This window comes from Aeromonas sp. R2-4, from assembly GCF_040908365.1.
GTDB lineage: Bacteria > Pseudomonadota > Gammaproteobacteria > Enterobacterales > Aeromonadaceae > Aeromonas > Aeromonas veronii.
Genome location: NZ_JBFODO010000039.1, coordinates 57,672 through 115,342, shown reverse-complemented (window position 1 = coordinate 115,342; position 57,671 = coordinate 57,672). Strand labels below are relative to the sequence as shown.

51 protein-coding genes, 1 tRNA gene and 1 riboswitch (2 of these 53 cut by a window edge) are annotated in these 57,671 nt (G+C 58.7%); of the genes, 31 read left to right on the top strand and 21 right to left on the bottom strand.

Features of this window, described 5'->3' with window-relative positions; translation table 11 throughout:
- The 12 genes from flgB to mgtE all read left to right on the top strand — a co-directional run.
- On the top strand, nt 1-200 hold the 3' portion of the coding sequence (flgB, locus tag AB5Z05_RS15295) for a flagellar basal body rod protein FlgB (protein ID WP_005334169.1). Its footprint begins 199 nt before the window's first position; the window shows 200 of its 399 coding nt (coding positions 200-399); its start codon lies off the left edge, out of view; it ends in the stop codon at nt 198-200.
- A complete protein-coding gene (flgC, locus tag AB5Z05_RS15290; RefSeq protein ID WP_279464681.1) occupies nt 200-619 on the top strand; it encodes a flagellar basal body rod protein FlgC in 420 nt (139 codons plus the stop codon). Before flgB ends, flgC begins: the two co-directional genes overlap by 1 nt.
- A 15-nt stretch (nt 620-634) precedes the next feature.
- A complete protein-coding gene (locus tag AB5Z05_RS15285; RefSeq protein ID WP_368152102.1) occupies nt 635-1,375 on the top strand; it encodes a flagellar hook assembly protein FlgD in 741 nt (246 codons plus the stop codon).
- Between the two features lie 10 nt (nt 1,376-1,385).
- Complete coding sequence (flgE, locus tag AB5Z05_RS15280; protein ID WP_021231059.1) at nt 1,386-2,723, top strand: flagellar hook protein FlgE; 1,338 nt, start codon at nt 1,386-1,388, stop codon at nt 2,721-2,723.
- Nucleotides 2,724-2,867: 144 nt separating this feature from the next.
- Nucleotides 2,868-3,614, top strand: coding sequence for a flagellar basal-body rod protein FlgF (flgF, locus tag AB5Z05_RS15275; RefSeq protein ID WP_005334159.1), 747 nt, complete (start codon nt 2,868-2,870; stop codon nt 3,612-3,614).
- 14 nt (nt 3,615-3,628) lie between these two features.
- Nucleotides 3,629-4,417: a flagellar basal-body rod protein FlgG gene (gene flgG / locus AB5Z05_RS15270; protein ID WP_005334158.1), complete on the top strand. Its 789-nt coding sequence runs from the start codon at nt 3,629-3,631 to the stop codon at nt 4,415-4,417.
- 14 nt (nt 4,418-4,431) lie between these two features.
- Complete coding sequence (gene flgH / locus AB5Z05_RS15265; RefSeq protein ID WP_005350662.1) at nt 4,432-5,103, top strand: flagellar basal body L-ring protein FlgH; 672 nt, start codon at nt 4,432-4,434, stop codon at nt 5,101-5,103.
- Nucleotides 5,104-5,111: 8 nt separating this feature from the next.
- Nucleotides 5,112-6,209: a flagellar basal body P-ring protein FlgI gene (locus AB5Z05_RS15260; protein WP_005350664.1), complete on the top strand. Its 1,098-nt coding sequence runs from the start codon at nt 5,112-5,114 to the stop codon at nt 6,207-6,209.
- A 43-nt stretch (nt 6,210-6,252) separates the two neighbouring features.
- Entirely contained in the window at nt 6,253-7,326 is a 1,074-nt protein-coding gene (gene flgJ / locus AB5Z05_RS15255; protein WP_368152101.1) for a flagellar assembly peptidoglycan hydrolase FlgJ, read from the top strand.
- Between the two features lie 3 nt (nt 7,327-7,329).
- Entirely contained in the window at nt 7,330-9,333 is a 2,004-nt protein-coding gene (locus AB5Z05_RS15250) for a flagellar basal body rod C-terminal domain-containing protein (RefSeq protein ID WP_368152100.1), read from the top strand.
- Nucleotides 9,334-9,337: 4 nt separating this feature from the next.
- Nucleotides 9,338-10,546: a flagellar hook-associated protein FlgL gene (gene flgL, locus AB5Z05_RS15245; RefSeq protein WP_368152099.1), complete on the top strand. Its 1,209-nt coding sequence runs from the start codon at nt 9,338-9,340 to the stop codon at nt 10,544-10,546.
- A gap of 182 nt (nt 10,547-10,728) precedes the next feature.
- A riboswitch (M-box (ykoK) riboswitch) is annotated at nt 10,729-10,898 on the top strand.
- A gap of 122 nt (nt 10,899-11,020) precedes the next feature.
- Nucleotides 11,021-12,364, top strand: a complete 1,344-nt coding sequence (gene mgtE / locus AB5Z05_RS15240; RefSeq protein WP_368152098.1) for a magnesium transporter — start codon at nt 11,021-11,023, stop codon at nt 12,362-12,364.
- A gap of 60 nt (nt 12,365-12,424) precedes the next feature.
- On the opposite strand, the gene ppx is transcribed toward mgtE, so the two are convergent.
- The 3 genes from ppx to AB5Z05_RS15225 form a co-directional block, all read right to left on the bottom strand.
- Nucleotides 12,425-13,915 carry an exopolyphosphatase gene (gene ppx / locus AB5Z05_RS15235; protein ID WP_368152097.1) on the bottom strand — a complete coding sequence of 497 codons (1,491 nt, stop codon included), beginning with the start codon at nt 13,913-13,915 and terminating at the stop codon, nt 12,425-12,427.
- Complete coding sequence (ppk1, locus tag AB5Z05_RS15230; RefSeq protein ID WP_005350671.1) at nt 13,905-15,974, bottom strand: polyphosphate kinase 1; 2,070 nt, start codon at nt 15,972-15,974, stop codon at nt 13,905-13,907. The genes ppx and ppk1 overlap by 11 nt, the downstream gene beginning before the upstream one ends.
- Nucleotides 15,975-16,048: 74 nt before the next feature.
- The gene (locus tag AB5Z05_RS15225) at nt 16,049-16,564 is read right to left on the bottom strand and encodes a glycine cleavage system protein R (protein ID WP_005350673.1); all 516 of its coding nucleotides are present in this window, start codon (nt 16,562-16,564) and stop codon (nt 16,049-16,051) included.
- 196 nt (nt 16,565-16,760) lie between these two features.
- On the opposite strand from AB5Z05_RS15225, the gene AB5Z05_RS15220 reads away from it, so the two are divergent.
- The 5 genes from AB5Z05_RS15220 (at nt 16,761) to AB5Z05_RS15200 (ending at nt 22,712) form a co-directional block, all read left to right on the top strand.
- Entirely contained in the window at nt 16,761-17,639 is an 879-nt protein-coding gene (locus AB5Z05_RS15220) for a DUF2726 domain-containing protein (protein WP_368152096.1), read from the top strand.
- Nucleotides 17,640-17,907: 268 nt separating this feature from the next.
- Complete coding sequence (locus AB5Z05_RS15215; protein ID WP_042080359.1) at nt 17,908-19,329, top strand: sigma-54 dependent transcriptional regulator; 1,422 nt, start codon at nt 17,908-17,910, stop codon at nt 19,327-19,329.
- 106 nt (nt 19,330-19,435) lie between these two features.
- Nucleotides 19,436-20,470: a PAS domain-containing sensor histidine kinase gene (locus tag AB5Z05_RS15210; protein ID WP_005334126.1), complete on the top strand. Its 1,035-nt coding sequence runs from the start codon at nt 19,436-19,438 to the stop codon at nt 20,468-20,470.
- The gene (locus tag AB5Z05_RS15205) at nt 20,467-21,810 is read left to right on the top strand and encodes a sigma-54 dependent transcriptional regulator (RefSeq protein ID WP_139441527.1); all 1,344 of its coding nucleotides are present in this window, start codon (nt 20,467-20,469) and stop codon (nt 21,808-21,810) included. Before AB5Z05_RS15210 ends, AB5Z05_RS15205 begins: the two co-directional genes overlap by 4 nt.
- A 140-nt stretch (nt 21,811-21,950) precedes the next feature.
- The gene (locus tag AB5Z05_RS15200; RefSeq protein WP_127006786.1) at nt 21,951-22,712 is read left to right on the top strand and encodes a Nif3-like dinuclear metal center hexameric protein; all 762 of its coding nucleotides are present in this window, start codon (nt 21,951-21,953) and stop codon (nt 22,710-22,712) included.
- Between the two features lie 117 nt (nt 22,713-22,829).
- On the opposite strand, the gene purN is transcribed toward AB5Z05_RS15200, so the two are convergent.
- Entirely contained in the window at nt 22,830-23,468 is a 639-nt protein-coding gene (gene purN, locus AB5Z05_RS15195; protein WP_005350686.1) for a phosphoribosylglycinamide formyltransferase, read from the bottom strand.
- Nucleotides 23,465-24,502 carry a phosphoribosylformylglycinamidine cyclo-ligase gene (purM, locus tag AB5Z05_RS15190; protein ID WP_005359536.1) on the bottom strand — a complete coding sequence of 346 codons (1,038 nt, stop codon included), beginning with the start codon at nt 24,500-24,502 and terminating at the stop codon, nt 23,465-23,467. The genes purN and purM overlap by 4 nt, the downstream gene beginning before the upstream one ends.
- Nucleotides 24,503-24,678: 176 nt before the next feature.
- Here purM and upp point away from each other — a divergent pair, with 176 nt between their 5' ends.
- The 3 genes from upp (at nt 24,679) to hda (ending at nt 27,279) form a co-directional block, all read left to right on the top strand.
- Complete coding sequence (upp, locus tag AB5Z05_RS15185) at nt 24,679-25,305, top strand: uracil phosphoribosyltransferase (RefSeq protein ID WP_005334115.1); 627 nt, start codon at nt 24,679-24,681, stop codon at nt 25,303-25,305.
- A 150-nt stretch (nt 25,306-25,455) separates the two neighbouring features.
- Nucleotides 25,456-26,475 carry a DUF2066 domain-containing protein gene (locus tag AB5Z05_RS15180; protein ID WP_040066189.1) on the top strand — a complete coding sequence of 340 codons (1,020 nt, stop codon included), beginning with the start codon at nt 25,456-25,458 and terminating at the stop codon, nt 26,473-26,475.
- Nucleotides 26,476-26,577: 102 nt separating this feature from the next.
- Entirely contained in the window at nt 26,578-27,279 is a 702-nt protein-coding gene (gene hda, locus AB5Z05_RS15175) for a DnaA inactivator Hda (RefSeq protein WP_368152095.1), read from the top strand.
- A 106-nt stretch (nt 27,280-27,385) separates the two neighbouring features.
- Here hda and aceA read toward each other — a convergent pair whose 3' ends face one another.
- The 4 genes from aceA to AB5Z05_RS15155 form a co-directional block, all read right to left on the bottom strand.
- Nucleotides 27,386-28,699 carry an isocitrate lyase gene (gene aceA / locus AB5Z05_RS15170; RefSeq protein ID WP_005344572.1) on the bottom strand — a complete coding sequence of 438 codons (1,314 nt, stop codon included), beginning with the start codon at nt 28,697-28,699 and terminating at the stop codon, nt 27,386-27,388.
- 73 nt (nt 28,700-28,772) lie between these two features.
- Nucleotides 28,773-30,380, bottom strand: a complete 1,608-nt coding sequence (gene aceB / locus AB5Z05_RS15165; RefSeq protein WP_368152094.1) for a malate synthase A — start codon at nt 30,378-30,380, stop codon at nt 28,773-28,775.
- Between the two features lie 687 nt (nt 30,381-31,067).
- A complete protein-coding gene (locus AB5Z05_RS15160; RefSeq protein ID WP_005334106.1) occupies nt 31,068-31,208 on the bottom strand; it encodes a hypothetical protein in 141 nt (46 codons plus the stop codon).
- A gap of 223 nt (nt 31,209-31,431) precedes the next feature.
- Nucleotides 31,432-31,508 (bottom strand) — tRNA-Pro (locus AB5Z05_RS15155).
- 255 nt (nt 31,509-31,763) lie between these two features.
- On the opposite strand from AB5Z05_RS15155, the gene tadA reads away from it, so the two are divergent.
- From tadA to AB5Z05_RS15110, 9 genes are all read left to right on the top strand, one after another.
- A complete protein-coding gene (gene tadA / locus AB5Z05_RS15150; protein WP_265775909.1) occupies nt 31,764-32,303 on the top strand; it encodes a tRNA adenosine(34) deaminase TadA in 540 nt (179 codons plus the stop codon).
- A 204-nt stretch (nt 32,304-32,507) separates the two neighbouring features.
- Complete coding sequence (locus AB5Z05_RS15145) at nt 32,508-34,745, top strand: ABC transporter permease subunit (RefSeq protein WP_368152093.1); 2,238 nt, start codon at nt 32,508-32,510, stop codon at nt 34,743-34,745.
- Between the two features lie 32 nt (nt 34,746-34,777).
- Complete coding sequence (pstA, locus tag AB5Z05_RS15140; protein ID WP_019446688.1) at nt 34,778-36,427, top strand: phosphate ABC transporter permease PstA; 1,650 nt, start codon at nt 34,778-34,780, stop codon at nt 36,425-36,427.
- Nucleotides 36,428-36,560: 133 nt separating this feature from the next.
- Nucleotides 36,561-37,379, top strand: a complete 819-nt coding sequence (pstB, locus tag AB5Z05_RS15135; RefSeq protein WP_005334102.1) for a phosphate ABC transporter ATP-binding protein PstB — start codon at nt 36,561-36,563, stop codon at nt 37,377-37,379.
- A gap of 85 nt (nt 37,380-37,464) precedes the next feature.
- The gene (gene phoU / locus AB5Z05_RS15130) at nt 37,465-38,175 is read left to right on the top strand and encodes a phosphate signaling complex protein PhoU (protein ID WP_005334097.1); all 711 of its coding nucleotides are present in this window, start codon (nt 37,465-37,467) and stop codon (nt 38,173-38,175) included.
- A 190-nt stretch (nt 38,176-38,365) separates the two neighbouring features.
- Nucleotides 38,366-39,685 carry a hemolysin family protein gene (locus AB5Z05_RS15125; RefSeq protein WP_005334094.1) on the top strand — a complete coding sequence of 440 codons (1,320 nt, stop codon included), beginning with the start codon at nt 38,366-38,368 and terminating at the stop codon, nt 39,683-39,685.
- Between the two features lie 19 nt (nt 39,686-39,704).
- A complete protein-coding gene (locus AB5Z05_RS15120) occupies nt 39,705-40,247 on the top strand; it encodes a hypothetical protein (protein WP_069555291.1) in 543 nt (180 codons plus the stop codon).
- 293 nt (nt 40,248-40,540) lie between these two features.
- Nucleotides 40,541-41,443 (top strand): homocysteine S-methyltransferase family protein, encoded by a 903-nt coding sequence (locus AB5Z05_RS15115; RefSeq protein WP_158111109.1) that lies wholly within the window; start codon nt 40,541-40,543, stop codon nt 41,441-41,443.
- Nucleotides 41,444-41,452: 9 nt separating this feature from the next.
- Entirely contained in the window at nt 41,453-42,868 is a 1,416-nt protein-coding gene (locus AB5Z05_RS15110) for a basic amino acid/polyamine antiporter (RefSeq protein ID WP_368152092.1), read from the top strand.
- A gap of 111 nt (nt 42,869-42,979) precedes the next feature.
- On the opposite strand, the gene AB5Z05_RS15105 is transcribed toward AB5Z05_RS15110, so the two are convergent.
- Entirely contained in the window at nt 42,980-43,819 is an 840-nt protein-coding gene (locus AB5Z05_RS15105; RefSeq protein WP_368152091.1) for a sterol desaturase family protein, read from the bottom strand.
- Between the two features lie 168 nt (nt 43,820-43,987).
- Between AB5Z05_RS15105 and AB5Z05_RS15100 the strand changes: the two genes are divergently transcribed.
- On the top strand, nt 43,988-44,779 hold the full coding sequence (locus tag AB5Z05_RS15100) for an ABC transporter substrate-binding protein (protein ID WP_005334089.1): 792 nt from the start codon (nt 43,988-43,990) through the stop codon (nt 44,777-44,779).
- A gap of 107 nt (nt 44,780-44,886) precedes the next feature.
- Here AB5Z05_RS15100 and AB5Z05_RS15095 read toward each other — a convergent pair whose 3' ends face one another.
- From AB5Z05_RS15095 to AB5Z05_RS15085, 3 genes are all read right to left on the bottom strand, one after another.
- A complete protein-coding gene (locus AB5Z05_RS15095; RefSeq protein WP_064338276.1) occupies nt 44,887-45,630 on the bottom strand; it encodes an amino acid ABC transporter ATP-binding protein in 744 nt (247 codons plus the stop codon).
- On the bottom strand, nt 45,614-46,573 hold the full coding sequence (locus tag AB5Z05_RS15090; protein WP_108539660.1) for an amino acid ABC transporter permease: 960 nt from the start codon (nt 46,571-46,573) through the stop codon (nt 45,614-45,616). Before AB5Z05_RS15090 ends, AB5Z05_RS15095 begins: the two co-directional genes overlap by 17 nt.
- A gap of 99 nt (nt 46,574-46,672) precedes the next feature.
- Nucleotides 46,673-47,473 carry a transporter substrate-binding domain-containing protein gene (locus AB5Z05_RS15085; protein WP_005334079.1) on the bottom strand — a complete coding sequence of 267 codons (801 nt, stop codon included), beginning with the start codon at nt 47,471-47,473 and terminating at the stop codon, nt 46,673-46,675.
- Nucleotides 47,474-47,972: 499 nt separating this feature from the next.
- Between AB5Z05_RS15085 and AB5Z05_RS15080 the strand changes: the two genes are divergently transcribed.
- Complete coding sequence (locus AB5Z05_RS15080; protein WP_368152090.1) at nt 47,973-49,109, top strand: GGDEF domain-containing protein; 1,137 nt, start codon at nt 47,973-47,975, stop codon at nt 49,107-49,109.
- Between the two features lie 18 nt (nt 49,110-49,127).
- On the opposite strand, the gene AB5Z05_RS15075 is transcribed toward AB5Z05_RS15080, so the two are convergent.
- The 8 genes from AB5Z05_RS15075 to AB5Z05_RS15040 form a co-directional block, all read right to left on the bottom strand.
- Nucleotides 49,128-50,462: an MFS transporter gene (locus AB5Z05_RS15075; RefSeq protein ID WP_368152089.1), complete on the bottom strand. Its 1,335-nt coding sequence runs from the start codon at nt 50,460-50,462 to the stop codon at nt 49,128-49,130.
- Nucleotides 50,463-50,483: 21 nt separating this feature from the next.
- Complete coding sequence (gene uhpB, locus AB5Z05_RS15070) at nt 50,484-52,004, bottom strand: signal transduction histidine-protein kinase/phosphatase UhpB (RefSeq protein WP_108613413.1); 1,521 nt, start codon at nt 52,002-52,004, stop codon at nt 50,484-50,486.
- Nucleotides 52,001-52,591, bottom strand: a complete 591-nt coding sequence (uhpA, locus tag AB5Z05_RS15065; RefSeq protein WP_005334071.1) for a transcriptional regulator UhpA — start codon at nt 52,589-52,591, stop codon at nt 52,001-52,003. The genes uhpB and uhpA overlap by 4 nt, the downstream gene beginning before the upstream one ends.
- 192 nt (nt 52,592-52,783) lie before the next feature.
- Nucleotides 52,784-53,179, bottom strand: a complete 396-nt coding sequence (rnk, locus tag AB5Z05_RS15060; RefSeq protein ID WP_005334070.1) for a nucleoside diphosphate kinase regulator — start codon at nt 53,177-53,179, stop codon at nt 52,784-52,786.
- A 244-nt stretch (nt 53,180-53,423) separates the two neighbouring features.
- Nucleotides 53,424-54,161: a substrate-binding periplasmic protein gene (locus tag AB5Z05_RS15055; RefSeq protein ID WP_368152122.1), complete on the bottom strand. Its 738-nt coding sequence runs from the start codon at nt 54,159-54,161 to the stop codon at nt 53,424-53,426.
- Nucleotides 54,162-54,243: 82 nt separating this feature from the next.
- Nucleotides 54,244-54,930 carry a hypothetical protein gene (locus AB5Z05_RS15050; RefSeq protein WP_368152121.1) on the bottom strand — a complete coding sequence of 229 codons (687 nt, stop codon included), beginning with the start codon at nt 54,928-54,930 and terminating at the stop codon, nt 54,244-54,246.
- Nucleotides 54,931-55,002: 72 nt separating this feature from the next.
- Nucleotides 55,003-56,394, bottom strand: coding sequence for an alkaline phosphatase (locus tag AB5Z05_RS15045; protein WP_368152088.1), 1,392 nt, complete (start codon nt 56,392-56,394; stop codon nt 55,003-55,005).
- Nucleotides 56,395-56,405: 11 nt separating this feature from the next.
- A protein-coding gene (locus tag AB5Z05_RS15040; RefSeq protein WP_005334065.1) for an alkaline phosphatase crosses the window boundary here: on the bottom strand, nt 56,406-57,671 show its 3' portion. 132 nt of this gene lie beyond the right edge of the window; the window shows 1,266 of its 1,398 coding nt (coding positions 133-1,398); its start codon lies off the right edge, out of view — the gene reads right to left on this strand; it ends in the stop codon at nt 56,406-56,408.

The following is a 57,671-nucleotide window of genomic DNA, read 5'->3' as shown; positions in this document are numbered from 1 at the left end:
ACTTTGCCTTGAATATGGACGCTCCGGGTACCGTGCAATATCGCAACCCGCTGCAACCGGATACCGGTGACGGCAATACAGTCGATGTGCAGCAGGAGCGCAGCGAATTTCTGCGCAATAGCCTCGAGTATCAAACCTCCCTTGAATTTATGAATAGCAAGATCAGTGGCCTGCTCAAGGCCCTGAAAGGAGAGCAGTGATGAGTTTGTTCAAGGTCTTTGACATAGCAGGCTCGGCTATGAGTGCACAGTCAGTGCGCCTCAACACAGTTGCCAGCAACATGGCCAACGCGGACAGCGTCAGCTCCAGTGTGGAAAATACTTACCACGCCAGGCGGCCAGTCTTTGCCGCCCAGCTCGATCAGGCGATGTCTGACAAGCAGGGCTCGGTCGGGGTTGAGGTGAAGGGGATTGTCGAGAGCAAAGCGCCACTGCTCAAGGAGTACAACCCCAACCACCCGATAGCGGACAAAGACGGTTTTATCTTCAAGCCAAACGTCAACATGGTTGAAGAGATGGCCGACATGATCAACGCCTCGCGCAGCTACCAGACCAACGTACAGGTTGCTGATTCGGCCAAGAAGATGCTGCAGCAGACGCTCCAGCTTGGCAAGTCCTGATAGGAGGGATGCAGCATGGTCGATACAACCAATAATGTGAACGGCATCAGCCGTACCACGACCCAGACGACAGGCAGCACAACGGCGCCGAAGAAAGAGCTGGATCAGGCTTCATTTATGAAGCTGCTAACAATGCAATTATCGTATCAAGACCCCTTCAAGCCTGTCGACAATGCCCAGATGCTTTCCCAAATGGCGTCCATGTCAACTTCGGAGGGGATCAGTAGTTTGTCTACCCAGATGGGGAAACTCAATGACCAGATGATTTCCAGTCAAGCCCTGCAAGCATCCTCTTTGGTAGGTCAAAATGTGCTACTGCCAAGCAATATAAGCTATTTAGACAAAGAGGGGCCACTATCAGCAGTCGTAGCGGTTGGTACTACTAATAAATATGCGAATATCAAAATCACTATCGAAGACGAAAAAGGACAAGTTATCAAAGAGTTTCCTCTGGAAGGAGAGCAAAAAGGTAACGTTGAAGTTGCTTGGGATGGTACAGACAAGGCTGGTAACCGAGTTTCTGCAGGCAAGTATGTCGTCAAAGCTAGCGGTACTCTTGATGGCAAGTCGGAAAATATTGCTTCATACGCTTATGCAAAAGTGGATAGCGTTGCCTTGGGCAATGCAACTAACCCGACTCGCCTCAACTTGAGAGGGCTGGGGAGCGAATATCTGAACAATATTCTGCAAATTTCAGGCACCAATTCAAATCCGACGGTTGCTCCGTCAAAAACCACGTCGACAGCATCGATCTAAGGAGCTGGATATGTCATTTAACAATGCCTTGAGCGGTGTCAACGCGGCACAAAAAGACTTGAACGTCACCGCCAACAACATTGCCAACGTTAACACCATGGGCTTTAAAGAGTCCCGTGCCGAGTTTGCGGATGTCTACGCCAACTCCATCTTTGTCAATGCCAAGACCCAGGTCGGTAATGGTGTGGCGACTGGCGCGGTTGCCCAGCAGTTCCACCAGGGGGCGCTGCAATTTACCAATAACGCACTGGACTTGGCGATTCAGGGGAATGGCTTCTTTGTGACCTCCGATGGATTGACCAACCTGGATCGCACCTATACCCGTGCCGGCGCCTTCAAGCTCAATGAAAACAGCTATATGGTCAATAATCAGGGCCATTACCTGCAAGGCTATGAGATTAATCCTGATGGTACGCCCAAGGCAGTCAGTATTAATGCGACCAAGCCTATTCAAATACCTGATAGGGCTGGTGAGCCTAAAATGACTTCATTGGTGGAGGCAAGTTTTAACTTGAGTATTGATAGTAAAACAAAGCCTACTTTGCCCGCTAATTTTGATCGTACTAACTCGTCAACATATGCTCATTCAACATCTGTGACTATTTATGATTCGCTTGGTGCTCCCCATACAATCACGAAGTATTTTGTCCGCCATGAAGATCCGGCCAATGCGGGGCAGCCTCTGAACCCGGGAACTTGGAGTATGTTCATGTATGAAGGGGACAAGCCTATAAATATTAATGGTGGTACGGCGAGTCCAGGAGCAGGTATTCCCACTGGTCTGCAGATGACATTTACTCCTTCGGGTAAGCTGGATACAACAATACCGGTTGCACCTATCAAGACTGTTGCGTTGGGCAATGGCGCTGGTGGTGCAGGGATTATCAACAATGGTGCAGATCCGACCCAGACGTTGGAAATTCGTCTTGGGACTGTTACCCAATACAACTCACCTTTTGAAGTCAACAAATTGACTCAGGATGGTGCGACAGTAGGCCGTCTAACAAAGGTTGAAATTACGCCGGACGGTGTTGTGTCTGCCACGTACAGTAATGCTACGACGTTAAAAGTGGCTATGGTTGCGCTGGCCAAGTTTGCGAACTCGCAAGGATTGACTCAGGTTGGTGATACATCCTGGCGGCAGTCCCTGCTCTCAGGGGATGCATTGCCTGGTACTCCTAATTCAGGTACGTTTGGTAGCATAAAATCTTCAGCGCTGGAGCAGTCCAACGTGGATTTGACCTCGGAGCTAGTGGACTTGATCACTGCCCAGCGTAACTTCCAGGCCAACTCCCGTTCTCTGGAGGTCAACAGTTCGCTGCAGCAGACCATCCTGCAGATCCGTTAATCGCGCAATAAACGATAATGAGAGGGGGCTTGGCCCCCTCTCTGTTTCTGTCGCATTCCCATCCTCCTTATCCCCCCATATTTCTGCTGTTGGCACTCTAATTGCATTTCTCCTGTCAGAGTCATCTGTTTGACGGAGAATTCCATGGATCACCTGCTTTATATCGCCATGTCCGGGGCCAAAGAGACCATGAACAGCCTGGCTGTTCGGGGCAACAACCTCGCCAATGCCAATACCACCGGCTTCAAGTCCGATTTCGAGCAGGCCAGAAGCATGCAGGCGTTCGGAGAGGGCTTGCCAAGCCGGGTCTTTGCCATGGCTGAGCGCCCGGGTCAGAACCTGCAGCATGGCATGCTGATGACCACCGGACGGGATCTGGACGTGGCGGTGGATGGTCCGGGCTGGATTGCCGTGCAGGATCCCAAGGGCGGTGAAGCCTATACCCGCATGGGGAATTTGCAGGTCAATGCGACCGGCAACTTGCAGACCTCGACCGGTCTGAATGTGGTGGATGACGGCGGTCAGCCAATCGTGTTGCCGATGCCGATGGAGAAACTCGAGATCAATCGGGATGGCACCATCAGCGGTCGACCGGAAGGGGCAGCCGCCAACTTGCCGGAAGATTTTCAGCGGATCAAGCTGGTCAACCCGGCCGCCGATGCGGTGGAGAAGGGGCAAGATGGTCTGTTTCGCCGCAAAGATGGCCAGAATGAACCCGCCTCTGCCAACGTTGGCCTGATTGCCGGCTCCCTTGAGGGGAGCAACGTCAATGTGGTGGATGAGATGACCAACCTGATCCGGCTGCAACGCCAGTTCGAAACCCAGGTCAAAATCATGAAGACGGCCGAAGAGAATGATGAAGCTCAAACCCAACTGCTGCGAATCAGCTAATCAAGGAGTTACCTATGAATCCCGCACTCTGGATCAGCAAGACCGGGTTGGATGCACAGCAGACCAATATCTCGGTCACCTCGAACAACCTGGCGAACGCCAGCACCGTGGGCTTTAAAAAGTCACGGGCCATCTTTGAAGATCTGCTGTATCAAAACATCAACCAGCCCGGTGGCCGCTCCTCTGCCGATACCGAGCTCCCCTCCGGCCTGATGCTGGGGGCGGGTGCCAAGGTGGTGGCGACCCAGAAAAACCACAGCCAGGGTAACGTACAAACCACCGACAACTCGCTGGATTTGATGATCAGTGGTCGTGGCTACTTTGAAATTCAGCTGCCGGATGGCAGTGCGGCCTATACCCGTAACGGTCAGTTCACCCTCAACGATGAAGGGACCATAGTGACCCCGGGTAATGGCTACCCGCTGCAACCGGAAATCCAGATCCCGGAAAATGCCCAGAGCGTTACGGTGGGTGAAGATGGCCAGGTCTCGGTGCAGCTCAAGGGCGATGGCGCTTCTCAGGTCGTCGGTCAGATCAACATCTCCGACTTCGTCAACGCCAGCGGCTTGCAGCCGATGGGGGAGAACATGTTCGTCGAGACCCAATCCAGTGGTGCTGCCGCCCAGGGGACTGCCGGTGCCGATGGCTTGGGGGTGATCAAGCAGGGGATGCTGGAGACTTCCAACGTCAATGTGACCGAAGAACTGGTGAATCTCATTCAGGCTCAGCGGGTCTACGAGATGAACTCCAAGGTGCTCTCCGCCGTGGACGGCATGATGTCCTTCCTGATCCAGCGTACCTAATTAGGAGGTGCATGATGAAAGCCGTATGGATGCTGGGATTGTTGGTGCTGGGAGGGTGTAGCAGCACTCCCAATACGCCCAAGCCTGATGATCCCGAGTTTTCCCCCGTCTACGGGGAGTCGGAGCCGGTGTCGGTGCGGCCGACAGGGGCGATTTTCCAGCCGGATCAGGTCAATGGCATCTATTCGGATATCAAGGCGCACAAGGTAGGCGACATCATCACCATCGAGTTGTCGGAATCGACCTCTGCCTCGAAAAAGGCCAATACCCAGAGTGGCAAGAATAACAAGTTCAATCTGGACCCGGTCAAGTTGGGTGGCGTGCCCGTGACCGCCAGCCCCTATGATCTCTCAGCCTCCATTGCTCAAGACAGCGCGTTCAAGGGCCAGGCCAAGGCGGATCAGAGCAACAGCTTGCAGGGCAATATTTCGGTCAGCGTGGCCAAGGTGTTGCCCAACGGTAATCTGGTGGTGCGCGGCGAGAAGTGGATCATGCTCAACAATGGCAATGAATATATCCGGATCACCGGCCTTATTCGCCCGGAGGACGTGACGTCTGATAACAGCGTTTCGTCCCAGAAAGTGGCCAATGCCCGCATTTACTACGGTGGTACCGGCGATCTGGCCAATAGCCAGGAGCAAGGGTGGCTTACCAGCTTTTTCAATGGTCCCTGGTGGCCGCTCTAGGAGATGTTATGAAGTCACTCCGTCTTGTCACTCTGCTCTGCTGTCTGCTGCCCTTGGGCGTGGCCAATGCGGCCCGGATCAAGGACATCAGCTCGGTTGAAGGGGTGCGTAACAACCAGCTGATTGGTTACGGTCTGGTGGTGGGGTTGCCCGGCACTGGCGAGAAGAACAACGCCTTCACCGAGCAGACCTTCCGCACCATGCTCAACAACTTTGGCATCAAGGTGCCGGATAACATCAAGCCCAAGATCAAGGATGTGGCACCGGTGGCGATCCATGCCGACCTGCCCCCCTTCTCCAAGCCGGGCCAGACCATCGATGTAACGGTGTCGGCCATTGGCGAGGCCAAGAGCCTGCGGGGCGGTACTCTGCTGCAGAGCTTCCTGAAAGGGCTCGATGGCCGGGTTTATGCGGTCGCCCAGGGCAGTCTGGTGGTTGGTGGTCTGGGGGCCGAGGGGGCTGATGGTTCCAAGGTTGTGATCAATACCCCGACCGTCGGGCGGATTGCCAACGGTGCGACCGTGGAGCGGGAGGTGCCCAACTCCTTCAGTCAGGGGGACACCATCACCTTCAACCTTAACCGACCCGACTTTACTACAGCGCGCCGTCTGGCCGATGTGGTCAACGATCTGGTGGGGCCCAATACCGCTCAGGCGCTCGATGCCACCTCGGTCAAGGTCTATGCCCCGCGGGATCCGGGTCAGCGGGTCTCATATCTCGCGACCATCGAGAATCTGGAGGTGGATCCGGCCAACGAGGCGGCCAAGATCATCGTCAACTCCCGCACCGGCACCATAGTGATCGGCAGTCAAGTCAAGCTCAAACCGGCGGCCATCAGCCATGGCGGGTTGACGGTGACCATCGCCGAAAACCAGCAGGTCTCCCAGCCCAACCCGTTGGCGGGAGGAGAGACGACGGTGACCAACAACTCGACCATCAATGTCCAGCAGGAGCCGGGGCGGATGTTCAAGTTTGATACCGGTGCGACGCTGGATGATCTGGTCCGGGCGGTCAATCAGGTTGGGGTCGCCCCGGGTGATTTGATGGCCATCCTTGAGGCGCTGCAGCAGGCAGGCGCCATCGAGGGGCAACTGGTCATACTGTAACAAGCGGCAAGTGGTTGCCACGGGTGGCAATGAGGTAAGCAAAATGGCGGAGTTTGACAGCAACAGCGGCATGAATCTCGGGATGGTACAGGACATCAAGAACCTGGACCGTCTGCGCCAGATGAGCCAAAGCAAAGAGGGGCAGGCCGAAGCGCTCAAGAGTGCGTCACGCCAGTTCGAGTCAATCTTTACCCAGATGCTGTTTCAGAGCATGCGTCAGGCCAACGGGGTGTTGACTCAGGACAACCCGATGAACAGCAGCTATACCCAGTTCTATGAAGGGATGCTTGATGAGCAGCGGGTTGCCGACATGTCCAGCAAGGGGGGACTGGGATTGGCTGACATGGTGGCCAAGCAGCTCTCTCCCGAGACCTTTACCCATCAGGATGGGCGAGTGCTCAAGATGCCGCAGCGCACCGAACGGACCTACAAACCCTATCAGCCACCCACGGCCGCTGCCGATGATTTGATCGCGGCATCAAAAGTTGGCAAAGATTTTGCTGAAAAAGAGATGACCGAGGGGGTCAAGGAGAGCCACGCACTCACTATGCCCCGTCGACCGCACCGCAGCATTCCGCCCATGGGGCGTATGGCCAGCGAAGAGGGCAGTGCCACCGGTAGTGGGGGCAAAGAGTTCGATACACCGGAAGAGTTCGTTAATCGCCTGATGCCGCTGGCCAAGAAAGCGGCCGACAAGTTGGGGTTAAGCCCGGCGGTACTGGTCGCTCAGGCGGCACTGGAGAGCGGTTGGGGCAAGCGGGTGATCAAGGATAGTGAGGGGCAGGTGACCCATAACCTGTTTGGCATCAAGGCCGATCCGCGCTGGGAAGGGCCCAAGGCGGTGGTCAGCACGCTCGAGTATGAGCAAGGCGTTGCCTCCCGCCAGAAAGCGGCATTTCGCTCCTATGAGTCGTTTGAAGAGAGCTTCAACGACTATGTGGACTTCCTCACTTCCGGCTCTCGCTACAAGGGAGCCCTGGCGAAGGTGGATAGTCCCGATCGCTACTTTGAGGCGCTGCAACAGGCGGGTTATGCCACCGACCCGCACTACGCCAGAAAATTGAAACAGGTATTGCGCAGTGACGCCATTGCCCAATACAACGAGATGGAGCTGTAACGTATGGCAAGCGACCTGCTTGGGATTGGTTCATCGGGCGTGCTGGCACAGCAACGCCTGCTGCAGACCACCAGTAACAACATAGTGAACGTCAATAGCCAGGGCTATGTGCGTGAGCGTACGCTGGTGTATACCAATACCATCGGTCTGGGGACCGGTGACATCAAGACCCAGCGGGTAATCAACGACTATATGCAGGGGGAGGTGCGCCGTGATACCTCTGCCTATCATGCCTCCCTGACCCATTATGAACAGTTGGCTGGCGTTGACAGCTTGCTGGGGAATACCAGCAACAGCGTGGGGGCGGCCATCACCTCCTACTTCAAGTCATTTCACTCAGCCAATGAATCGCCTGCCGAGATCGGTGGGCGCAAGGTGGTGATGACGGAGTTGAGTGGCATGGTCAACCGTTTTCATACCCTTTCGGCGCAGCTCGACAAGCAGAGCGATACCCTCAACACCCGTATTGAAGATGAAACCAAGCAGGTCAACAGCCTGCTCACCAGCATCAATGATCTTAATCAGGCCATCATCCGCACCCAGGGGTCACCCGAAGAGAACCTGATGCTGTTTGATCAGCGGGATGAGGCGATCCGCCAGCTGTCGGAGAAGATGGATATTCGCACCGTAGCCCAACCCAACGGCAGCATGCTGGTCAATATGAGCACTGGCCATTCGTTGATCCTTGATGGGGGCGTCGCCCAGTTCAAGGTGATTGCAGGAGATCCTGACTCCCGGGATCAGGAGCTGCAGCTGACCCTGGGGGCGAACAAGGCAACCATCGATCACGATACGTTTGGTGGTGCCATGGGGGGGCTGTTCAAGGCGCGTACCGACCTTGAGCCTACCAAGCGCGAACTGGGGCAGCTGGCCGTGGCGATGGCCGATGCGATGAACCAGCAGAACCGCCTCGGGATGGATCTGGATAACGAGATTGGCGGCGATATCTTCACCCTTCCTACCAGCAAGGGCTTACCCTACGGCAATAACACCGGGACGGTCGGGGCGAATGTCAGCTTCGTACCGGGCAAGGGGACATCAGTGACCCCGTTTGATTACGAAGTGCAATTTAGCAGCGCTACCGGTTATGAGGTGTTCTCGCTCGACAAGTCTGGCAATCGTACCTCTGTGAGCACGGGGACCATGCCGCCAGCGACCTTTGAGCTGCCCGGGCACGGGATCTCGATCGATCTTACCGGCACGTCGGCTGCGGGTGACAGACTGTTGCTGCAACCGACCAAAAGTGCGGCCGCCGGTCTGGGTCAGCTGATCACCCGACCGGAAGATTTGGCCCTGGCCTCTCCGCTTAAAGCGGAAAAGACCACCAATAATGGCGGCGGGGCAGATATCAAACTGGGTGGCGTATTCAATACAGGTGCAGGGTCAGGTTTTGGTACCAATAGTCTGAGCCCGACAGCGCCTCAGGTCGTCAAGATTGACGCCAACGGTAACTATCAGGTGTTTCAAGCCGATGGCACTACCCTGATTGGCACTGCCCCTGCGAGCAGCAAAGGGCAAAACCTGATGTCTGCGATCGTCAACCCTTTCCCCGCCGGAGCCGCAGTCTATGCCAACCCGAAACAGGCGCCAGGCTACGAGTTCAGCATCACCGGAACGGTGGATGCCGGTGACAGCTTCAAGCTCAGTTACAACAGCAATGGCTTTGCCGATAACAGCAATGGCCTGGTTCTGGCCGAGCTGCAAAACAAGGATCTGGTGCGCAAGAGCACCAATGGTGGGACGACCAACGACAAGATGACCTTCAATCAGGCCTATTCCGGGCTGGTGATGGAAGTGGGTAACAATACCAGTCAGGCAAAAACGCTGCTCAAGGCCAATGAGTCCAAGCTTATCCAGAGCACCGGCATCTTTGAAAGCGTGTCTGGGGTCAATCTGGAGGAGGAGGCAGCCAATCTGATCCGCTTCCAGCAATCCTATGCGGCATCGGCGCAAATCGTCAGCACGGCCAAAACCATTTTCGATACACTGCTCTCTTCCGTGAGGTAACGTCATGCGCATCACCACCAACATGATCTACGACCGGAATATCTATTCCCTCAACAGTGCCAACGAGCGGTTGAATACTGCCTATCAACAGCTGCAAACCGGCAATAAATTTCAGACTGCCGGCGAAGATCCTGCGGGGATGAGCCAGAAGATGGCACTGACCAAGGAGATTGACCTGTTCAAGCAGTACAGTGTCAATGGCAGCTTGCTGGAAAACAGCCTGGGGCATGAGGAGACGGTATTAACGTCGATTAATAATGCGATGCTTAGTGCCCAGACTCTGATCCAGAAGTCAAATAATGGCGCGATCAGCATGGATGATCGCAAGGCCATAGCCAGCGAGCTGGAAGGGTTGCAGCAGCAGATGTTTGACCTGATGAATAGCAAAAACTCCTCGGGTGAATTTATATTCGGCGGCAATCAGAGCAAGACCCAGCCATATATCAAAGACGCTAACGGAAAATATATTTATCAGGGAGACCCAGGTCAGCGAAATATTCAGGTCTCACCCACAGTACAAATTGCTGCCAATGATTCAGGGCAGGACCTGTTTGAAGTCGTGGCGACCAGAAGAACTGCCAGTGCAACCACTGCAAATATCAAGGTCGGGGTCGGCGATCAGGGTAACTTTGATAATTTCTATAAGTCCAATTATAACTCGGCACTGCCCAGCAACACCTATACCGTATCAACCACCATCGGTCCGCCTGATACCTATGATATCAAGGATGCCGGTGGTACTACCCTGCAAACGGGTAACTACACTGCTGGCACCAAGATCCCCTTCAATGGTCTGGAGTTGACCCTTGATTTGCCTGCAGGTGGTGCGGCTCAGCAGTTTGACCTTAATCCACCGAAGAATGACAACATATTGAATGGTATGTCGGATTTTATTACCGCTTTGCGTGACCCTGCTATTACCGCTGACAACTTTGCGCTGGAAGTAGCCGATGCTACCGTCCATATGAAGAATGCTCGCCTGAATATCGATCATGGATTGGGGGAGTTGGGTGGCAGGATGAACAGTCTCGAGGCAGTCATGGATTCTAACGAGGGGTTGAGTACCCTCAACGCCGAGGCGAGAGCCAAGGTGTCGGAAGCTGATCTCTATGAAGTGATTTCCGCGCTGTCAAAAGAGGATGCGGCATTGAGTGCCTCGCAACTCTCTTTCAGCAAAATAAGCCGTCTGACGTTATTTGACTATATTCGCTAATTAAAGAGGGGCCCTTTGGGGCCTTTTCTTTTGTCCAGACTATGAAAATTGGTTCCGTGTCATCTCCTGCCAATTGTAACAAGCTGTTGCCGTTGCCCATTTAATGGGAGCTGTGGGGTTGACCTCCCTGCGGGATTGGATAATCATGCCGCCCGCACAACAGAGGGTTGTGCGAATTATTTGCAGCATCTCGTTAGGCGAGGCTCCTGTATAAACACAGGCCACTGATCTCACGACGTCCAGAGACGCCCAAGATCAGGACAGTTTTCATCGGATTAAGGTGTAAACCCAAGTGGCTTCCGGCATGCCGGATACGTTATACAGTGCTAAAGCTGGTACGTGGGGATGATGACACGCCGAACGGCGTCATTTCCTGCCTATTACTCGTCAATCAAATTGCTGTTTTCTTGTCGTTGCATCCGGCTATTTCCGGAGGCATTCAGGCTCGCCTGAAATCACATGAGGATATCTGTGATGAAGAAAACACATACCATTCTTAACCGTCACCAACTGCTCGATCTGGCCGCCCTGCAGGGTTGGCTGGAACATAATCTGGATCCGGTTCAGCGCGCCGATCAACTGCTGACCCTGCGTCCGGAAGAGCTCAACTGCATCTTTGATACCCTGCCAATTCCGCAAGGTGCCGAACTGCTCGGCTCACTCTCGGCCGAGAGTGCCGGGCGCCTGTTGCAGCGGTTGCATGGCAGCATCGTCAGCGTGTTGCAGGAGGCCATTCCCCGCCGCGAGATGGTCGCCATCCTGCGCAAACTGGGTCGTCAGGATCGCACCATGTTGCTGGCTCGCTTCCCGACCCAGGCGCAGGCCATGTATTACTCACTGCTGGATTGGCCCACCGAGTCGGTGGGGGCCAACATGCGCCACGAATATCTGGCGGTACGGGAGGAGGACACGGTCGGTCACGCCAAACAGCTGATCCACGATGCCTGGGACAATGCCCAGCTGTTTCGCCATATCTATGTGGTCAACGGGGATGGTCGTCTGCAAGGGAGCCTCTCGCTCAAGACCTTGCTGATCGCCGACCCGCTGGCCAGTGTCGCGACCCTGATGGATCGGGAGACGGTGCGGATCAACGCCCGTGCGGATCAGGAGCTGGCAGCGCGCCTGCTCATCGACCGCGACCTGTCGGTATTGCCGGTCGAGGATCAGGGGCGACTGGTCGGTATTTTCCACGTCGATGATGCGGCGGATATTCTGGAGCTCGAATCCACCGAGGATGCCGAGATGCAGGGAGGATCATCACCGCTCGATACCCCTTACTTGCAGGCGACCCCCTGGCAGCTGTGGCGCAAACGGGTAGGCTGGCTGCTTATCCTGTTTGTGGCGGAAGCCTACACCGGCAGCGTGTTGCGGGCATTCGAGGAGCAGCTGGAAGCAGCCATTGCGCTGGCCTTCTTCATTCCGCTCCTGATTGGTACTGGCGGTAACAGCGGCACCCAGATCACCACCACCATAGTACGAGCCATGGCGGTCGGGGAGGTGAGCCTGCGCAATCTCGGCACCGTGCTGAAAAAGGAGCTCTCCACCGGTCTGCTGATCTCGGGGGCCATTGCTATGGCGGCCTGGGTGCGGGCCTGGAGTCTTGGCGTCGGTCCCCAGATTGGCATGGTGGTGACCTTTACCATCATCGCTATCGTGCTCTGGAGTGCCACAGTCGCGTCCATTATTCCCATGGTGCTGCGCCGTTTTCGCATCGATCCGGCGGTGGTCTCTGCGCCATTCATCGCGACACTGGTGGATGGCACCGGCCTTATCATCTACTTCGAGATGGCCAAGTGGTTGTTGCCCGAGTTGCAGTAACCGGGAGATTGAGATGCAAAAGGCAGCCAGTGGGCTGCCTTTTTCATTTATCTCTCCGGTTTAGCCGAGCTGGAACAACAGTGGCCAGCCCTGCTCCTGACAGTAGCGGTGTTCCTTCTCCAGATTCTGCATCAGGAGACGGTTCTCCTCGCACCAGTCGATCGGCAGGGTCACGACCAGCTGATCCCCTTGCACTGCGACTTTCCACTCAGGCAGCAGGTTGTCCTGACGCTTGTGATGAGCGGCGACTGCGAGGCGCAGGATGCGGATGCAGCGCAGCACCGTCTGCATGTCGTGGTTGGGCAGGGGAGGCAGCTCGGAGAGCTTGAGCCCCTTGCGCTGAAAGCGTACCAGCGCAGCCAGCAGCGCCTGATCGTCCTGGTTGAAGCCGGGCAGGTCGGTGTGTTGCAGGATATAGGCGGAGTGGCGATGGATGCCGCTGTAGTTGATGGCAAGGCCAATTTCGTGCAGCCGCGCCGCCCAGCCGAGGATAGCGCGATAGGGCTCTATCTCCATCTGCCAGGGCTCTTGCAAGGCATCAAACAGGGTCAGCACGCTCTGCTCCACCCGGGCGGCTTGTTTGCGGTCCATCCGGTAGTGGGTGCCGAGCGCCTGTGCGGTACGCTCGCGAATATCGTGGTGCTGCAAGCGCTCCTCGAACTCATACAGCAATCCTTCGCGCAGGGCACCGTCGGAGTAGTCGAGCCGCTCGATGGGCAGCGAAGTAAACAGCCCGAGCAGGATGGCGACCGCAGCGGCAAACACCTCCTGACGCTCCTCGGTAAGCCCGACCAGTTTGAGGTTATCGACTCGCTTGCGCTCAATCATCAGCGCCTTGAGCCGCTCCAGCCCCTCCAGCGTGATGCTGCCGTCAGTCAGCCCTTCGCCTTGCAGTACATCCCGTACCGTACGAATGGAGCCTGAGCTGCCAAGGCAGCTCTGCCAGCCCAGCTTGCGGTACTGGTTGACGATGGGGGCGAGCTGGTGCTGCGCCTCCAGCACGGCATTGGTGAAGTGTTTGTCGCTCAGCTTGCCGCTGGCGAAGAAGCTTTGGGTAAAGCTGACGCAGCCCATCTTGCGACTGGTGAGGGCCTTGTGCTCAAACCCTTCGCCGATGATGAGCTCGGTGCTGCCGCCACCGATATCGATCACCAGTACCTGGCCCTCGATATGCTGGGTATGGGCGACCCCCTGATAGATGAGCCGTGCTTCTTCCTGCCCGCTGATGATCTCGATGGGGTGGTTGAGCACCTTGGCTGCTTCACTCACAAATTCGCGGGCATTGCTGGCACGGCGCAATGTGTAGGTACCTGCGATGCGGATCTGGTCCGGTTTGATATTGGTGAGGCGCTCGGCAAACAGCGACAGGCAGGTGAGACCGCGTTCCATCGCCTCCGGGCTCATGCGTTTCTGCTCATCCATCCCTTCCGCCAGCCGCACCCGCTCCTTGATGCGATCGACGATGCGAAAACGCCCTTCGCTCAGATGGGCGATCACCATATGAAAACTGTTGGAGCCGAGATCCACGGCGGCATAGAGACTATTGTCCATTGTTTGACTCGATACGTTTGAGATAGTCGTAAATCGCCACCTGAGAGCGGATCTTGCGGCGGTTGCCCCGCTTCACATATTCGTTCTGCTGGTCGGCATCAATGACCCGCGCCTTGCAGGTATCACTCAGTTGTAGCTCGAGAATATCCATGATGCGCTGCTTGAGCCGCTCGTCATAAATGGGGGTGCCCACCTCAATACGGCCGTCGATATTACGGCTCATCCAGTCGGCGCTGGAGATATAGAGCTGGGGGTTGCCCTTGTTGTGGAACACCATCACCCGCGGGTGCTCGAGGAAGCGGTCGATGATGCTGATCACCTTGATGTTGTCACTTAGGCCCGGTACGCCCGGACGCAGGGCGCACATGCCACGGATGATCATCTGGATCGGCACCCCGGCCTGACCGGCGGCATAGAGGCGGTTGATGAGATCCTTGTCCACCAGATTGTTGATCTTGAGGATGATACCGCTCGGCTGGCCCGCCTTGGCGTTGGAGAGCTCGTTGTCGATGAGGCGATAGAGCTGACGGCGGCTGTTGATGGGGGAGACCAGCAGGTGGTTGAATTTGTAACGCTTATAGGGGTACTCGATGTATTCAAATACCCCTTCTACTTCGGCGGTAATATCCGGATTGCGGGTCAGCAGCGAGAAGTCGGTGTAGATCTTGGCGGTCTTCTCGTTGAAGTTGCCGGTGCCGATATGGGCGTAGCGCACCGCCTCGCCATTTTCGTGGCGGGTGATGAGGCAGAGCTTGGAGTGGATCTTGAGGCTCGGTACCCCGAACACTACCTTGACCCCGGCATCGGTGAGGATGTTTGCCCAGTCTATGTTGGCCGCTTCGTCGAAACGGGCGCGCAGCTCGACCACCACGGTCACCTTCTTGCCGTTGTTGGCTGCATCGATGAGGGAGTGGATGATGCGCGATTTCTTGGCCACCCGATAAATATTGATGCGAATGGCGCTGACCGCCGGATCGAACGCCGCTTGGCGCACCAGTTCGGTGAAATGGTGGAACTTGTGGTACGGGTAGTAGAGCAGGATATCCTGCTTGGTAATCGCATCGAAGGCGTTGACGAAGCCGTCAAAATCGCGGCAATCGAGGGCCGGCAGCTTGGGGTTCTCCAGATAGTCACGGCCCACGTTGGGGAAGCCGATGAAATCCTTGAAGTTGTGATAGCGTCCACCCGGCATGATGGCGTCGTAGGAGCTGATCTGCAGCTTGAGCTTGAGGAAGCTTATCATGGCAGCGGGCATCTCCCGCTCGTAGACGAAGCGCACCGGCATGGCGGTAAGGCGCTGCTTCAAGCCGTCACTCATCTTGTCCACCAGGCTCAAGTCCAGCTGGTCGGAGAGATCATATTCTGCATCCCGGGTCAGCTTCACCGCATAGGCGGCAATCTCGTCGTAGTCGAAGAAGCCTTTGAAGATCTCGTCGAGGCAGAAGCGGATGACGTTATCCAGAATGATGATCTGCTTCTTGCGGCGGGTCCCTTCCGGCGGCAGCTGGAAGAAGCGGGGCAGGTCGTCGGTCGGCACTTCCACTAGGGCGTACTGGATCACCTGACCGTTCTTCTTCATCTCGATGGCCAGATAGGTGTACTCATCCTTGAGGAATTTGACCGGATTGACCTCCTTGTTGAGCAGGATCGGGATGATGTGACGCAGCACCTTCTCCTTGAAGAAGACCCGCAGCCACTTCTGAATGGCATCGGAGAGCTGGTTCTCGTTGACCAGGAAGATGTTGTGGCGAGCGAGCGCAATCAACAGCTCTTTATAGGTGTTGTCGAACGCTTCACCGAGCGCCATCACTTTTTGCTGGATGGCGCGCAGCAGCACTTTCGCTTCATCGTCGCCACCATGTACTTCATTGATGAGGATGCGACGCTTGACGTCCGATACCCGTACCTTGAAGAACTCATCCTGGTTGGAGGAGAAAATCCCCAGAAAACGAACCCGCTCGATGAGGGGCACCGTCTTGTCCATTGCCTCTTGCAACACCCGTTCATTGAATGAGAGCCAGCTCAGCTCTTTCTCTTCATACTGCTTGTCGGTGCTCATCTTGTGCCTCTGTTTCAGGTCGCGTCTGCGCGGCAGTTATGGCGTTAATATATGACAAATAAATGACAGTATTGTTACTGCTCGCTGAACGCTTCGTCGATGTCGACGACCAGATCGTCGGAGAGGGATTCCAGCGCGGTGATAAGCGTATCCATCGCGAGCCCGTCGGGCAGGGCTACCAGCGCATGGGCATAGAAGAGCGGGGCGCCGGAGTGGGGAGCCGGTTCACAGCCAGTGGTGAGATCGGCCACATTGATCTCGAGCTGACGCAGGATGCTGGCTACTTCATGGACGATGCCGGGGCGGTCGTTGCCGGTCACCGTCATCATGACTTGATGGGCTGGCTCGGTGGTCGGTGTCCCTTCGGCAAAGCTGATGGTCAGGCCCGGTAGCAGGGCTAGCGCTTCGCACAGGCTGCGATAGTGCTCATCGGGGACAGAGACATGGAGGATACCGGCAAACTGTCCCGCCAGTTCGCTCATGGCGCTGCCCAGCCAGTTGCCCTGCTCGCGGCTGATGACTGCTGCCAGACTCTCGACGATCCCGGGTTTGTCTGCACCGATCACGGTGACCACCAATTGCTTTTGCATCCTGCTCTCCTTGAAATGGGATTTCTTGCTCTATCCCTATTGTGCCTGCTGGGACTGGTCATATGAACCCCCGCCTGCTGACAAATAGATAAAAAGACGGGACTTTTCACTTTCTATACACGGGTCTGCTGCCTTGCTCCGTGGCGGCTGTGGTAAAGTAATTCCCCTTTCGTGTCGTGAACTGGATCGTGCTCTCATGAATACCCTTGTCCTATCGGGATTGTTGTTGCTGGCGCTGCTTGTGCTGGCGATCTTCTGGAGCAGAGGCAGACAGCAAAAGCGCCTGCCCTATGATATGCAGGAGACCCTGTTCAGTCCCGCCGAGCGATCCTTCCTCGGGGTGCTGGATCTGGCGGTGGGTGACAAGGCCCGGGTCTTTGCCAAGGTGCGGGTGGCCGATGTGCTGACGCCACAGGCCGGGATCGGCAAAAGCAAATGGCAGCAGTACTTCAACAAGATCAGCGCCAAGCATTTCGACTATCTGCTTTGCCACCCCGCGGATCTCTCCTTTATCTGCGCCATCGAACTCGATGACAGCTCCCACCGTCACCAGAAGCGCAAGGCGCGGGATCTCTTTCTGAAAACCGCCTGCGACAGCGCCGGTCTGCCATTGCTGCAGATCCCGGCAAGTGCCAGCTATCAGGTGGAAGAGCTGCGCGAACAGATCCTGCCGCTGCTGGTCAAAACCAGCGAACCGTTGATCGACGATCTGCCGCACGGAGCGCGCCGCGAGCCGACGTTCAACCCTCTGCTGCTGGACGGCGTGGATGTCGGTGCCGGGATGCGTGGCCGCACTGCCCATGCAGAGGCGATCTCGCCTGCGTCGCTCCGCGAGCCCACCATCCAGGCCAAGGGGGTGGTGGAGACGCCACAGAGTGAGGGGGAGCTGGTCGATAGCCTGTTCGCCGATGTGGAGGATGATGAAGAGCACGAGGTACACCACTGCCCCCGTTGCGATGCGCCGCTGGTGGAGCGGGAGGCGAAAAAAGGCCTCCACGCCGGTAGACTCTTTCTGGCTTGCAGCCGTTTTCCCGAGTGTCGTTACGCGGCGCCGCACCATCATAATCGCCACTGAATGCGCTTCACAGTGTCCCATGCTGCCCTCTGACGAGGGCAGTTTTCTTTCCGCTATTGGCGGCGTTTGTTAACGGCGCCAATGCAGAAAATTCCTCGGCAAAATTTATCTAATCTCCCGTTTCTGTCGATACACTTAGCCTGAATACGACAATTTTTGACAATGTGTCGGAATTTTGGCACTTTGTGTGCCTGCAAAAAGACAGTCGGTAGCTGTTTTATCATTAAATAAAACAATAAGTTAGTTCAGGACATCGCGAGGAATGGATATGGTGGAGATGGGCGTGTTGATTGTTGATGCCGATGCGCAGCGGCGCCAACAGTTGGGAACCGTGCTCTCGTTTATGGGGATCCCGTGGCAGGAGGTGGCACAAAGCGATCTGGATGTGGCCATCGAATCCTCCGGCCCGCTGCAAGGGGTGCTTGTGGGTGAGCTGACCGACCGTCCCTTGTCAGAGTTGCTGGCCGCTTTCCCCCGTACCCCCTTTCTCTCGCTGGTTGAGGCCGATCTGCCCAACAGCAACTTTATCGGGGTCGCGCTCTCGCCCTTTACCTATGAATCCCTTACCCGTCATCTGCACTTCTGTCAGGCGTTCGTCTCCTTGCATCCCCGTCAGCAGACCCATGACAAGGGGCAGGCCCTGCTGCGTTTGCTGGTGGGCAAAGGGAAGGGGATTCAGGAGGTACGCCGCCTCATCAGCCAGGTGGCCGAGACCGATGCCAACGTGCTGATCCTCGGGGAGTCCGGCACCGGTAAAGAGGTGGTGGCTCGCGCTATCCACGAACTCTCTTCCCGAAGCCAAGGCCCCTTCGTGCCCATCAACTGCGGCGCCATTCCCGCCGAGCTGCTGGAGAGCGAACTGTTCGGTCACGAGAAGGGAGCCTTTACCGGCGCCATCGCGGCCCGTCGCGGTCGCTTCGAGCTGGCGCAGGGGGGCACCCTGTTTCTCGACGAGATCGGCGACATGCCGATGCCGATGCAGGTCAAACTGCTGCGGGTATTGCAGGAGCGGTTGTTCGACCGGGTCGGTGGCGGCAAGCCCATTCAGGCCGATGTGCGCATCATAGCGGCTACCCACCGGGATCTGGAGGCGATGATCCGCACTCAGGGTTTCCGTGAAGATCTCTACTACCGCCTCAACGTCTTCCCCATTGAGACGCCGCCGCTGCGGGATCGCATCGATGACATCCCGCTGCTGCTGCAGGAGCTGCTCAATCGCCATGCCGAGCAGCACCATGGCTTTATCCGGTTGACCCAGCGTGCGCTGGAGTCGCTGATGCAGTACCCCTGGCCCGGCAACGTACGCGAGCTATCCAACCTGCTGGAGCGGCTGCTGATCCTCTACCCGCACCAGATCGTCGATGTGGCCGATCTGCCGAGCCGTTATCGCCTGCTGCCGAGCGAGCCGCGGGATGAGCGGCTGACCGAGATGGATGAACGGGATGCGCTGGCTGCGGTGTTTCAGGATCCGCCCGAGCTGGATCACGCCCTCGCCTCGGCTCGCACCATGCAGCTGCCGGAGGAGGGGGTCAACCTCAAAGAGATGCTGGCCGACCTCGAAGTGGAGCTGATCCGTCAGGCGCTGGAGTCTCAGGACGGGGTGGTGGCCCGCGCAGCCGATCTGCTCGGCATGCGCCGTACCACCCTGGTGGAGAAGATGAAAAAGTACGGGATGAGCAAGGACGTCTGAGGGTCAAAGCCTTGACGCCAACATGCAATTTATTGTTTTAATTGAAATAATTTAGTGGCATGGAAATTGAATAACCTGACCCAATAGCCAGTTTGAGGTCAGGTTTATGACAATCCAGCAGCAGGACATGCCACTCCAGTCCCACGAAGTGAGCCAGCTCTATGCCATCTTCAAGGCGCTCCCCACCGGGGTGTTGCTGCTTGACGGGGCTGGGGTGGTCACCCGCGCGAATCCGGCGGCCATCTCCCTGCTGGGGGAGCCGTTGGAAGGGGAGCTCTGGCGCCACATCATTGCCCGCTGCTTCGAGCCGCGCGAGGATGATGGTCACGAGATCTCCCTGCGTGACGGGCGCCGGGTCCAGCTCTCGACCCAACCGCTGCCGGATCAGCCCGGCCAGCTGGTTTTTATCAATGACCTGACCGAAACCCGTAAACTGCAAGACCGCATCAACCACATGAAGCGGCTGTCGGCGCTGGGCAATATGGCGGCCTCGCTCGCCCACCAGATCCGCACGCCGCTCTCCGCTGCCATGCTCTATGCCGCCAATCTGGCCAACCGCACCCTCAAGCCGGAATCTCGCACTCAGTTTCAGCAAAAGCTGATGGCCCGTTTGCAGGATCTGGAGAAGCAGATCAACGACATCCTGCTGTTCGCCCGCAATGGCGACAATCAGGTGGTCACCCCCATCTCGGTACAGGGCTTGCTGGCCGAAGTGCAGGCCGGTGCCGAGGCCTTCTGCCAGCAGCAGGGCTGCGAGCTGCACATGGAGGCGCCAGAGCCCGATCTCTGTCTGCTGGCCAACAGCAGTGCGCTGGCGGGAGCCATCAACAATCTGATTGCCAATGCCCAACAGGCAGGGGCTACCTCGCTGCTGGTCAGCGCGGTGCGCAGTGGCGCCCGTGTGGAGATGCGGGTCATCGATAATGGCAAGGGGATCCCTTCCCATCAGCTCGGTCAGGTATTCGAACCCTTCTTTACCACTCGCTCCCAGGGCACTGGACTCGGGCTGGCGGTGGTGCAATCTGTAGTGCGTGCCCATCAGGGGGAGGTCGGTGTGGCCTCGGTTCCCGGTGAAGGCACCTGCTTTACTCTGTCGTTCCCCCTGCACCAGCAACCGGTGCAGCTTGGAGGTGTAGCATGACACAGGCCAGGATCCTGGTAGTTGAAGATGACAATGGCCTGCGCGAAGCGCTGGTGGATACCCTTTTGCTCGGCGGTTATGAGTGCCGTGAAGCGGACAGCGGCGAGCGGGCTCTGCTGGCCCTCTCCCGTCAGCCGTTTGACATGGTGATCTCCGATATCCAGATGGGGGGGATGGACGGCCTCACCCTGCTGGCTACCATCCGCCAGCAATATCCGCAGATACCTGTGCTGCTGATGACCGCCTACGCCAACATCGACGGCGCGGTGCGCGCCATGCGCGAAGGGGCCATCGACTATCTGGCCAAGCCGTTCTCCCCGGAGGTGCTGCTTAATCAGGTCAGCCGCTATGTGCCCGCCCAGAAGGTGGAAAAGCGCGCTGTGGTCTACGGGGATCCCAAAACTGCCGAGCTGTTCCAGCTGGCGACCCGGGTGGCCAGAAGCGAAGCGACCGTGATGGTGACCGGCCCGAGCGGGACGGGGAAAGAGGTGCTGGCCCGTTACATTCACGATAACTCCAGCCGCGCCGAGCAGCCCTTCGTCGCCATCAACTGCGCCGCCATTCCGGAAAACATGCTGGAGGCGACCCTGTTTGGCTACGAGAAGGGCGCCTTCACCGGTGCGGTGCAGGGGTGCCCGGGCAAGTTCGAGCAGGCGCAGGGGGGCACCCTGCTGCTTGACGAGATCACCGAGATGGATCAGGGGTTGCAAGCCAAATTGCTGCGGGTACTGCAGGAGAAAGAGGTGGAGCGGCTCGGCAGTCGCAAGATGATCCCGCTGGATGTGCGGGTCATCGCCACCAGCAACCGGGATTTGAAAAAAGCGGTGCAGGATGGCCTGTTTCGCGAAGATCTCTACTATCGCCTCAACGTTTTTCCGCTGCGCTGGTCTGCCCTCTGTGAGCGGTCCGGCGACATTCTGCCGCTGGCGGAGCATCTGCTGGCGCTTCATGCCAGTCAGCAGGGGCTGCCGACACCACAGTTGACGGATGCCTCGCGGGAACGGCTGCTGGCTCACCCCTGGCCCGGCAACGTGCGGGAGCTGGACAACGTGGTACAGCGTGCCCTGATCCTCAGCCCCGACGGGGTCATTGATTGTGACCACCTCATTCTGGAGGAGCTGGACGAGCAGGAGATGGAGTTTGTCAGCGTGGAGCGCAGCTATGGTGGCGATCGCCTCGGCAGCGAGCTCAAGCAGCAGGAGCACCAGATCATCCTCGACACCCTGCAAGATTGTAACGGCAGCCGCAAGGCGGTGGCCGACCGACTCGGCATCAGCCCGCGCACTCTGCGCTACAAGCTGGCCCAGATGCGGGAGGCGGGGATCGACCTGCCAGCCTGAGGCATGTGGGAAACCGCACTGTGTGGGGGCTGTCATGGTCTTGACGGCCCGGCTCGATTATCATGGGGTCCTTGGCGCTTTGAGCCTGGGCCCTGTTTTTATTGGTAAAGCAGGGGACCGAGCCTTAATAAGGGACCCCTATGATCTCTCATCGAAAACTCGAAACCGTACTGAACCATCTGCTCGAACCGCACGCTATCAAGGATTACTGCCCCAACGGCTTACAAGTGGAGGGGCGCGAACGTATTCGCAAGGTAGTGACCGGTGTCACTGCCAGTCAGGCGCTGATTGACGCGGCGGTGGCTGCCGAAGCCGATGCCATTCTGGTCCATCACGGCTACTTCTGGAGCGGTGAACCGGCCCAGATCACCGGCATGAAACAGCGCCGCATCAAGACCCTGCTGACCCACGACATCAACCTGTTTGCCTACCACCTGCCGCTGGACGTGCACCCCGAGGTGGGTAACAACGCCCAGCTCGCCAAGCTGCTCGACATCAAGGTGCGTCGCGGTCTGGAGCCTTGGAACAGCAAGAGCGTCGCCATGGTGGGCAAGCTGGAAGAGCCGATGAGCGGCCGCGATTTTGCCAAGCTGATTGCCGAGCGCTTTGGCCGCGAACCACTCTATTGTGGCGACAGCGGCCCCGAGCTTATCCGTTCCGTGGCCTGGTGCACCGGTGGCGGTCAGAGCTACATCAATCTGGCGGCGGAGCAGGGCATCGATGCCTTTATCTCCGGTGAAGCCTCAGAGCAGACCATTCACACCGCTCGCGAGATGGGGATGCACTTCTACGCCGCGGGCCATCACGCCACCGAGCGTTACGGCGTCAAGGCGCTGGGGGAGTGGCTGGCGACCGTGCATGGGTTGGATGTCACCTTTATCGATATCGACAATCCGGTCTAGGGTCGCTTGGCCGCGTAGCGGCGTAATCGGACCTGACCTAAGCCATCGTGTGGTAGATAGAAATGACAAGGGAGGCCTAAGCCTCCCTTGTTGTATCTGACATGCAGTTGTTGGCGATTACTCGCAGGCGTAACCAGCGGGGCCCAGCAGGGCGCCATCCAGTTGCACGGCGCCGTCTACCATTTGCAGCCTGCCTTCGCAGAACCAGCGCACCACCAGCGGGTAGATGCTGTGCTCCTGCGCCTGTACCCGTGCCGCTACCTCGTCCGCCGTGTCCCCTTCAAAGATGGGCACGCGGGCCTGCAGGATCACCGGGCCACCGTCCAGCTCTTCGGTGACGAAGTGGACGCTGGCTCCATGCTCACTATCACCGGCATCGATAGCGCGCTGGTGGGTGTGCAGGCCCTGATACTTGGGCAGCAGGGAGGGGTGGATATTGATCATTCTGCCAGCGAAATGGCGCACCAGATCACCGCTCAATATCCGCATAAACCCGGCCAGCACCACCAGATCCGGCTGATAGTCTGCCATCAGCGCCAGCAGGGCGGCGTCATACTCCTCCCGGCTGGCAAACTGCTGCTGGGCCAGAATGGAGGTCGCCACGCCAGCTTCTTTGGCGCGAACCAGACCATAGGCATCGGCCTTGTTGCTGATGACGCCGACCACCTCACCGGCAATCTTGCCGCTGGCGCAGTGGTCGAGGATCGCCTGCAGGTTGCTGCCGCTGCCGGAGATTAGGACGAGGATCCGCATCATTTGATGACGACCTGCTCCTCACCGTCTGCTGCCTTGGCGATATGACCGATGTGCCATGCGTTCTCGCCTTCTGCCTTGAGCAGGGTCAGCGCTTTCTCCAGCTGGTTGGCGGGCAGGGCGATGATCATGCCGACACCGCAGTTGAAGGTGCGATACATCTCGTGACGGGTGACGTTGCCAGCCTGCTGCAGCCAGCTGAACACCGCCGGCCACTGCCAGCTCTGCTCGTCGATCACCGCTTGAGTGTTGGCAGGCAATACGCGGGGGATGTTCTCCCAGAAGCCACCGCCGGTGATGTGGGAGAGGGCGTGGATCTCGCACTCCTTGATGAGCTTGAGCACAGGTTTCACATAGATGCGAGTCGGCTCCAGCAAGGCATCTGCGAGGGTGCGGTCACCCAGCGGCTGATGCACGTCGGCTTTGGAGACTTCCAGAATTTTACGGATCAGGGAGAAGCCGTTGGAGTGAGGGCCGCTGGCGGCCAGGGCGATCAGGGCATCCCCTTCACCGACCTTGCTGCCGTCGATGATTTCGCTTTTCTCCACCACACCGACGCAGAAACCGGCGATGTCGTAGTCTTCCCCTTCATACATACCCGGCATCTCGGCGGTCTCGCCGCCCACCAGGGCACAGCCTGACTGCTCGCAACCGGTACCGATCCCGGTGACCACCGCGGCTGCGGTGTCCACGTCCAGCTTGCCGGTCGCATAATAGTCGAGGAAGAACAGCGGCTCGGCGCCCTGTACGATCAGGTCATTGACGCACATGGCCACCAGATCGATGCCCACGGTGTCGTGCTTCTTCAGGTCGATGGCCAGCCGCAGCTTGGTGCCCACACCATCGGTACCGGAGACCAGTACCGGCTCCTTGTAGCCCGCAGGGATTTGACACAAGGCCCCAAAGCCGCCAAGACCACCAAGGACTTCAGGACGACGAGTGCGCTTTGACACGCCCTTGATACGTTCAACCAGTGCATTGCCGGCATCGATATCTACGCCAGCATCCTTGTAGCTCAGTGAGGTTTTGTCAGTCACGAGTATTCCCCGTCATGTAAAGAAGTGGAGGGTAAAATTCGGGGCGTATTCTAACAGTGGCGGTGAAAAACCAGAAAGGAAATCGTTTGCGCGTTTTTGCGCGGAAATGCTCTACAAGCGGTGGCTTTTGTTGTATGATTCCGCGATTTTTTTGCGGCAGGTTAGAGGAGATAATAATGAAAGTCGTTGAAGTCAAACACCCCCTGGTCAAACACAAGATCGGTCTGATGCGTGAAGGCGATATCAGCACCAAGCGTTTCCGTGAACTGGCCAAAGAAGTGGGCAGTTTGTTGACCTATGAAGCGACCTCTGACTTCGAAACCGAGAAGGTTATCATCGATGGCTGGAATGGGCCAGTAGAAGTTGACCAGATCAAGGGCAAGAAGGTAACCGTCGTACCTATCCTGCGTGCCGGCCTTGGCATGATGGATGGCGTGCTGGAGCACATGCCGAGTGCCCGCGTCAGCGTGGTCGGTATCTACCGCGATGAAGAGACCCTGCAACCGGTTCCCTATTTCGAGAAGATCGTCAGCAACATCGAAGAGCGTCTGGCGCTGGTCATCGATCCGATGCTGGCCACCGGTGGTTCCATGATCGCCACCATCGATCTGCTGAAGAAGAAAGGCTGCCAATCCATCAAGGTGCTGGTACTGGTTGCCGCGCCGGAAGGGATCAAGGCGCTGGAAGCTGCTCACCCTGACGTAGAGCTCTACTGTGCTTCTGTCGACCAGGGGCTGAACGAGAAAGGCTACATCGTGCCGGGTCTGGGCGATGCAGGCGACAAGATCTTCGGTACCAAATAAGTTTATGCCTTGACCTGCTTCCCATGTGGAAGGGGTGATCGGAGCCGGCGCATCGCCGGCTCTGCTGTTTGTGGCCGCTTGTGCCAGCCTTGCCGCAGGATGCGCCTTGCCGCTACCATAAGCACACTCTCCCATTTCGAGACTCTGTTCATGTTCAAACGTGTTGTGACCGCCCTCTGCTGCGGCTTGTCATTCATGGCCTCGGCCGCTCAGGTGACCGACCTCTATCAGGGCAAGGCCCCGACCAGTGGCGACATGGTGGCCGCTCAAGGGCAGGCACTGGGTCAGGTGCTGATCAAGGTGACCGGCAAGCGCGACATCCTCACCCAACCTGTGGTGGTCAAGGCGCTGGCGGCCCCGGGCGACTATGTCAAAAGCTATGGCTATCAGGATCAGGACTCCGTCAAGTATCTGAAAGCCGAGTTCAAGAGTGACAAGGTCAACAGCCTGGTCTCCGAGAGCCAGTTTGCCCTGCTTGGCCCAGCTCGTCCCCAAATGGCCATCTGGCTGGTGGTGGATCAGGGGGAGCGTCGCTTGCTGGCGGATCAATCCAGCGATGGTTGGGCGCAAGCCTTGCGCGAGCAGGCCCAGACGCTGGGGCTGCCCATCAGCATTCCGCTGATGGATCTCGATGACAACATGGCGGTCAGTGCCACCGACGTCTGGGGACGCTTTGCCGACCCGATTTTGCAGGCAAGCCAGCGCTATGGCGCCGAGATGGTGGTGTTGGGCAAGCTGACACCGGAAGGTGACAAGTGGAGCATCGATTGGGGACTCTACGGCCCCAAAGCAGCCGGTGAAGTGACCGAGCTGACCCGTGGCAATAGCACCGGCACTCAGGCCGAAGTGGCGCAAGGGTTTGCCGATACCCTGGCGGCCTGGCTGGTGAAAAACTACGGTGCCCGCATTTCTGGTCCGGCAACCAGCCAGACCCTGGTGGTAGATGGCCTCTCCGAAGTGGACAGCATGATCGCCGTGCAGAAGATGCTGCAGGGGATGGCCAACGTCAGCAAGGTGGCGATCGGCAAGCTGGAGGGGGACCAGGTCACCTTCAACTTTACCCTGCAAGGGGAGCAGGCCGAGCTGGTACGGGCGCTGCAGCTTGAGAGTCGTTTGCGCAAGGTTGACGATAATGGCAGCGGTTTGCGTTACCAATGGTCGCAGCCCTGATTATATAAGGCTTTTGTAGACCGCCCGGCTTGCCCGGGCGGTTCTCTATCTGCCTTTGCGATGATACACTTAGCCACAAATGTCACAGTCAAAGCCCAACGAGTGAAGCAACCGGCCCAACTGTCTTTAGCCGTACAACTACCGGATGATGAAACCTTCGTCAGTTTTTATCCCGGCAACAATGCTCATCTGATCACCGCCCTCAAGAATGCGGCCATCGGTCAGGGATCGCCTTTCCTCTATTTCTGGGGAGCCAAGGGATCCGGACGCTCTCATCTGCTCCACGCCACCTGTGCCGAGGTCAACGCCCGCGATGCGGCGGCGGCCTATCTCTCCCTCGACCAATTTGAACAGCTCGATCCCAGCATGCTCGATGCCCTCGAAAGCCTGCCGCTGGTCTGTCTCGACAGCATTGAGGCGATCGCCGGCAATGCCTTGTGGGAGCGGGCGCTGTTCGATTTCTACAACCGCTGGCAGGAGAAGGGCGAGGGGACGCTGGTGGTCACCGGCTGCAGCGCACCGCGCAAACTGGGGCTGCAACTGCCGGATCTCGCTTCGCGCCTCGACTGGGGGGTGAGTTTCCATCTCGAAGAGCTGGATGACGAAGGCAAGCTCAGTGCCCTGCAACTGCGTGCCGAGCTGCGGGGCTTCAAACTGCCCATCGATGTGGGCCGCTTCCTGCTCAACCGACTCTCCCGCGATATGCGAACCCTGCTCACCACTCTCAATCAGCTCGACAACGCCTCATTTCGCGCCAAGCGCAAGCTGACCATTCCCTTTGTCAAAGAGATCCTCGAGCTCTGATCCTCTCGGTGGTGTGCGGTTGTGGCCTGACTTTCGTTTGAATGGCAGATAAAAAGAAACCCCGGCTTCAGGCCGGGGTTTTGCTATTTCAAGACAGCTCTGCCTATCAGTGGAACTGATCTTCTTCGGTGGAGCCGGTCAGCGCGGTGACCGAGGATTGGCCACCCTGAATGACGGTGGTCACCTTGTCGAAGTAACCGGTACCAACCTCCTGTTGGTGTGCCACGAAGGTGTAGCCACGGCTGGCGGCGGCAAATTCCGGCTCCTGCACCATCTCGACGTAGTGCTTCATCCCTTCGCCACGGGCGTACTGGTAGGCCAGCTCGTACATGTGGAACCACATGTTGTGGATACCCGCGAGGGTGATGAACTGGTACTTGTAGCCCATATCGGAGAGCTCCTGCTGGAAGCGGGCGATGGTGGCATCGTCCAGATTCTTCTTCCAGTTGAAGCTCGGGGAGCAGTTGTAGGCCAGGATGCGATCCGGGAACTTGGCCTTGATCGCTTCGGCAAATTTACGCGCTTCGTCCAGATCCGGCTTGGCGGTTTCACACCACACCATGTCGGCGTAGGGGGCGTAAGCCAGACCGCGAGCGATGGCCTGATCGATACCGGCACGCACCTTGTAGAACCCTTCGGCAGTGCGCTCGCCAGTCAGGAAGTCTGCATCGTACGGGTCGGCGTCGGTGGTCAACAGGTCAGCGGCGTTGGCGTCGGTACGGGCGATCACCAGGGTGGTGGTGCCGCACACATCGGCTGCCAAACGGGCAGCAACCAGCTTCTGCACCGCTTCCTGAGTCGGTACCAGCACCTTGCCGCCCATATGGCCGCATTTTTTCACCGATGCCAGCTGATCTTCGAAGTGCACGCCAGCGGCGCCCGCTTCAATCATCCCCTTCATCAGTTCGAAGGCGTTAAGCACGCCACCGAAACCGGCTTCCGCATCGGCCACGATCGGCAGGAAGTAGTCGATAAAGCCCTCATCCTGCGGCCCAACCTTGTTAGCCCACTGGATCTGGTCGGCACGGGCGAAGGAGTTGTTGATGCGCTCCACCACGGACGGTACCGAGTTGGCCGGGTAGAGGGACTGATCCGGATACATGGTGGAGGACAAGTTGTTGTCCGCCGCCACCTGCCAGCCGGAGAGGTAGATCGCCTCGATCCCCGCCTTGGCCTGCTGCACTGCCTGACCACCGGTCAGGGCGCCGAGGCAGTTGACATAGCCTTTCTTGGCGTCGCCGTGGATCAGACCCCACAGCTTGTCGGCTCCACGCTGGGCCAGGGTGTGCACCGGCTGCAAGCTGCCGCGCAGGTTCACCACATCTTCGGCGCTGTAGCCGCGCTTGATCCCTTTCCAGCGGGGGTTTTCCGCCCAGTCTTTCTCGATAGCCTGGATCTGTTGCTCACGGGTCAGTGCCATATCAGTTCCCTCTTTCATTGATTTCACGTTTCCATTGACTTGTTATTGGCGAGCCCCGCTGGGGGCCCGTGATTCAGAGCCGCTCGTAACCGGGCAGCGTCAGAAAATCGATCAGGGTATCGGCGCAGGTGATCTCTTCCATCAGCTCGCTTGCCTCGGCAAAGCGTCCTGCCTGCCAGCGCGCAGTACCCACCTCGGCTTTGACCACCTCCAACTCCTCGGCCAGCATCTGGCGGAACAGCTCTTTGGTCACCACCTTGCCATTCGACAGACTCTTGCCGTGGCGGATCCACTGCCAGATGGAGGTGCGGGAGATCTCGGCGGTGGCGGCATCTTCCATCAGACCGTAGATGGGCACGCAGCCGTTGCCGTTGATCCAGGCCTCCAGATATTGCAGGGCGACCCGGATATTTGTTCGCATGCCTGCTTCGGTCCGCTCGCCCTCACAGGGGGCCAGCAGGTCAGCGGCAGTGATGGGGGCATCCTGCTCGCGCAGTACGCCGATCTGGTTCTTGGCGCCAGCCGCAATGGTGGCATTGAACACCGCCATGGCGGTATCAGCTAGGCCAGGGTGGGCGACCCAGGTACCGTCGTGGCCGTTGTTGGCTTCGCGCTCCTTGTCGGCCTTGACCTTGGCGAAGACCTGCTCGTTGGCGGCAGCGTCCTTGGCCGGAATAAAGGCGGCCATGCCACCCATCGCCAGCGCACCGCGCTTGTGACAGGTCTTGATCAGCAGCCGCGAGTAGGCGGAGAGGAACGGCTTGTCCATGGTCACCACCTGACGATCAGGCAGTACCCGATCCGGATGGTTCTTCAAGGTTTTGATATAGCTGAAGATGTAGTCCCAGCGACCGCAGTTCAGCGCAACGATGTGATCCTTCATCTGATAGAGCAGCTCATCCATCTCGAATACGGCTGGCAGGGTTTCAATCAGCACGGTGGCCTTAATGGTGCCACGGGGCAGACCGAACTTGTCCTCGGTCCAGGCGAATACTTCGCTCCACCAACGCCCTTCCAGATGGCTCTGCAACTTGGGCACGTAGAAGTAGGGGCCGGAGCCTTTGGCCAGCAGCGCCTGATAGTTGTGCAGGAAGTAGAGAGCAAAATCGAACAGGCCGCCGGGAATGGGCTCGCCATCGAAGGTGACATGTTTTTCTGGCAGGTGCAGACCGCGCACCCGGCAGATGAGCACCGCCGGATCGGCGTTCAGGGTATAAGCCTTTCCTTCCGGATTGGTGTAAGAGATGGTGCCGTTGACCGCATCGCGCAGGTTGATTTGGCCCTCGATCACCTTATTCCAGGCGGGAGCCAGTGAATCCTCGAAATCCGCCATGAACACCTTGACGTTGGCGTTGAGGGCGTTGATCACCATCTTGCGCTCGACTGGGCCGGTGATCTCCACACGGCGGTCTTGCAGGTCGGCAGGAATGCCGCGAATGGTCCAGTCACCTTCACGGATGTGGGCGGTTTCCGGCAGGAAGTCCGGCAGCTCGCCGCCATCGATACGGGCCTGGCGTGCCACACGTTGTTTCAGCAATTCCCCTCTTTGGGGAGCAAAACGTTCCACCAGTTCGGAGACCAGAGCCACCGCGTCCGGCGTCAGAATTTGCGCGTATTCGGGTAGCATCTCGCCCTGGATGCGAAGGCGGGCGCTGCAGTGGGTCTGAGCCGGTGCCGACATAAGGTTCACTCCTTTGAGAATTACATTTTGAACTTACTAACTACGACTAAAGTCGAATCCCTGTTCCTGAAACGTTCCCGCAACAACGGGATAACACGATTGATAAGGTGCGAAATATTGTTGAATACGTCAACAGTTTTTTTAAACGTCTGTTTTTTCGATATAGTTAAGTTGATGTTTTTTATTGTTTTATTGAATTGGAATAAAAGCTCTACGCAGATTGTTATGCTCCTGCTTTTTCCCATCGGACAACGGCTAATTTGGGCCGTTACCCTGCCCCTCATTTTGTAACTTATTACGTAATAAAATTACAAATGCAAAAACAAATCCCGACCTAACTCCAGGCTTTGCCAAAACAGCCGTATAAAGCGCGTTTGAATGTGGCAATGAATGTTTTGCTAATGCTAGACCTGATTGGTGAACGTGCGTTTTAAACTTGGCGTGGTGATGCAGGCTCTGTTGGCACCAGCGGTTGCAGCGATGGAAAGTGAAGTGCAATAACGTAGGTTTGTATCAGTTATCGGGGGGAATGCCGGGGAGGAAAGGGGGAGATACATCAGTCAATAATACTGCCATCCTTGATAGAACTAGCAGTTTGTCTTTTTTTTGCAGATTTCTCGCCAAGGGCCTGAAACGGAGAGCGTTGAACAGGCGATGTGCTGGTGATGAGCGGCCATCTGGCCGGGCTCAATAGTCATCATCCGGTTCGGCCAGATCGATCACATCCAGCTGAATGACCTGTTCATTTTCGCTTTCGGTGTGGCAAGGGGTGTCGTGAGGAACGGAATAAAGCGTAATGGCGGGTGCGAAATCGGTGTTCTGGTTCATGCCTGGTCCTGTGTTGCACGCAAGCCGGACAGTGATCCCTTCACTCGTGTTTCCACCTCCCTGTGTTGTCTACCGGCGGAAAGTTGCGCATCTTAATGAGTTCGGCAAAAAGATTCAAGTGGTTCTGAGTGTTTTTTGTTCTTGGTAGGTTGGCGTTGTCAGGAGGATAAATCGGAGGCAAAAAAATAGCCCAGTCGTTTGACTGGGCTATTCTCGGGGAAAATGGTCGGTGTGAGAGGATTCGAACCTCCGACCCTCTACACCCCATGCAGATGCGCTACCTGGCTGCGCTACACACCGACGGAGTCAGACTCGGCTGACGGGGAGGAAGTCTAATAGCATGGCCAAACGGGTGCAACTCCTTTTTTATCATAGAGATGCCGATTGCTTCTTTATTGCTCAGTCTGGATGCGGCTTGGGTCTGACGTGCAGATTTGGCATAATCGCCGCCCTGTCATCGCGAGCTATCATGCCTGCTATCTATGGAATTATCTGACAGTTATGGATAGCTGGAATGCAAACAGCACAATTGAACAATATAAAGAGGGGATGGGCGTGAAACCATCAGAGGTCCCAGAAATACCGAGTCAGACCGAGCAGGACGAACAGTGGATGCGCCATGCCATGGCATTGGCCGCCCGGGCCGAAGGGATTGGCGAGATCCCGGTCGGTGCCGTACTGGTGCTGGATGGTCAGATGGTGGGAGAGGGGTGGAACCGCTCCATCAGCGAACACGATGCCTGTGCCCATGCCGAGGTGATGGCAATCCGGGCGGCGGGCAAGCAGCTGGCGAACTACCGCCTGCTCGACACCACTCTTTATGTGACGCTGGAGCCCTGCTGTATGTGTGCCGGTGCGCTGATCCATAGCCGGGTCAAGCGGGTGGTTTACGGCGCCCGAGATCTCAAGACCGGTGCCGCGGGGTCGGTGTTCGAGATCTTGCAGGACCCGCGCCACAATCACAGCGTCGAGCTGACCGGCGGTGTGCTGGCCGATGCCTGCTCGGCCCAGTTGTCGGCCTTCTTCAAGCGCCGTCGCGCCGAGAAAAAGGCGGCCAAACTGGCGCTGCAACAATCAAACGATACCCTTTCCTGAATCATTCGGGGGCAGTGCAGGCTGCCCTTGCTGATTACCATCATAAATATCCCTTTATAAACAATATATTGCGTTCACCTACCTTCGAAAGAGTCCCCGCTCATTTTTCCCCTAACAACCTCGGTTAAAGCGCTCTCGATGTAACAAAACTGTCATGCAACCGCCATATAATGCCGCGAAGCCTAGCTTACATTGAGGTCTTGCATGTCATCGGAATCGTTAAACCTGGTCATGGCGGGCAGTAGAAAACGCCGGATCAAGGATAAATTGGCCAAATATGGCGTCACCACAGGCGGAGCCCTGGTACTGGTGGCGCTGCTGCTTATCTTCTTTTATCTGCTCTATGTGGTGAAACCCATCTTCAATGGCGCCTCCATGGAGCCGACCGCCTCGTTTACCCTGCCTGCCGCAGGGAAGACCGCCTGGCTCGGCGTGGAAGAGCAGAACGAGATCGGCTATCGCTTCAGCGATAAAGGGCAGGTCAACTTCTTTGCGGTGCAGGGAGATGACAAGATCAAGGTCGGCCAGTCACTGGGTCAGGCCCAGGTTGCTGGTGACATCACCACGGTAGCGACCCCGGCACCGGGCCAGCGGCTGATCGCTTACGGCTTTGCCGATGGCAAGGCGCAGGTCGTCCAGCCAGCATTCAAGGTCTCCTATCCCAACGATGTGCGGGTGATTGAGCCCAGCCTGCAATATCCCTTCGGCGAAGAGCCGGTGGTGATCGACCCGCAAGGGAAGGCGCTGCAACTGATGGTGTTCGAAGCCACCAAGGACAAGATGGCGACCGCCGCCGTGACCGAAGATGGTCGTGGTGTGATGACGGTGATGAGCGGTGAGGAGAACTTCATCTCCGGGGAGATTGAGTGGAGCAGTGAAAACTACACGATTCCCTCCCTGCCGCGCCATGTGGATCAGATGTTGCTGACCCCCAATCTGCGGATCCTGTTCGTGCGCGAGGGCAATCGCCTCTCCGTCTATGACATTCATAACCTGAGCGAAATCTCCCTGCGCAACGTGTTGGAGATCAATGCCCCCAACGCCAATGTGACCCGGGTTCAGCTGCTCTCCGGCGCCTCTTCACTGCTGGTGGGTAATGACAACGGCGTGATTTCCCAGTGGTTCGAAGTGGCGAAGGATGGCAAACGCCAGTTCACCCAAATTCGTGACTTCAAGGGCGATGGCGCGGTAGATCTGCTGACTCCCGAGCACTTTCGCAAAGGCTTCATCAGTGCCGACAAGGATGGCATCATCAGCTTCTTCCACGCCACCGGCGAGACCAAGCTGCTGACCGAGACGGTGGAAGGGGGCGAACTCTCTGCCCTGGCCATCTCCCCCCGTCACAACCTGTTGCTGATGCAGCAAGGGAATACCTTCAAGCTCTTCTCGGTGGAGAACGAACACCCCGAAGTGACCTGGTCTGCCCTCTGGCAACAGGTGTGGTACGAAGGATATCCGGAGCCCCAGTATGTGTGGCAATCCACCTCCGCCAGCAACGATTTTGAAGCCAAGCTGAGTTTGGTGCCGCTGGTATTCGGTACTCTGAAAGCCTCTTTCTACGCCATGGTGTTTGCTGTGCCGCTCGGTGTGGCTGGTGCCATCTATACCGCCTACTTCATGTCGGCGGGGCTGCGCAAATACGTCAAGCCGACGGTCGAGATCATGGCGGCGCTGCCGACCGTTATCCTGGGCTTCCTGGCGGGTCTGTGGCTGGCGCCGATCATCGAGGGGGCGCTGCCCGGGGTGATCCTGCTGCTGGTATTGCTGCCGATGGGGATGCTGCTGACTGCACTGCTCTGGAACTATCTGCCGGAGCGCGGCAAGTCCTGGCTGCCGGAGGGGTGGCACGCCATCCTGCTGATCCCGGTGCTGCTGCTGATTGGCTGGGGTGCCTTCGCCCTGAGCCCGCTCATCGAGAATGCTTTTATGCACGGCGATTCGCGCATCTGGCTGACTCACGAAATGGGCATCAAGTTTGACCAGCGCAACTCGCTGGTGGTCGGTATCGCCATGGGCTTTGCGGTCATCCCCACCATCTTCTCCATCGCTGAAGATGCGGTCTTCTCGGTGCCCAAGCATCTGACCCAGGGCTCGCTGGCACTGGGTGCTACCCCGTGGCAGACCCTGAGCCGGGTGGTGATCCTCACTGCCAGCCCGGGCATCTTCTCTGCGGTGATGATGGGTCTTGGCCGCGCCGTGGGCGAGACCATGATCGTGCTGATGGCTACCGGCAACACCCCCATCATGGACTTCTCCATGTTCCAGGGGCTGCGCACCCTCGCCGCCAACATCGCGGTGGAGATGCCGGAATCGGAAGTGGGCAGCTCCCACTATCGGGTACTGTTCCTCGCGGCCTTCGTCCTGTTTGTATTCACCTTTTTGTTCAACACCCTGGCCGAGTTTGTCCGTCAGCGGTTGCGTGAAAAATACAGCTCGATGTAAGGGGCGACTCTGTAATGGACAAGGAATCGACAATGGGTAAGTGGTTTAAATCAGGGGCCCCCTGGATCTGGATGACCGGCGGTGCCGTCAGCCTGAGTCTGGTGGCGGTACTGGGTCTGCTGCTGCTGATCGGCTGGCGTGGTCTGGTCTACTTCTGGCCGCACCCCATCTATGAGTGGCAGCTTGAAGATGCCAGTGGCAACAAGAGCGTACTGATCGGCGAGATCAACGATCGCGAGCAGGTTCCGGTGGAGCGACTGCGCGCTGCAGGTCTGCCACTGGAAGGGGAAGAGCGCGAGCTGCTGACTCGCTATCTGGTCAAGACCGGCAACCGTGAGTTCGTTGACCTCGATTTTCGCTGGGTGCTGGAGACGGACATCAAGTCCCAGAGCCAGCCAGCCGAGCTGGCCATGGTTGAGCGTGCCACCAACGGTAACTTCTATGGCTATATCGTCGGGGTGAAAGAGGATGGCCGCGAGCTCACCTCTGATCTGCATCCTGCCTTGCAGCGGGTGCTGGCGCGAGCCAATGCCCTTTCAGAACAGGCCAACGATCTGCAAAAAGGGGACATCGGCAGCATCAACTATCAACTGGAGCGGCTGCGCCTGAAAGAGCGCAAGGCCGAGCTGGATGACAAGCTGACCGATCAGCTCAAAGCCGAACTGGCCAGCGAGCGTCAGGCCCTCAACGATCGTTATCAGGTGCTGGAAAAAGAGCTCTTCTCCCTGCGCAGTCAGGCCGATCGCGACGCCATCACCGTCAAGGATATGCGTGGCGAGCTGGTGACCATGCCGATGTCCAAGGTACTGGACGTGGTATGGCCCAACGACATGAGCCTGCTGGCCAAGGTGGGTCACTGGTTCCACCAGATCGGCAAGTTCGTCTCTGACGATCCCCGTGAAGCTAACACCGAGGGCGGGGTGTTCCCGGCCATTTTCGGCACTGTGTTCATGGTGTTCCTGATGGCGATCATCGTGACCCCGCTGGGGGTGGTGGCGGCAGTCTACCTGCACGAATACGCAGGCAAGAACAGCCTGACCAAGATCATCCGCATTGCGGTGATCAACCTGGCGGGCGTGCCCTCCATCGTCTACGGCGTGTTTGGTCTGGGCTTCTTCGTCTACACGCTCGGTGGTTCGCTGGATCAGCTGTTCTACCCGGAAGCGCTGCCGAGCCCCACCTTTGGTTCACCCGGCGTGATCTGGTCGGCGCTGACCCTGGCTATCCTGACCCTGCCGGTGGTGATTGTCTCCACCGAAGAGGGGCTGGCACGGATCCCGAGCACCATCCGTCAGGGCTCGCTGGCACTGGGCGCGACCCAGGCCGAGACCCTGTGGCGCATTGTGCTGCCGATGGCGAGCCCGGCCATCATGACCGGCCTTATTCTGGCGATTGCCCGTGCAGCCGGTGAAGTAGCGCCGCTGATGCTGGTGGGGGTGGTAAAACTGGCACCGACCCTGCCGATGGATGGCAACTTCCCGTATCTGCATGTGGAGCGCAAGTTCATGCACCTGGGCTTCCACATATATGACGTCGGCTTCCAGAGCCCCAACGTCGAGGCGGCCCGCCCGCTGGTCTACGCCACCTCCTTCCTGCTGGTGACGGTGATCGTGGGTCTGAACCTGACCGCTATCGGCATTCGTAACCACTTGCGCGAGAAATTCCGGTCGCTGGAGCATTAATCCGGCGCCGCTTGAGTGATACAAGAGTGAGATAACAGAGGGGCGGCCGAGCGCGAGCCGCCATCTCTCTGCACCAATACGTGAGGGGCGCCGGCAGCAGTCCGGCCACTCCAGATTGATTTTGAGGTAACAGATGATCAACGTAACGACCACGTCTACCCAGCACACCGCGCTGGACCTGCTCAACCTGACCCCGGAGCAGACCGCGCTGGAGGTGAAGGATCTCAACCTGTACTACGGCAGCAAGCAGGCGCTGTTCAACGTCAACATGAAGATCCCCAAAGGGCAGGTGACTGCCTTTATCGGCCCGTCAGGCTGTGGCAAATCGACCCTGCTGCGCTGCATCAACCGGATGAACGATCTGGTGGAGATCTGCCGCATCGAGGGGGAAATCCAACTGCACGGCCACAACATCTATGACAAGAGCGTTGATGTGTCTGCCCTGCGCCGTCAGGTGGGCATGGTGTTCCAGCGCCCGAACCCGTTCCCCAAGTCCATCTACGAGAACGTGGTCTATGGTCTGCGCCTGCAGGGGATCAACGATCGTCGCACTCTGGATGAAGCGGCCGAGCGCTCCCTGCGCGGTGCGGCCCTATGGGACGAGGTGAAGGATCGTCTGCACGACAACGCCTTCGGTCTCTCCGGTGGTCAGCAGCAGCGTTTGGTGATTGCCCGTGCCATTGCCATCGAGCCGGAAGTGTTGCTGCTCGATGAACCGACCTCGGCACTCGACCCCATCTCCACCCTCACCATCGAGGAGCTGATCAACGAGCTCAAGAGCCAGTTCACCGTGGTGATCGTGACCCACAACATGCAACAGGCTGCGCGAGTGTCGGATCAGACCGCCTTCATGTATATGGGCGAGCTTATCGAGTACTCGGATACCAACACCATTTTCACCACCCCGGCCAAGAAAAAGACCGAAGATTACATTACCGGTCGTTACGGCTAAGGAGAGGAGAGGATGAATCTCAGCAAACAGATTGGCAGTCGGTTCAACGGCTAAGGCATAATCGGAGCAATCAAGGATTATTTGTATGGACAATATGAACCTCAATAAACACATCTCCGGTCAGTTCAATGCCGAGCTAGAGAGCGTGCGCAACCAGGTGCTGGTGATGGGCGGTCTGGTGGAGCAGCAGCTCACCGACGCCATCGCGGCGATCCACGATCAGGATCTCGATGCAGCGCGCAAGATCGTGGCCAACGACCACAAGGTCAACGCGATGGAAGTGGCGATCGACGAGGAGTGCACCCGCATCATCGCCAAGCGTCAGCCGACAGCCTCCGACCTGCGACTGGTGATGGCCATCATCAAGACCATCACCGATCTGGAGCGCATTGGCGACGTGGCCGACAAGATCGCCCGCATGCTGACCGACAACGCCAACAAGCCGCAGCCGCCGCTGGTGTCGCTGGAGAACATGGGCCGTCGCACCATCAAGATGCTGCACGATGTGCTCGACGCCTTCGCCCGCATGGATCTGGACGCGGCGCTGGCGGTCTACAAGGAAGATGACAAGGTAGACCGCGAGTACGAGTCCATCATCCGCGAGCTGATGACTTACATGATGGAAGATCCCCGCACCATCCCCCAGGTCCTCAACGTGCTTTGGGCGGCGCGGGCCATTGAGCGGGTCGGCGATCGTTGCCAGCACATCTGCGAGTACATCGTCTACTACGTGAAAGGCAAGGATGTGCGCCATACCAAGGCGGATGATCTGGGCACCTTGCTGGGCAAGGGCTAACCGGAAGTGAATAAAAAGGCGCGTGAAGCGCCTTTTTTGTTGCATAACTGGTCGGAGTAAGATAAAGCCCCCAACTGGCTGTTTTCTGATAGAATACTCCCCCTGTGTGAGTCCCGGATGGGCTCACGGTCCGGTCTCCCGGGCCCAGTTTGCCGTCTTGTGCTAAGGCGGGTGTAGCAATAGGTTAATCATGAGTTTTGCCGATAGTTTGTTCTTTTTAATGCTGCTGGTTGGCGGCAGTGTGTTCTTCTCCCTCTCCGAGATCTCTCTCGCCGCGTCTCGCAAAATCAAATTGCAGGTGATGGCGGATGAAGGTAATCGCCAGGCCGAAAAGGTGCTGGCCCTGCAGGCCCAACCGGGAAACTTTTTCACCGTGGTGCAGATTGGCCTCAATACCGTCGCCATTCTGGGCGGTATCCTGGGTGAGTCTGCCCTCAACCCCGCCATCAAGGGGATTGTCTCCCAGTTCTACCAGGGCCCCTGGCTTGGCGAGATCAGCTCCGGTGCCTCCTTCGTGTTCGTCACCGGCATGTTTATCCTGATCGCCGATCTGATGCCCAAGCGTCTGGCCATGACCATGCCCGAGCAGATTGCCGTGGTGGTGGTGCGCCCCATGCTCTTCTTCGTCACCGTGTTGATGCCGCTGGTGTGGGTCTTCAACGGATTGGCGAACTCCCTGTTCCGTCTGATGCGCGTCTCCACGGTGCGTAACGACGAGATCACCTCCGACGATATCTATGCGGTGATGGATGCCGGTGCCGAGGCGGGGGTTATCCAGCGCGAGGAGCATCAGCTCATCGAGAACGTATTCGAGTTGCAGTCCCTTGGTGTCACCTCTGCCATGACGGCCCGCGAGAGCCTGATCTATTTCACCCTGCAAGAGAGTGAAGAGAGCATCAAGGCGAAGATCGCCGAACATCCCCACAACAAGTTTCTGGTCTGTGACCACAACCTCGACAGCATCAAGGGCTTTGTCGATGCAAAAGAGCTGCTGATCCGCGTTATCGGCGGCCAGAGCATCGACCTGATCGGTGGCAACCTGGTGCAGAACGTCATCATCATCCCCGATACCCTGAACCTCTATGAGGCGATGGAGTACTTCAAGAATCATCGTGGCGACTTTGCCGTGGTGATGAACGAGTACGCGTTGGTGGTGGGGATTGTCACCATGAACGACCTGATGAGTACCGTCATGGGCGAGTGGGCCACCCACGTGGTGGAAGAGCAGATCGTCCAGCGCGACGAGAACTCCTGGCTGGTGGACGGGGTCACCCCCATCTCCGACGTGATGCGCGCCTTCGATATCGAAGAGTTCCCGGAGAACCAGAACTACGAGACCATCGCCGGCTTTATCATGTATATGCTGCGCAAGATTCCCAAGCGCACTGACTCGGTCAAATACGCCGGTTACAAGTTCGAAGTGGTGGATATCGACAGTTACAAGATTGATCAGCTGCTGGTTACCCGGGTCGAACCGGCTGTGGCCGAGAAGCCTGCTCAGGAATCGTAAAAGGAGCGACATAAGAGTCATGAAGATGCAGTCTCATTCCCGTGCGCTGGCCTGTGTCGCGCTCGCCCTGGCACTGGGTGCCTGTAGCCAGAGTGCGCCGCGCAAAGCCACAGTGGCAGCCAAGCCGGTTGCCCCCAAGCCTGCCGTGGTGGTGCCGCAGCCGGATCCCGATGCGGTGGTGCAAAGCGGCATGGCCGAGCCGAGCCCGGTCTTTGATGAGCAGTATCACGGCCCGGATCAGGGGTCGCTGGAGTCGGTGACCGCCCTGTTTGCCCGTGGCTACATCGAGTCCGCCATGCGCGAGACCATGCTGGCGGCGGTGCACAACGACTATCCGCTGCTCGGCATGCGGGATGTGCGGTTGACCGATCCGGTCTCCAAATTCCTCACCTCCGAGCATGCGGCCACCACGGCCCATGACTACCTCTATGCAGGCGTGCAGCGTCGCCTCGGTCGTCCGCTCAGCCCTGCCCAGTGGGAGCAGATCTGGCGCGGCTTGCCGCAGCAGGGTCGGGTTTCCGACTGGGTCAAACAGATCAAGCGAGTACTGGCCGGGCGTTAAACTGCCAGCGGATTAAGCTTGTGATGAGGCCACCTTCGGGTGGCCTCTTGCATTTCTGCGTTTGCCTCGCCGTTTGCACGCTGATTTCTGCTGATACTGATTGCCGCCCGTGGCACTTTGTTTTATCTTGATTTGGCCATCTAAACATCTATATGTTTTTATGGCTGCATAATAAAAGGGCTTCCCAGGATGAAGCGGGACGATCTGCAGCGATTCGATACGAAACCGCAGATCAACAAAACAAACAGATAAATACGCAAATAAACAACGCATATAACAAAGAGACACGACAGATGGAAACCAGGGAATTGTGGGTGCTGGATGGGGGTATGGGGCGCGAGTTGGCACGGCGGGGGGCACCGTTTCGTCAACCCGAGTGGTCGGCGCTGGCCTTGATGGAGGCGCCAGAGACGGTGCGTGATGTGCATCAGGCCTATGTGGCGAGCGGAGCTCGGGTCATCACCACCAACAGCTATGCGCTGGTGCCGTTTCATATCGGCGATGAGCGTTTCTTGGCCGAAGGGGAGGGGCTGGCAGCGCTGGCTGGTCAACTGGCCCGTGAGGTGGCTGACGCGCAGAAGGGGGCCGTGCAGGTGGCGGGTTCTCTGCCACCGCTGTTTGGCTCCTACCGTGCCGACCTGTTCAAGGCGGACAGGGTGAGCGAGCTGGCGACGCCGCTTATTCGGGCGCTATCCCCTTATGTGGATATCTGGCTGGCCGAGACCATGAGCCTGATTGCCGAGCCACTGGCCCTGAAAGCGCTGCTGCCTGATGACGGCAAGCCGTTCTGGGTCTCCTTCACGCTGGAAGATGAGGCGCCGGGCAACGAGCCGCGACTGCGTTCCGGCGAACGGGTGGCCGATGCGGTTAGCGCGCTGGTGGCGGCTGGAGTCGATGCCATCCTGTTCAACTGCTGTCAGCCTGAGGTGATCGAGGGGGCTCTCGAGGTTGCCCGCACCCGATTGCAGGCGCTGGGCCGCGCAGACATTCGCCTCGGTGCCTATGCCAACGCCTTCCCGCCGCAGCCCAAAGAGGCCACCGCCAACGACGGGCTGGACGAGATCCGCGCCGATCTGGGGCCGCTGGATTATCTCGGCTGGGCCGAGCGCTGGCGCGCAGCCGGGGCGAATTTGATCGGCGGTTGCTGCGGCATCGGCCCCGAGCATATTCAGGCGCTGAGCAGCCGGTTGCGCTAAGGAGCTTCCATGAAAGAGAACAAGATTGGGCTCTGGTCTCTCACCGCGCTGGTGTTCAGTTCCATGGTGGGGGCGGGGATTTTTAGCCTGCCCCAGAACATGGCCGAGGTGGCAGGCGCCCGCGCCGTGCTGATCGGCTGGGGCGTGACGGGTGTGGGTATCCTGGCGCTCGCCATGAGTTTTCTCTATCTGTCGCGGTTAAGGCCGGATCTCGACGGCGGTATCTACAGCTACGCCCGCGCCGGTTTTGGCGAGCTGGTGGGATTCTTCTCCGCCTGGGGTTATTGGCTCTGCGCCACCATCGGCGTGGTGGGCTATCTGGTGATCGCCTTTGCGGCGCTGGGCAGCTTTATCGATACGCCGGAGCAGGTCTGGTTTGGTGAGGGCAACACGCTGGCAGCGTTTGTTGGCGAGTCCTGCATCCTCTGGGCGGTGCACCTGCTGGTGGCCCGCGGCGTGCAGCAGGCGGCGCTGTTCAATCTGGTGGCGACCCTGGCCAAGAGCCTGCCGCTGCTGCTGTTTATCCTGTTTGCCTGCTACTTGTTCGATCCGGTCACCTTCGCGGCGGATCAGCAGGGCAGTAGCCTGGCGGTGCCGGTTTCCGAGCAGGTGCGCAATACCATGCTCATCACTCTCTGGGTCTTCACCGGTATCGAGGGGGCAGCGGTGCTGTCGGCCCGCGCCAGAAACCGGCGGGATGTGGGCACCGCCACCGTGCTTGGGGTGCTATTGGCACTGCTGCTCTATGTGCTTATCTCGGTGCTGGCGCTGGGGATATTGAGTCGGCCCGAGCTCGCAGCGCTGCCCAACCCCTCCATGGCAGGGCTGATGGCCCAGATGACCGGCTCCTGGGGCAAGCTGGTCATCAGCGTCGGCCTTATCGTCTCGGTACTTGCCTCCTACGTGAGCTGGACCCTTTTCTCGGCCGAGGTGCCCTTCAGCGCGGCCCGCCACGGTGCGTTTCCTGCTATCTTCCGGCGCCAGAACCGCAACGGGACGCCTATCGCATCGCTCTGGCTCACCAGCCTGACGGTGCAGACTTGCCTGCTGCTGGTATGGCTGCTCGGCAAGGGCTACACCAGCCTGCTGCTTATCTCCACCTCGATGATTTTGGTGCCTTACCTGCTGATCGGCCTGTTCTTGCTCAAGCTCTCGTTCAGCAAGAAGGGTGAGGGCGGTCAGGGCCGCGGTCTGATGCGGGCGGTGGCACTGATGTCGAGCGGTTACGGCTTCTGGCTGCTCTATGCTGCCGGGGTGGAGTATCTGCTGCTCTCCTTGCTGCTCTACGGGCCGGGTCTGCTGCTGTTTCTCTACAGCCGCCGTCAGCTGGGCACAGATCTTTGCCTGAGCGGCCGCGAACGGCTATTGGCCGGAGTGACCTTGCTGAGCCTGATCCCCGCCGTCTGGTCGTTCGCCCATCTCTGACATCGAAGAGGTGACTGACCATAAAAGAGAGCGCCACTGTGGCGCTCTCTTGTTATCAGGGACTGGTTATCAGGGGCTTGCTATCCGGGAGTTGCTATTCGATGCGAAGGCTCAACGGCTGGCAGGCCCGGCCGGTTTGCCAAACAGCACGGCGAGTTTTTGTCGCCAGGGTAGGCCACGGGCATCACGCAGCATGTCGCGCCACTCGTGGAAGGTGAGGGTGAGGGGGTTAAAGCTGTGGATCGGCTTGGTGATGCCAAAGCGACACGGCTCGGCCGGATCTTCTTCGACAAAGGTGCCGAACAGCCGATCCCAGATGATCAGCACGCCGGCGAAGTTGCGGTCTATGTATTTGGCGTTGCTGGCGTGGTGCACCCTGTGGTGGGAGGGGGTGTTGAAGAGCCACTCAAGCCAGCCGAGCTTGCCCACCACCTGGGTGTGGACGAAGAACTGGAAACCGAGGCTCAGCAGCACGGTGGTGACCACCGCCTCGGGCGGGAAGCCGATGACAATCATCGGGATCCAGAACAGCCACATGCCGGAGATCGGGTACATCAGGCTCTGGCGAAAGGCGGTGGAGAGGTTGAGCCGCTCCGAGCTGTGATGCACCACATGGGAGGCCCACAGCCAGCGAACATGGTGGCTGGTGAAGTGGAACAGCCAGTAACAGAGATCCTGCAACAGGAACAGCAGTAGCACACTCCAGAGATTCAGCTCGATATCGAACAGTCGCCAGCCCCAGAGGGTGTCATACAGATAAGCAATGGCGATGGCCGCCAGCGCATCGCCCCCTTGGTGCATCAGGGCCAGGGCTGCGTTGGCGAACAGATCCCGCCACTGGTAGGTGGCGGTGGGAAAGGCCGCGCCATGTTTGCGCAGGTAGAGCATCTCCCAGCCGATAAAGGCCAGAAAAATCGGGGAGAGGTAGAGCAAAAGCAGTTGCACATCCATATGCGGCCATCCATTCAGAGCAATTGCTCTCCAGCATAAAGGATGGTTTTAATATTTCATTAACATTTTTCAGCCGACGAAGAGATGGCATGAAATATGGCGCGCCAGCAGAGGAAGGCGCGCTGGATGGCTATGCTTGATGCAGGCTTTTTCAGGAGGTGCTGGCTTATGCGCGTCTGGTGTTGCTTGTTGCTGGGGTTGTGCATGATGGCGCACGCCAAGACCCGGGTCGAGATCCTGGCGGATGCCGCCTATCCCCCCTACTCCTGGCAGGAGGGGGAGGAGGTCAGGGGGATCTATGCCGACATCATCCGAGAGGTAACCTCTGCCATGCCTGACTATGAGGTGGTGCTCAAGCCCATGCCGTGGCGGCGCGGTCTGAGCATGGTGGAGCAGGGGACCGCCTTCGCTATTTTTCCACCCTACTACATGCCCGATACCCGCCCTTATATGTGGCCCTACTCCCAGCCGATGCTGGATGAAGAGCTGGTGGTGATGTGCGGCGCCAGTGTGGCGGCCAATACCCCGCAGGCCAGGTTTCCGCTCGACTATCACGGTTTGCGCTTTGGTATGAACGCCGGTTTTGCCGTCGGCGGAGATGCCTTTTGGCAGGCGGTAAAAGAGAAGCAGATCGACGTGGAGGAGGTGAAAAGCAATCGGGAGAACCTGCTCAAGATTGTCCGCGGCAGGGTCGATTGCACCATCAATGATCGCCTCTCCCTGCTCTATGAGTTGCTCAACATGATAAAGGCCGATCAGCTGGCGGTGGCCGATATGTCCCTGCTCAAACAGGGGCCGGTGCTCAGCAAGGAGCAGGGGTTTCTCGGCTACAGCCGCAAGGGGGAGTACCCCTACAAACAGGCCTTTATCGACCAGTTTGACAAGGAGCTCTATCAGCTCAAAAAACGTGACGGGGTGAAAGTGATCGTGGAGCGCTATCTGGGAAAGTCCCCGCGCTGAGCCGATGAGAGGGGCACTCGGGTTCAGCTGGGTTAAGCCTGCTCAGCGTGACACACAAGAAGAGGGACCTTGCGGTCCCTCTTCGTTTATCCAGCAGAGCGTGTTGGCTACAGCACCTGACTCAAGAACTGGCGTAGACGCGGGGAGGGGGGATTGTCGAAGAAATCGGCCGGTTTTTCATCTACCAGCAGTTCGCCACTCTCCATAAAGAGCACCCGATCCGCTACTTCGCGGGCAAAGCCCATCTCGTGGGTCACCACCACCATGGTCATCCCCTCGCGAGCCAGCCCCTTCATCACATCCAGCACTTCCCCCACCATTTCGGGGTCGAGCGCACTGGTGGGCTCGTCAAACAGCATGATGCGCGGCTGCATGGCGAGCGCCCGGGCGATGGCCACCCGCTGTTGCTGACCGCCGGAGAGTTGGGAGGGATAGCTGGCCGCTTTCACCGACAGCCCCACTTTCAGCAGCAGCGCCTTGGCTCTGTCTTCGGCCTCACGGCGCGACAGGCCACGCACCTTTTGCGGGGCGAGACAGATGTTGTCCAGCACAGTCAGGTGGGGAAAGAGGTTGAAGGACTGGAACACCATACCCACCTCTTCCCGCAGCTTGTTGACATCGCCCGGCTCGGTCAGGCAGATGCCGTCGACCACGATGTTGCCGTCGTTGATGGTCTCCAGCTGGTTGAGGGTGCGCAGGAAGGTGGACTTGCCCGAGCCGCTGGGGCCGACGATCACCACCACTTCCCCTTCGGCGACCTGGGTGCTGACATTTTTCAGGGCGTGCACTTCGCTACCGTAGAACTTCTCTACGCCGGTCGCTTTGATGATGGGATCAGTTGCTTTTCGCATATTTCACCTCGAGACGGCGTACCAGAAAAGAGAGGGTGCCGGTGAGCACCAGATAGAGCAAGGCGACGGTGAACCATACCTCGAACGGGCTGAAGGTGGAGCTCACCACCTCGCGCCCCGCCTTGGTCAGATCGGTGATGGAGATGACCGAGACTAGCGAGGAGTCCTTGATGAGGTTGATGAATTGGCCCGCCAGCGGTGGCAGCACCCGCTTGAACGCCTGCGGCAGGATGACGTAGCGCATGGTCTGGGCGGAGGTCATACCCAGGCTGCGGCCCGCCTCCATCTGCCCCTTGTGGATGGAGCTGATACCGGCGCGGACGATCTCCGCCACATAGGCGCCGGTAAAGACCGCCAGCGCGGCGACCCCGGCGGTGAAGCGGTCGAGGTTCAGCACGGTGCCGATAAAGAAGTAGACGATAAAGATCTGCACCAGCAGCGGCGTGCCGCGGATGAGCTCAACGTAGGTGATGGCCAGATTGCGCAGGGCCGGATTGGGGGAGAGGCGCGCCAGTCCGGCCAGGGTGCCGAGCAGGATGGCGAAGATGCCTGCCACCAGCGAGAGCTTGACGGTGACCCAGACGCCCCAGGCGATGGGGCCTGCGGTCCAGCTCAGTTGGGTGTCGAGGGTATCGCCACGAAAAACGGTATCCCCTTCGGCGACTTGTACGCCGGTACTGGCGATGGCTTGCCGCACATTGGGGTCGAGATCGTCTTGCAGGAACAGCTTGCCCTTCTCGGCCTCGCTGGTGCCCGCCATCACGGTGCCGTCAAATTCGGCGAGATTCTTCTGCTCCGCCTGATAGGCGATGTACTGGGGAATGCGTTCCCAGCGCCAGGTGTAATCCACTGACTGGACAGCCTTGTAGATGCCGAATACGGCAACCAGCAGCATCAGCAGGAAAACCCCATGCCAGAGTAGCTGATTGGGCTGTTTTTCCATCTGTCTTGTCGGTTTGGGTGTGTGCACAGTCACAACCTCTTCTCGTTATTGTGTGGGGAGCTGCGTGGTGCAGGGGCGGCATGTGCCGCCCCCCGGAGGTTATTTGAGCTGGTTCAGCCAGGCGTTGGATTCGAACCACTTCTTGTAGAGACGGTCGTAGCTGCCATCGCCCTTGATCTGGCGCAGGTAGTTGTTGAACCAGTTGAGGGTGTCCTGATCCCCTTTGCGGATGGCCCAGGCCAGCGGCTCGAAGGTGAACGGCTTGTCGAGGTGCACCACGGCGCCCTGATTCTGGGAGGCGAAAATAGCGTTGTAGGGCAGGTCATAGACGAACGCATCGACCTTGCCGTTGATCACTTCCAGCTTGGCGTCATCCTGGGTTTCAAACTGCAGCAGGGTGGCTTTGGGGATCAGGCGCTTGACTGCCTGCTCGCCGGTGGTGCCGAGCTTGACCGCGATCTTGTATTTCGGGTCGTTGAGGTCGGTGAAGGATTTGATTTCACCCGCCTTCTCTTTACGCAGGACTATGGTCTGGCCGACCACGATGTAGGGATCGGCAAAGTTGACCCGCAGGTTGCGCTGGGGAGTGACGGTCATGCCGCCCATGATGACGTCGAACTTGTTGGTCAGCAGCGCCGGAATGATGCCATCCCAAGCGGTGTTGACGAACTCGACCTTCACGCCCATCTCTTTGGCGACCATCTTGGCGAGATCCACATCAAAGCCGATGTATTGGCCCTGCTTGTTGGTCATCTCGAAGGGTTGATAGCCGGCGTCGAAGCCGACTCGCAGCACGCCGCGTTCGAGCACGGCATCCAGGGTGGAGGTGGGGGCTGGGGTCGGGGCCGCCGTGGCGATCCCGCAAAACAGCAGGGTAGAAAGAATCAGTTTTTTGATCATAAGTGACGTCTCTGTCGGTGGTGTGTTCGGCCTTGAACCTGATCCCGTGCGACTCCGTGGCACAAGAGACTGCTGCATCCGGCAACAGGCAAGACAGGATGAATGTCTTGTGCGGGACAAAAGCCCCATATGAGATGCTATGAATAGTGGTTGAGTGAAAAATGTACCAAAAACAGATTGTGTCAGAAGACTCAACAGGTTAGAGACATTTATTGCTCATGGCTTCATTCATAAAATCACACGAAAACAACATATCTATCTAACGTGGCCGGTTCAAGCCCAAATTGTGTTCAATACCTTTTGTTACATATGATGGGGTTCGCTTGTGGCTTGTTTTGTACTCTGACTTTTTCTGTACCTGCGGTGGTGCGATCCCGACAGGGCAAGCAGGCCACAGAGACAGTAAACAATATGTTTTTATTGTGAAAACAGTCAGTCCCCTCTGGGTCTTGGCAAACGCTTCTCATATACTCAGTTACCTTCTGAAACTGGCTCTTGTATGGCGCTCTCACTGCTGCTGAAACTGGACGTTTTTACCCTGATGCTGATGGCGCTGGGTGGCTACAGTCTTGGCTTTATCACCCTCTCCATCATCTGGTCTACCCACAGGGAGATCCCCGGTATCGGTTACTGGTGGTGGTCTGCACTCTGTGCGCTGGTGGCCCAGACGCTCTTCTCGTTGCAGGCATTTTTCCCCAGCCCATCCGGCATCTGGCTGGCCAACACCCTGATCACGATCTGCATCGCGCTGATGCCGTTGGCGCTGCAGCGCTTTTTCGGCCAGCCCCCGAACTGGCGTGCCGGTGTGCTCTTCATGCTGGTCTATCTGCTGATCTTGAGCTGGTGCATTGTGAAGGGGGGGATGGAGTCTAGGGTGATGCTGGCTTGCCTGAGCTACATGGTGCTGGGGGCGGTGATCGTCTATCTGGTCTGGCGTCACGGCTACCCCGACTATTTGCCAGCGGTGATGGTCTTTACCGTGGTTAACATCCTGCTCTACGCCTTCTACCTGATGCGGCTCTGGTTCCTGTGGCAGGACAACGTGCAGATGCTGATGGATAAGAGCGGAGTCAATGTGCTGCCCTTCCTCTCCATGCTGATGGGGAGCTATCTCTCCACTTTCGGGGTGCTGCTGCTCTGTACCCAGTACCGGGCGCTGGCGCTGCACCAGCAGGCGAGCCACGACCCTCTCACCGGCCTGCTCAACCGGCGCGGCTTTATGGAGCAGCTGAAGCAGCAGAAGTTGGGTGACGGCGGCGCGCTGGCCGTGCTCGATATCGACGATTTCAAGCAGATCAATGACCAGCATGGCCACGAGGTAGGTGATCGGGTGCTGGCCGAGCTCGGCGCCTATCTGGGTAGCCAGCCCGATTTAGTGTGCAGCCGTTTCGGTGGCGAGGAGTTTGTGCTGCTCTTCTCGCAGCCCGGTGTGCTGGCGCTGCAGCGCTGCGAGGGATTGCTGGAGGCGGTCGCGAACCGCAACATGGGCGGCCTCTCCATCACGGTCAGCATGGGGCTCTCCCACTGGCACGGGGAGTGGCACTTTGATCCTCTGTTCACTCAGGCCGATCATGCGCTCTATTGCGCCAAGCGGCAGGGCAAGAACCGGGTCTGTCAGGCTGGCCGGGAGGCGTAACTCCCGCTCAGTCCGGTATCACATCGTGTCGGCAGGTTGGGGGCGCGGTGCCTGTGCCTTGAGGAAGGGGAGCAGCAGCAGGGCCGAGACGCCCGCCGCCACCGAGATCACCACGAAGAAGCCGTTCCAGTGCCAGATCTCCATCACCTTGGCCAGCGGATAGCCTGACAGCGCCGCCCCCATGTAGGCAAACAGGCCGACAAAGCCGGTGGCTGCCCCTGCTGAATTTTTGTGGGAGCACTCCGCTGCCGCCATGCCGATCAGCATCTGGGGGCCGAACACGAAAAAGCCGATGGTAAAGAAACAGGCCGCCTGCATCACGTAGCTGAAGAAGGGCATCAGCCAGAGCGACCCCACCGCCAGCAGGATCCCCACCGCAAAGATGAGGTTCATCGGGCCGCGGTTGCCGTTGAACAGCTTGTCCGATCCCCAGCCCGCCACCAGGGCGCCGATAAAGCCCCCCACCTCGAACATGGAGATGGCCGAGTTGGCGCTCATCAGATTGAAGCCGCGCTGCTCGGTCATGTAGAGGTTGCCCCAGTCGTTGATGGCGGTGCGCACCACATAGACCAGCACGTAACAGCAGGCCAGCAGCCAGATATAAGGGTTGCCCAGCACATATTTGTGCAGGATCTGGCGATGGGAGAGCCCCGCATCCTGAGTCTGCTGGGCCAGCTCCATGGCGTCCTTGCGCCACTCGCCCACCGTGGGCAGACCCATGGCGCTCGGGGTATCCCGCAGCCGCCAGCAGAGGAACAACCCCGCCACGATGGCGATAAGGCCGGGCACTATCATGCCGTAGCGCCAGCCATGTTGCAGGGCGATGGTGCTGACGATAAGGGGGATGAGCGCGCCGCCGACGTTGTGGGCAGTGTTCCAGGCCGACCACCAGACGCCGCGCTCGGTGCGCGAATACCAGCTGGTAAGCAGCTTGGAGCAGGGGGGCCAGCCCCAGCCCTGGAAGAAGGCGTTGGCGACCCAGAGGGCGGCAAACATCCAGAGTGCCGACGAGAGGCCGAACAGTATATTGATAACGCCGGTGGCCATCAGTCCGACACCCATAAAGTAGCGCGGGTTGGCGCGGTCACTGATGATGCCGGAGAAGAACTTGGAGCAGCCGTAGGTGATGTAGAACAGAGTCCACAGCATGCCGATATCGGATTTGTCCAGCATGCCGCTCGCCAGCATGTCCGGCATGGCGAAGTTGAAACTCTTGCGAGTGAAGTAGAAGACCGCGTAGCCCAGATACATGGTCAGCAGCAGGTGCAGCCGCCAGTGGCGATAGGTGGCGTCGATCTCGGCCTGATCCCGGATAAGGGGCCGGGGCGGCGCGCTTCTCATAAAACTCAGCACAGGCAGGCCCTCTGGTGGTGATTAGCCATGACTTTCTTCCCGTCTGCGACTGGGCAGGTTGACCGTCAGTTGGGTGCCGTGGATGCAGGAGAGTTGCAGACTGCCCCCGAGGGCCTGTACCCGCTCGCGAATACCGAGCAGGCCATAGCCCTGCTGCGGGCGGCTTTCCGGCAGACCGCGGCCATCATCTTCCAGCACCAGTTGCAACTGCTCGCCGCTGGCACGGGCGCGAATGGTGACCGAGTGGGCGTTGGCATGTTTGACCACGTTGTTGAGCCCCTCCTGACAGACCCGAAACAGGGTGACCCGCTGGGCATCGGAGAGATCCCCATCCGCCAGCTGCCACTCCAGACGGGTGACGATGCCGTGACGCTCCAGCTCCAGCTCCCGCAGCAGTGCCCGTACCGCCTGTTCCAGAGTCATGTCGTCGAGCTGGCGCGGGCGCAGCCGCCCGAGCAGGCCGCGCACCGCGTCGTAGATCCCGAGCGACAGTGTGTCGATGAGGGCACTGCTCTGACCTACACCTGCGTTATCGGGGGCGAGGCGGCGCACTATGCCAGCCTGGGTACGAATGGCGGTGATGGTCTGGCCGATGTCGTCGTGCAGCTCGCGCGCCACCTCCTTGCGGATGCTCTCCTCGGTCTCCAGCAGCCGCTCGGTGAGCTGGCGATTGTGGGCGAGCTGGCGGGTCAGCGCCTGATTAAGTTCGCGCTGGCGCTGGATCCCTGCACCCAGCAGCAGGCCAGTGAGACTCTGGGCCAGCAATGAGAGCAGCAGGTCGAGGGGGTGATCATGCCAGGCCTGACTGGCCAGCAGGGCGATGGTGTTCATCAGGGTGGCGAGCAGCGCCCCCTGCCAGCCGTAGCGCCACGCCATGGCGATGATGGGGATGGCCAGACAAAACGGGGTGAAGCGCACCAGCGAGTTGGGCAATCCCAGTTGCAGCCAGAGGCTCAATACGAACAGCAGCAGATACCAGACCAGATGGCGAAAGCGCCACTCCACCGGTTGATCCACCAGCGCAGGGCCGAGCGGCACCCAGGTGGCGCGGGTGAGGTAGTGCCAGATCAGCATGCAGGTGGAGGTCAGCGTCAGCCCGCCGGTCAGACTGAGCAGCAGGGCCGAGAGGCCATCTTCTCCCGCCAGATGCCAGAGCAGGGCTTGCAGCAGCGCCGCCGCCGTGACGGTGGCGAGCAGCAGCAACAGTTGCTGCCAGTCATTGCGCACCTGCTGGCGGCGGGCAATCAGCAGCGGTATCAGGGTCAGCAGACTGCCCGCGACCAGCCACGGCCAGTGGGGCAGCCCCACTTCCAGATTGAGCCAGTAGAGCAGCAGCCCTTCGCACAGCAACAGCGGCGGCCAGTAGTGGCCGGGACTTTGCAACAATAACCCGAGGCGCAGGCCGAAGGGGAACAGCAGCACCGCCAGCGCCGGGCCACCCGCCAGATGCAGGCTGATGCTCCAGAGGCAAAACCAGCCGGCGGCAAAGATGAAGCAGGCCGCCAGCGCGATGGCGACATAGCTGGCAAAACGGGAGATCACCAGCTATCCAGCATGCGGTGGGCCAGCTCGACGTTGTTGCTGACCTTGAGCTTGTCCATCAGGTTGGCGCGATGGACGTGAACCGTCTTGGGGGAGAGGCCAAGCTGCTCGGCGATGGCTTTCACCTCCAGCCCCTGTGCTAGCAACTGGGCAATCTCCCGCTCCCGATTGGTAAGGGGATCCCGGCTGCTGCTGGCCAGTTTCTGGGCGATGTCGGGCGTCAGATAACACCCCCCCTGGGCGGCGGTACGCACGGCGGCGATCAGCTCGTCCGGACTGCAGCGCTTGGAGAGAAACCCCTTGGCGCCGGTTTGCAAGGCCTGCTCGATGAGGGCGGGGCTGTCGTGCACCGAGAGCATGACCACCGCGAGGCCGGAGGGGAGCTGCTTGAGCAGATCCAGTCCCGACTGGTCGGGCATCGAGATGTCGCAGACACAGACCCGCGCCCCGCTGCCGGGCAGACCGGCAAGGGCGTCGCTGGCGGAGCCGAATTCGGCGACCACCTGCAGATCGGGCTCCAGATTGAGCAGTTGGGCAAAACCGGATCGGACGATCTGGTGATCGTCGATGAGGGCAATTTTTATCATGATGTCAGCCTGAAATTCGGTGCGTCATGACCATGACGCGGCCAACAAGATACCTGCCCCCCGAGTCAGGCTCAAGCAGCAGCAGGAAAAGGGGCTAAAAACCGGGGAGCAAGGTGAACAAAGCTTGATCGGGATCAGCTGGCAAGGGCGAGCAAGCGGGCTGATCAACAGGGGATGACCAGCCCGTGGGACTCAGCGGTGCAGCTCGCCGGCGCGCTCCGGCTGATAGACCACTTCCAGAATTTCGACCTCGATGGTGCGACCGGCCGGGCCCGGCCAGGCGATGCTGTCGCCCACTTTCAGGCCGAGCAGGGCGCTGCCCACCGGCGCCAGTACCGAGATGTTGCTCTCGTCGCCCTTGGCATCGCGCGGGTAGACCAAGGTGAGGCAGAACTCGTTGCCGCTGCTCTGCATCTTGAAGCGTACCTTGCTGTTCATGGTGACCACGTCCGGCGGCATGTCGGCCGGCTCGCGGATTTCGGCGCGGTCCAGCTCCTCTTGCAGGGCCAGATGCTGCGGGTGGTTACCGAGCAGTTGTTCGATACGGTCCAGATCAAGGCTGGAGATAACCAGATGAGGTTGTTTCATAAGATATTCCTTATCAATAGCGGATAGGCCCATACCGGCGGGTGCAGGTTGGCCATCACACTGGGTGTTACAAAAATGGATTCAACAGGTTCAATCGATTGAAAATGCCTGCCCCCAAGCGACTCGCGGCCGAAGGAGCGAGGCGGGGGCTCAGCAGGGTGTGAGCAAATGCGAGGAAATAGCGAGTATTTTCATGGGGCTACCATAACCATTCTGGCCGGCATTGGCAACCGTGATTGAGTGACTACTCAGGAACCTGATAGTTGTACTGACGGATGATATGAGCCAATGTGCCATCATGGCGCATCTCGTCTATCACGGCTTGCCAGCGCTGCGCCTCTTTGAAGGGGAAATCCTTGTGAGCGGCCAGGAACAGTTGGGTGTTCATCAACACTTCCCCGCGAACCAGCTGCTGTGATGAGCGTTTGTCTTGTTGTTGGGCATACAGGATGACATTCCATGCGGCGACCCAGGCATCAATGCGACCGCGATGGAGTTTATGAGCGTTGAGTTGCTCATCTGCCACTGTCTCTCCCCGGAGCCCGATGCGTTGCTTGAGTAGGTGTTGACCAAACGAGTAGCGCAGCACGCCCACATCAAGGTTTTTCAAATCGCTGCTTTTCAGTGCTTTTGGGTGAAACCGGCGATCGCTGACGATCAAAAACTGTTCATCGAGGATGGGCGTTACCCACTGATATAGGTGCTCTCGCTGACTGCTTCGCACGGGCGGTATCATCAAGACATCGGGGCGGTGAATTGTCTGGGTCAGTGCACGTGGAAGTGGCATCAGCTCGATAGTAAGCGGCTCGTCTAGACGGCGGGCTGCTTCCTCCATGATCTCGATACCCACCCCGCTGGGTTTACCATGGGAGGACTGAATGACGTAAGGGGGCAGCTCGGCCGCCACCAGCACAATAGCCTGGGCACCGGTGTTCACCAGCAATAACAGCAGGGCAAAAAAGGGCAGGCAGAGAGCGCGCATCAAGGTCGTGAGCCAGAGTCGAATATGCAGAGTGTAACATTCCTGCCTGCGTTGTCGTTGTGCCCGCTGAGGGGTTGGGATCTCAGTCGAAGAAATCCCGCAGATCGCGCACTTCGTAATCAGCGAGTTGCTGCCAGGGGAGCTGAGCAGGCAGCTTGCGCAGGGTCACCTCCATCCGGTAGCTGCGATAGCCATCGAGGCTGGCCGACTCGACCACCAGCGGGATCTGCCACTGACTCGACCAGAGAATCCGGGTTCGTTGCTGCCCTTCGCGCTTTTCATACCAGCGGGTCTGCTCGGGGGCGGCCTCATCCAGCGGGGTCATCCCCTCGAGCAGCGCCGGGTTGACGAGATGGCGGATCCGCAGCCAGTCGGGCTTGAAGGCCACCTGGCCATACTCTTCCACCGGCACCTCAACCAGCTGGTTGTGCCAGCTGTCGGCATAACGCAGCTGAAGTTCACCCTCATCACTGCGGCTGACCCAGCGGGCCGCCATCTGGTGGGTAAAGTGCTTGTGGCCGGGCGTGGCGTCGTGAGTGGCGTGATAGGCACGGGCAAGGGGGAGGGGAATGAGCCGCTGGCTCCACACCTGATTGCCCACGCGCAGCCACTTCTCTTGCCAGACACTCTCTCTGGCGATGCCATCGCTGCCGGTGTTCCGGTCGTGATAGCTGATCCGGGCGGCGAGATCCGGGGGCGTGTCGTCAGCATGCAGGGGGAAGGCGAGGGTGCAGCCAAGCAGCCATAACGAAAGCAAAAATCGCATCATCATCTGTCGCTCGAAAGAGCCGGGGCCCGGGCCGCTGAGTCGATTGCTCAGATGCACCCGGGCCCCTGCTGCTTACAGGCCGAGCGCCTCCCGCAGTTTGCCAAACACCTTGGTGTTATCCAGTGTGCCCTTGAAGCGGTTGCTGCCAGCGCCATCGGCAAACAGCATCACATCGCCGCCGCCGTGGGTTTCCGATGTCAGTTTGACGCCGGTCTCCTGCAGATAGTCATTGGCCATCACCTGATCGCTGGTGAGAACCGGGCGCACGGCCGCACGATTGGGGCCGTTACCGAACACCAGGGTGGTGAAGGGCTTGCCATCCACGTCGTTCTGGGTCGAGCCATCGCCATTTTTCACCAGATCCAGCACCGGATTGCCCTTGGCGGAGTAGCCGTTAATGGTCATGGTGTGGTCATGGTCTGCGGTGACCACGATCAGGGTATTGCTGAGATCTACTTTACCCAGCGCCGTCTTGACCGCCTCATTCAGTGCCACCGCGTCGGTGAGCGAGCGCTTGGCGTTGGTGCCGTGCAGGGCATGATCGATCCGGCCGCCTTCTACCATAAGAAAGTAACCCTGACTGTTCTTGCTCAGCAGGTCGATCGCCTTGGCGGTCATTTCGGAGAGGGACGGCTGGGTATTGGCAGCCCCTTTGGCGACCCGATCCAGCTCGTAGTCCAAGTGGGATTTGCTGCTGAACAGGCCGAGCACCTTACCGCTGGTGACCTTGGCCAGTTCACTTTGGGTGGTGACATAGCTGTATCCCTGCGCCTTCATCTCGGCGGTCAGGTCGCGGTTGTCATTGCGACCGCCCTTGTTGCTGGCGCTGTAGGGGGTCCAGTGGTTGGCACCACCGCCCATCAGCACATCGACCCCATCCCCAAGCGCCTGGTTGAAACCAGTTCCTCCCGGAACGGCCTGTGCAGCGATGTCATAGGCAGCATCCCGATGGCAGATGTGGGCGTAGGTAGCCGCCGGGGTCGCGTGGGTCAGCTCGGTGGTGGTGACGGCTCCGACCGATTTGCCTGCCGCCTTGGCCAGCTCCAGGATGGTGGGCACCGGCTTGCCGTTATCGCTGCTGCAATTGTTGACGGTTTTGTTGCCATTGACGTCTTTGCCGGGGGCGACGGCTTTGGTGTCGCTGCTCATGGCGATCACCTCGTTGTTCATCTTGACCCCGGTGGTGTAGGCCGCCATGGAGGGGGCCGAGTCGGTGGTCTGGGCATCGTTGGAGAAGGTCTTGATGCGGGCACTGCGCGGCAGTTTCATCATCTCCAGATTGCCCTCTTCTCCCACCTTGAACAGGCGAGTGGCGGTGAGCACGGTAGGCCCCATGCCATCACCGATAAAGAGAATGACGTTTTTGGCATCACCGGCCTGTGCCTGGGAGGTTGCGCCCAGCGCACTGAACAGGGCGGCGCAGACCAGCGTGTGCTTGATGGATGTGTTCATCTGTTTGCTCATGAAAGTGCTCCTTACAGCTTGGCCGCAGCCTTGATCTTGCCGAACACGGCGGTGTTATCGAGTGAGCCATGGAAGCTGTCAGCCCCCTTGCCGATGGCGCCGAGGAAGACATCGGTACCGCCGTGGGTCTCGTTGCCGATTTCGCCTACCTTGACTACCACTTCCTGGTGGTAGTCATTGGCGGAGACGGTGGCATCGTCGAGCGGGGCGACGCTGCTGCGCGGGCCATCTACCCGGTTGTAGCCGTTGCCAAAACCTATGATGGTGTAGGGCATGCCCTCGCTATCCTTGCTTGGCTCGCCAGTCTCGTAGTTCTTCACCAGCCCGAGTACGCCGGGGTTGTCGGCGGTGGTCTTGCCGGTGCGCTTGGCATAGCCGTTGAGCACGAGCGTGTGGTCATGGTCGGCGGTGACCACGATCAGGGTGTTTTTCAGCTCGGGGTCGCTCTTTTTCACCTCGTCGATGGCGGCCTTGATGGCATTGTCGAAGGCGATGGTGTCCTGCAGCGCCCGCTTGGCGTTGGTGTCGTGCAGGGCGTGGTCGATGCGGCCCCCTTCCACCATCAGGAAGTAACCCTTCTCTTTGCCCTTGAGCTGCTTGATGGCGGCCAGGGTCATCTGGGCCAGTGACGGCTCGCTGGCAGGGCGGTCCAGGTCATATTTCATGTGGCTGGAACCAAACAGACCCAGCAGCGGCTTGCCCGCATCGGCCTTGTTCAGCTCGTCCAGATTGCTGGCAAACTGGTAGCCCTTGGCCTGCATTTCGCTGATGAGGTTGCGGCCATCCTCCCGCTTGCCCTTGTCAGCTTTGGGCAGGAAGAAACTGCTGCCGCCACCGAGCACCACATCCAGCCCCTCCTTGAGGGCGCTGTTGTAGCCTTTGCCGCCCGGCACCAGCTGGACGGCGATATCTGCCTCCAGATCCCGGTTGCAGATATGGGCATAGGTAGCCGCCGGGGTGGCGTGGGTCACCCGGGTACTGGTTACCACACCGGTACCGCGGCCATCGGCTTTGGCCAGCTCCAGCAGGGTGGTCACCGGCTTGCCGGCGCTCTTGCTGCAGTCGCTCTCATAGGTGGCGTCGCCGTCCATGCTGATAACGCCGTTGTTGCTCTTGACTCCGGTCATGTAGGCCGCCATGGAGGGGGCCGAGTCAGTGACCTGGGCATCGTGGGAGAAGGTCTTGATAAAGGCCGTCTCTGGCAGGGTATCGATGGTGAGATCACCCTCTTCGCCGACACCGTAGATGCGGGCCGCCGTAAGGGTGTTGAGGCCCAT

Bases quoted from the DNA above. Each gene is read 5' to 3' on its own strand.
- mgtE (WP_368152098.1), top strand. From the start codon at position 11,021: ATGAAGAAAACACATACCATTCTTAACCGTCACCAACTGCTCGATCTG.
- flgE (WP_021231059.1), top strand. From the start codon at position 1,386: ATGTCATTTAACAATGCCTTGAGCGGTGTCAACGCGGCACAAAAAGAC.
- AB5Z05_RS15125 (WP_005334094.1), top strand. From the start codon at position 38,366: ATGAGTTTTGCCGATAGTTTGTTCTTTTTAATGCTGCTGGTTGGCGGC.
- AB5Z05_RS15285 (WP_368152102.1), top strand. From the start codon at position 635: ATGGTCGATACAACCAATAATGTGAACGGCATCAGCCGTACCACGACC.
- flgF (WP_005334159.1), top strand. From the start codon at position 2,868: ATGGATCACCTGCTTTATATCGCCATGTCCGGGGCCAAAGAGACCATG.
- AB5Z05_RS15045 (WP_368152088.1), bottom strand. From the start codon at position 56,394: ATGAGCAAACAGATGAACACATCCATCAAGCACACGCTGGTCTGCGCC.
- flgG (WP_005334158.1), top strand. From the start codon at position 3,629: ATGAATCCCGCACTCTGGATCAGCAAGACCGGGTTGGATGCACAGCAG.
- AB5Z05_RS15260 (WP_005350664.1), top strand. From the start codon at position 5,112: ATGAAGTCACTCCGTCTTGTCACTCTGCTCTGCTGTCTGCTGCCCTTG.
- ppx (WP_368152097.1), bottom strand. From the start codon at position 13,915: ATGGACAATAGTCTCTATGCCGCCGTGGATCTCGGCTCCAACAGTTTT.
- AB5Z05_RS15205 (WP_139441527.1), top strand. From the start codon at position 20,467: ATGACACAGGCCAGGATCCTGGTAGTTGAAGATGACAATGGCCTGCGC.
- pstB (WP_005334102.1), top strand. From the start codon at position 36,561: ATGATCAACGTAACGACCACGTCTACCCAGCACACCGCGCTGGACCTG.
- AB5Z05_RS15115 (WP_158111109.1), top strand. From the start codon at position 40,541: ATGGAAACCAGGGAATTGTGGGTGCTGGATGGGGGTATGGGGCGCGAG.
- AB5Z05_RS15210 (WP_005334126.1), top strand. From the start codon at position 19,436: ATGACAATCCAGCAGCAGGACATGCCACTCCAGTCCCACGAAGTGAGC.
- flgL (WP_368152099.1), top strand. From the start codon at position 9,338: ATGCGCATCACCACCAACATGATCTACGACCGGAATATCTATTCCCTC.
- AB5Z05_RS15220 (WP_368152096.1), top strand. From the start codon at position 16,761: ATGAATACCCTTGTCCTATCGGGATTGTTGTTGCTGGCGCTGCTTGTG.
- AB5Z05_RS15110 (WP_368152092.1), top strand. From the start codon at position 41,453: ATGAAAGAGAACAAGATTGGGCTCTGGTCTCTCACCGCGCTGGTGTTC.
- AB5Z05_RS15085 (WP_005334079.1), bottom strand. From the start codon at position 47,473: ATGATCAAAAAACTGATTCTTTCTACCCTGCTGTTTTGCGGGATCGCC.
- AB5Z05_RS15145 (WP_368152093.1), top strand. From the start codon at position 32,508: ATGTCATCGGAATCGTTAAACCTGGTCATGGCGGGCAGTAGAAAACGC.
- aceB (WP_368152094.1), bottom strand. From the start codon at position 30,380: ATGTCGGCACCGGCTCAGACCCACTGCAGCGCCCGCCTTCGCATCCAG.
- AB5Z05_RS15120 (WP_069555291.1), top strand. From the start codon at position 39,705: ATGAAGATGCAGTCTCATTCCCGTGCGCTGGCCTGTGTCGCGCTCGCC.
- aceA (WP_005344572.1), bottom strand. From the start codon at position 28,699: ATGGCACTGACCCGTGAGCAACAGATCCAGGCTATCGAGAAAGACTGG.
- AB5Z05_RS15100 (WP_005334089.1), top strand. From the start codon at position 43,988: ATGCGCGTCTGGTGTTGCTTGTTGCTGGGGTTGTGCATGATGGCGCAC.
- AB5Z05_RS15160 (WP_005334106.1), bottom strand. From the start codon at position 31,208: ATGAACCAGAACACCGATTTCGCACCCGCCATTACGCTTTATTCCGTT.
- AB5Z05_RS15215 (WP_042080359.1), top strand. From the start codon at position 17,908: ATGGTGGAGATGGGCGTGTTGATTGTTGATGCCGATGCGCAGCGGCGC.
- flgH (WP_005350662.1), top strand. From the start codon at position 4,432: ATGAAAGCCGTATGGATGCTGGGATTGTTGGTGCTGGGAGGGTGTAGC.
- rnk (WP_005334070.1), bottom strand. From the start codon at position 53,179: ATGAAACAACCTCATCTGGTTATCTCCAGCCTTGATCTGGACCGTATC.
- AB5Z05_RS15080 (WP_368152090.1), top strand. From the start codon at position 47,973: ATGGCGCTCTCACTGCTGCTGAAACTGGACGTTTTTACCCTGATGCTG.
- AB5Z05_RS15105 (WP_368152091.1), bottom strand. From the start codon at position 43,819: ATGGATGTGCAACTGCTTTTGCTCTACCTCTCCCCGATTTTTCTGGCC.
- purN (WP_005350686.1), bottom strand. From the start codon at position 23,468: ATGATGCGGATCCTCGTCCTAATCTCCGGCAGCGGCAGCAACCTGCAG.
- AB5Z05_RS15055 (WP_368152122.1), bottom strand. From the start codon at position 54,161: ATGCGCGCTCTCTGCCTGCCCTTTTTTGCCCTGCTGTTATTGCTGGTG.
- upp (WP_005334115.1), top strand. From the start codon at position 24,679: ATGAAAGTCGTTGAAGTCAAACACCCCCTGGTCAAACACAAGATCGGT.
- AB5Z05_RS15250 (WP_368152100.1), top strand. From the start codon at position 7,330: ATGGCAAGCGACCTGCTTGGGATTGGTTCATCGGGCGTGCTGGCACAG.
- AB5Z05_RS15225 (WP_005350673.1), bottom strand. From the start codon at position 16,564: ATGCAAAAGCAATTGGTGGTCACCGTGATCGGTGCAGACAAACCCGGG.
- phoU (WP_005334097.1), top strand. From the start codon at position 37,465: ATGGACAATATGAACCTCAATAAACACATCTCCGGTCAGTTCAATGCC.
- flgJ (WP_368152101.1), top strand. From the start codon at position 6,253: ATGGCGGAGTTTGACAGCAACAGCGGCATGAATCTCGGGATGGTACAG.
- AB5Z05_RS15180 (WP_040066189.1), top strand. From the start codon at position 25,456: ATGTTCAAACGTGTTGTGACCGCCCTCTGCTGCGGCTTGTCATTCATG.
- AB5Z05_RS15090 (WP_108539660.1), bottom strand. From the start codon at position 46,573: ATGGAAAAACAGCCCAATCAGCTACTCTGGCATGGGGTTTTCCTGCTG.
- AB5Z05_RS15200 (WP_127006786.1), top strand. From the start codon at position 21,951: ATGATCTCTCATCGAAAACTCGAAACCGTACTGAACCATCTGCTCGAA.
- AB5Z05_RS15095 (WP_064338276.1), bottom strand. From the start codon at position 45,630: ATGCGAAAAGCAACTGATCCCATCATCAAAGCGACCGGCGTAGAGAAG.
- ppk1 (WP_005350671.1), bottom strand. From the start codon at position 15,974: ATGAGCACCGACAAGCAGTATGAAGAGAAAGAGCTGAGCTGGCTCTCA.
- flgC (WP_279464681.1), top strand. From the start codon at position 200: ATGAGTTTGTTCAAGGTCTTTGACATAGCAGGCTCGGCTATGAGTGCA.
- AB5Z05_RS15050 (WP_368152121.1), bottom strand. From the start codon at position 54,930: ATGATGCGATTTTTGCTTTCGTTATGGCTGCTTGGCTGCACCCTCGCC.
- uhpA (WP_005334071.1), bottom strand. From the start codon at position 52,591: ATGATAAAAATTGCCCTCATCGACGATCACCAGATCGTCCGATCCGGT.
- pstA (WP_019446688.1), top strand. From the start codon at position 34,778: ATGGGTAAGTGGTTTAAATCAGGGGCCCCCTGGATCTGGATGACCGGC.